Annotated in this window: 69 protein-coding genes, 1 rRNA gene and 2 other annotated features (1 of these 72 running past the window's edge); all 70 genes read right to left on the bottom strand. The window is 40.8% G+C overall.

Going from position 1 to position 55,976, the window contains the following annotated elements; genetic code table 11:
- On the bottom strand, positions 1 to 998 hold the 5' portion of the coding sequence (locus tag ACQKL5_RS20225; RefSeq protein ID WP_427610642.1) for a P-loop NTPase. Its footprint begins 61 nt before the window's first position; the window shows 998 of its 1,059 coding nt (coding positions 1-998); its start codon is at positions 996 to 998; the stop codon falls past the left edge of the window.
- A gap of 144 nt (positions 999 to 1,142) precedes the next feature.
- A complete protein-coding gene (gene cwlD / locus ACQKL5_RS20220; protein ID WP_427610641.1) occupies positions 1,143 to 1,859 on the bottom strand; it encodes an N-acetylmuramoyl-L-alanine amidase CwlD in 717 nt (238 codons plus the stop codon).
- A 92-nt stretch (positions 1,860 to 1,951) separates the two neighbouring features.
- Complete coding sequence (locus ACQKL5_RS20215) at positions 1,952 to 2,377, bottom strand: DUF2521 family protein (RefSeq protein WP_427610640.1); 426 nt, start codon at positions 2,375 to 2,377, stop codon at positions 1,952 to 1,954.
- A gap of 184 nt (positions 2,378 to 2,561) precedes the next feature.
- A complete protein-coding gene (gene rpsI, locus ACQKL5_RS20210) occupies positions 2,562 to 2,954 on the bottom strand; it encodes a 30S ribosomal protein S9 (RefSeq protein ID WP_402971505.1) in 393 nt (130 codons plus the stop codon).
- Positions 2,955 to 2,974: 20 nt separating this feature from the next.
- Entirely contained in the window at positions 2,975 to 3,412 is a 438-nt protein-coding gene (gene rplM, locus ACQKL5_RS20205; RefSeq protein WP_034304960.1) for a 50S ribosomal protein L13, read from the bottom strand.
- A gap of 279 nt (positions 3,413 to 3,691) precedes the next feature.
- A complete protein-coding gene (gene truA, locus ACQKL5_RS20200) occupies positions 3,692 to 4,432 on the bottom strand; it encodes a tRNA pseudouridine(38-40) synthase TruA (RefSeq protein WP_427610639.1) in 741 nt (246 codons plus the stop codon).
- A gap of 13 nt (positions 4,433 to 4,445) precedes the next feature.
- Positions 4,446 to 5,243, bottom strand: a complete 798-nt coding sequence (gene cbiQ / locus ACQKL5_RS20195) for a cobalt ECF transporter T component CbiQ (protein WP_427610637.1) — start codon at positions 5,241 to 5,243, stop codon at positions 4,446 to 4,448.
- Entirely contained in the window at positions 5,243 to 6,109 is an 867-nt protein-coding gene (locus ACQKL5_RS20190) for an energy-coupling factor ABC transporter ATP-binding protein (RefSeq protein ID WP_427610636.1), read from the bottom strand. The genes cbiQ and ACQKL5_RS20190 overlap by 1 nt, the downstream gene beginning before the upstream one ends.
- Complete coding sequence (locus tag ACQKL5_RS20185) at positions 6,085 to 6,924, bottom strand: energy-coupling factor ABC transporter ATP-binding protein (protein WP_427610635.1); 840 nt, start codon at positions 6,922 to 6,924, stop codon at positions 6,085 to 6,087. Before ACQKL5_RS20185 ends, ACQKL5_RS20190 begins: the two co-directional genes overlap by 25 nt.
- 373 nt (positions 6,925 to 7,297) lie before the next feature.
- The gene (gene rplQ / locus ACQKL5_RS20180; RefSeq protein ID WP_057915229.1) at positions 7,298 to 7,660 is read right to left on the bottom strand and encodes a 50S ribosomal protein L17; all 363 of its coding nucleotides are present in this window, start codon (positions 7,658 to 7,660) and stop codon (positions 7,298 to 7,300) included.
- 82 nt (positions 7,661 to 7,742) lie between these two features.
- Positions 7,743 to 8,687, bottom strand: a complete 945-nt coding sequence (locus ACQKL5_RS20175; RefSeq protein WP_427610634.1) for a DNA-directed RNA polymerase subunit alpha — start codon at positions 8,685 to 8,687, stop codon at positions 7,743 to 7,745.
- 176 nt (positions 8,688 to 8,863) lie between these two features.
- The gene (gene rpsK, locus ACQKL5_RS20170; protein ID WP_028390438.1) at positions 8,864 to 9,253 is read right to left on the bottom strand and encodes a 30S ribosomal protein S11; all 390 of its coding nucleotides are present in this window, start codon (positions 9,251 to 9,253) and stop codon (positions 8,864 to 8,866) included.
- A gap of 22 nt (positions 9,254 to 9,275) precedes the next feature.
- Positions 9,276 to 9,641 (bottom strand): 30S ribosomal protein S13, encoded by a 366-nt coding sequence (gene rpsM, locus ACQKL5_RS20165; protein ID WP_063235804.1) that lies wholly within the window; start codon positions 9,639 to 9,641, stop codon positions 9,276 to 9,278.
- Between the two features lie 22 nt (positions 9,642 to 9,663).
- On the bottom strand, positions 9,664 to 9,777 hold the full coding sequence (gene rpmJ, locus ACQKL5_RS20160; RefSeq protein ID WP_003156543.1) for a 50S ribosomal protein L36: 114 nt from the start codon (positions 9,775 to 9,777) through the stop codon (positions 9,664 to 9,666).
- 41 nt (positions 9,778 to 9,818) lie between these two features.
- Positions 9,819 to 10,037 (bottom strand): translation initiation factor IF-1, encoded by a 219-nt coding sequence (gene infA, locus ACQKL5_RS20155; RefSeq protein WP_028390440.1) that lies wholly within the window; start codon positions 10,035 to 10,037, stop codon positions 9,819 to 9,821.
- Positions 10,038 to 10,601: 564 nt separating this feature from the next.
- Complete coding sequence (locus tag ACQKL5_RS20150) at positions 10,602 to 11,255, bottom strand: adenylate kinase (RefSeq protein WP_427610633.1); 654 nt, start codon at positions 11,253 to 11,255, stop codon at positions 10,602 to 10,604.
- Positions 11,256 to 11,313: 58 nt separating this feature from the next.
- Positions 11,314 to 12,609: a preprotein translocase subunit SecY gene (gene secY, locus ACQKL5_RS20145; RefSeq protein ID WP_427610632.1), complete on the bottom strand. Its 1,296-nt coding sequence runs from the start codon at positions 12,607 to 12,609 to the stop codon at positions 11,314 to 11,316.
- Positions 12,609 to 13,049, bottom strand: a complete 441-nt coding sequence (rplO, locus tag ACQKL5_RS20140; protein ID WP_402971068.1) for a 50S ribosomal protein L15 — start codon at positions 13,047 to 13,049, stop codon at positions 12,609 to 12,611. Before rplO ends, secY begins: the two co-directional genes overlap by 1 nt.
- A gap of 32 nt (positions 13,050 to 13,081) precedes the next feature.
- Entirely contained in the window at positions 13,082 to 13,264 is a 183-nt protein-coding gene (gene rpmD / locus ACQKL5_RS20135; protein ID WP_402971065.1) for a 50S ribosomal protein L30, read from the bottom strand.
- 16 nt (positions 13,265 to 13,280) lie between these two features.
- Positions 13,281 to 13,781 carry a 30S ribosomal protein S5 gene (rpsE, locus tag ACQKL5_RS20130; protein WP_402971062.1) on the bottom strand — a complete coding sequence of 167 codons (501 nt, stop codon included), beginning with the start codon at positions 13,779 to 13,781 and terminating at the stop codon, positions 13,281 to 13,283.
- A 23-nt stretch (positions 13,782 to 13,804) separates the two neighbouring features.
- Entirely contained in the window at positions 13,805 to 14,167 is a 363-nt protein-coding gene (rplR, locus tag ACQKL5_RS20125; protein ID WP_427610631.1) for a 50S ribosomal protein L18, read from the bottom strand.
- Between the two features lie 32 nt (positions 14,168 to 14,199).
- The gene (rplF, locus tag ACQKL5_RS20120) at positions 14,200 to 14,736 is read right to left on the bottom strand and encodes a 50S ribosomal protein L6 (protein ID WP_402971056.1); all 537 of its coding nucleotides are present in this window, start codon (positions 14,734 to 14,736) and stop codon (positions 14,200 to 14,202) included.
- A gap of 30 nt (positions 14,737 to 14,766) precedes the next feature.
- A complete protein-coding gene (rpsH, locus tag ACQKL5_RS20115) occupies positions 14,767 to 15,165 on the bottom strand; it encodes a 30S ribosomal protein S8 (protein WP_285769160.1) in 399 nt (132 codons plus the stop codon).
- Between the two features lie 30 nt (positions 15,166 to 15,195).
- Positions 15,196 to 15,381, bottom strand: a complete 186-nt coding sequence (locus ACQKL5_RS20110) for a type Z 30S ribosomal protein S14 (protein ID WP_402875689.1) — start codon at positions 15,379 to 15,381, stop codon at positions 15,196 to 15,198.
- 25 nt (positions 15,382 to 15,406) lie between these two features.
- Positions 15,407 to 15,946 (bottom strand): 50S ribosomal protein L5, encoded by a 540-nt coding sequence (rplE, locus tag ACQKL5_RS20105; protein ID WP_427610630.1) that lies wholly within the window; start codon positions 15,944 to 15,946, stop codon positions 15,407 to 15,409.
- A gap of 29 nt (positions 15,947 to 15,975) precedes the next feature.
- Complete coding sequence (gene rplX, locus ACQKL5_RS20100) at positions 15,976 to 16,287, bottom strand: 50S ribosomal protein L24 (protein ID WP_427610629.1); 312 nt, start codon at positions 16,285 to 16,287, stop codon at positions 15,976 to 15,978.
- Positions 16,288 to 16,326: 39 nt separating this feature from the next.
- Positions 16,327 to 16,695, bottom strand: a complete 369-nt coding sequence (rplN, locus tag ACQKL5_RS20095) for a 50S ribosomal protein L14 (protein ID WP_402875694.1) — start codon at positions 16,693 to 16,695, stop codon at positions 16,327 to 16,329.
- Positions 16,696 to 16,736: 41 nt separating this feature from the next.
- The gene (rpsQ, locus tag ACQKL5_RS20090) at positions 16,737 to 17,000 is read right to left on the bottom strand and encodes a 30S ribosomal protein S17 (protein WP_402875696.1); all 264 of its coding nucleotides are present in this window, start codon (positions 16,998 to 17,000) and stop codon (positions 16,737 to 16,739) included.
- A gap of 18 nt (positions 17,001 to 17,018) precedes the next feature.
- A complete protein-coding gene (rpmC, locus tag ACQKL5_RS20085) occupies positions 17,019 to 17,222 on the bottom strand; it encodes a 50S ribosomal protein L29 (RefSeq protein ID WP_034305010.1) in 204 nt (67 codons plus the stop codon).
- Positions 17,212 to 17,646, bottom strand: coding sequence for a 50S ribosomal protein L16 (gene rplP, locus ACQKL5_RS20080; protein WP_402971048.1), 435 nt, complete (start codon positions 17,644 to 17,646; stop codon positions 17,212 to 17,214). Before rplP ends, rpmC begins: the two co-directional genes overlap by 11 nt.
- Before the next feature lies 1 nt (position 17,647).
- Positions 17,648 to 18,304 (bottom strand): 30S ribosomal protein S3, encoded by a 657-nt coding sequence (rpsC, locus tag ACQKL5_RS20075; RefSeq protein ID WP_427610628.1) that lies wholly within the window; start codon positions 18,302 to 18,304, stop codon positions 17,648 to 17,650.
- 3 nt (positions 18,305 to 18,307) lie between these two features.
- Complete coding sequence (rplV, locus tag ACQKL5_RS20070; RefSeq protein WP_061440384.1) at positions 18,308 to 18,649, bottom strand: 50S ribosomal protein L22; 342 nt, start codon at positions 18,647 to 18,649, stop codon at positions 18,308 to 18,310.
- 17 nt (positions 18,650 to 18,666) lie between these two features.
- Positions 18,667 to 18,945 carry a 30S ribosomal protein S19 gene (gene rpsS / locus ACQKL5_RS20065; RefSeq protein ID WP_402971045.1) on the bottom strand — a complete coding sequence of 93 codons (279 nt, stop codon included), beginning with the start codon at positions 18,943 to 18,945 and terminating at the stop codon, positions 18,667 to 18,669.
- 60 nt (positions 18,946 to 19,005) lie between these two features.
- Complete coding sequence (gene rplB / locus ACQKL5_RS20060) at positions 19,006 to 19,836, bottom strand: 50S ribosomal protein L2 (protein ID WP_402971042.1); 831 nt, start codon at positions 19,834 to 19,836, stop codon at positions 19,006 to 19,008.
- A 26-nt stretch (positions 19,837 to 19,862) separates the two neighbouring features.
- Complete coding sequence (rplW, locus tag ACQKL5_RS20055) at positions 19,863 to 20,147, bottom strand: 50S ribosomal protein L23 (RefSeq protein ID WP_402875704.1); 285 nt, start codon at positions 20,145 to 20,147, stop codon at positions 19,863 to 19,865.
- Positions 20,147 to 20,770 (bottom strand): 50S ribosomal protein L4, encoded by a 624-nt coding sequence (gene rplD / locus ACQKL5_RS20050; protein WP_402875706.1) that lies wholly within the window; start codon positions 20,768 to 20,770, stop codon positions 20,147 to 20,149. Before rplD ends, rplW begins: the two co-directional genes overlap by 1 nt.
- Positions 20,771 to 20,795: 25 nt before the next feature.
- The gene (gene rplC / locus ACQKL5_RS20045; RefSeq protein WP_427610626.1) at positions 20,796 to 21,425 is read right to left on the bottom strand and encodes a 50S ribosomal protein L3; all 630 of its coding nucleotides are present in this window, start codon (positions 21,423 to 21,425) and stop codon (positions 20,796 to 20,798) included.
- A 39-nt stretch (positions 21,426 to 21,464) separates the two neighbouring features.
- Positions 21,465 to 21,773, bottom strand: coding sequence for a 30S ribosomal protein S10 (gene rpsJ, locus ACQKL5_RS20040; RefSeq protein WP_402971033.1), 309 nt, complete (start codon positions 21,771 to 21,773; stop codon positions 21,465 to 21,467).
- Positions 21,774 to 22,159: 386 nt separating this feature from the next.
- Positions 22,160 to 23,347: an elongation factor Tu gene (tuf, locus tag ACQKL5_RS20035; RefSeq protein WP_427610625.1), complete on the bottom strand. Its 1,188-nt coding sequence runs from the start codon at positions 23,345 to 23,347 to the stop codon at positions 22,160 to 22,162.
- A gap of 119 nt (positions 23,348 to 23,466) precedes the next feature.
- Entirely contained in the window at positions 23,467 to 25,545 is a 2,079-nt protein-coding gene (gene fusA / locus ACQKL5_RS20030; RefSeq protein ID WP_427610624.1) for an elongation factor G, read from the bottom strand.
- 44 nt (positions 25,546 to 25,589) lie between these two features.
- Entirely contained in the window at positions 25,590 to 26,060 is a 471-nt protein-coding gene (gene rpsG, locus ACQKL5_RS20025; protein WP_402971024.1) for a 30S ribosomal protein S7, read from the bottom strand.
- A 41-nt stretch (positions 26,061 to 26,101) separates the two neighbouring features.
- A complete protein-coding gene (gene rpsL / locus ACQKL5_RS20020; protein WP_402875717.1) occupies positions 26,102 to 26,524 on the bottom strand; it encodes a 30S ribosomal protein S12 in 423 nt (140 codons plus the stop codon).
- 104 nt (positions 26,525 to 26,628) lie between these two features.
- Entirely contained in the window at positions 26,629 to 26,877 is a 249-nt protein-coding gene (locus ACQKL5_RS20015) for a 50S ribosomal protein L7ae-like protein (RefSeq protein ID WP_402971021.1), read from the bottom strand.
- A gap of 277 nt (positions 26,878 to 27,154) precedes the next feature.
- Positions 27,155 to 30,748: a DNA-directed RNA polymerase subunit beta' gene (gene rpoC, locus ACQKL5_RS20010; RefSeq protein WP_427610622.1), complete on the bottom strand. Its 3,594-nt coding sequence runs from the start codon at positions 30,746 to 30,748 to the stop codon at positions 27,155 to 27,157.
- A 178-nt stretch (positions 30,749 to 30,926) separates the two neighbouring features.
- Entirely contained in the window at positions 30,927 to 34,496 is a 3,570-nt protein-coding gene (gene rpoB, locus ACQKL5_RS20005) for a DNA-directed RNA polymerase subunit beta (protein WP_427610621.1), read from the bottom strand.
- Positions 34,497 to 34,736: 240 nt separating this feature from the next.
- Complete coding sequence (locus ACQKL5_RS20000) at positions 34,737 to 35,342, bottom strand: class I SAM-dependent methyltransferase (RefSeq protein ID WP_427610647.1); 606 nt, start codon at positions 35,340 to 35,342, stop codon at positions 34,737 to 34,739.
- Between the two features lie 180 nt (positions 35,343 to 35,522).
- Positions 35,523 to 35,882: a 50S ribosomal protein L7/L12 gene (gene rplL, locus ACQKL5_RS19995; protein ID WP_402875724.1), complete on the bottom strand. Its 360-nt coding sequence runs from the start codon at positions 35,880 to 35,882 to the stop codon at positions 35,523 to 35,525.
- A 61-nt stretch (positions 35,883 to 35,943) separates the two neighbouring features.
- Positions 35,944 to 36,444 carry a 50S ribosomal protein L10 gene (gene rplJ / locus ACQKL5_RS19990; RefSeq protein WP_427610619.1) on the bottom strand — a complete coding sequence of 167 codons (501 nt, stop codon included), beginning with the start codon at positions 36,442 to 36,444 and terminating at the stop codon, positions 35,944 to 35,946.
- Positions 36,445 to 36,483: 39 nt separating this feature from the next.
- Positions 36,484 to 36,634 (bottom strand) — a sequence feature (ribosomal protein L10 leader region).
- Positions 36,635 to 36,681: 47 nt separating this feature from the next.
- On the bottom strand, positions 36,682 to 37,377 hold the full coding sequence (gene rplA / locus ACQKL5_RS19985; protein WP_427610618.1) for a 50S ribosomal protein L1: 696 nt from the start codon (positions 37,375 to 37,377) through the stop codon (positions 36,682 to 36,684).
- Between the two features lie 104 nt (positions 37,378 to 37,481).
- On the bottom strand, positions 37,482 to 37,907 hold the full coding sequence (rplK, locus tag ACQKL5_RS19980; protein ID WP_053349074.1) for a 50S ribosomal protein L11: 426 nt from the start codon (positions 37,905 to 37,907) through the stop codon (positions 37,482 to 37,484).
- Between the two features lie 175 nt (positions 37,908 to 38,082).
- Positions 38,083 to 38,616, bottom strand: a complete 534-nt coding sequence (gene nusG, locus ACQKL5_RS19975; protein ID WP_427610616.1) for a transcription termination/antitermination protein NusG — start codon at positions 38,614 to 38,616, stop codon at positions 38,083 to 38,085.
- Positions 38,617 to 38,854: 238 nt separating this feature from the next.
- Positions 38,855 to 39,037, bottom strand: coding sequence for a preprotein translocase subunit SecE (secE, locus tag ACQKL5_RS19970; protein ID WP_427610615.1), 183 nt, complete (start codon positions 39,035 to 39,037; stop codon positions 38,855 to 38,857).
- A gap of 52 nt (positions 39,038 to 39,089) precedes the next feature.
- A complete protein-coding gene (gene rpmG / locus ACQKL5_RS19965) occupies positions 39,090 to 39,239 on the bottom strand; it encodes a 50S ribosomal protein L33 (RefSeq protein ID WP_402971004.1) in 150 nt (49 codons plus the stop codon).
- Positions 39,240 to 39,421: 182 nt separating this feature from the next.
- Positions 39,422 to 40,054 (bottom strand): RNA polymerase sporulation sigma factor SigH, encoded by a 633-nt coding sequence (sigH, locus tag ACQKL5_RS19960; protein WP_402875764.1) that lies wholly within the window; start codon positions 40,052 to 40,054, stop codon positions 39,422 to 39,424.
- Positions 40,055 to 40,139: 85 nt separating this feature from the next.
- On the bottom strand, positions 40,140 to 40,649 hold the full coding sequence (locus ACQKL5_RS19955) for an NYN domain-containing protein (protein ID WP_427610614.1): 510 nt from the start codon (positions 40,647 to 40,649) through the stop codon (positions 40,140 to 40,142).
- A 4-nt stretch (positions 40,650 to 40,653) separates the two neighbouring features.
- The gene (gene rlmB, locus ACQKL5_RS19950; RefSeq protein WP_427610613.1) at positions 40,654 to 41,397 is read right to left on the bottom strand and encodes a 23S rRNA (guanosine(2251)-2'-O)-methyltransferase RlmB; all 744 of its coding nucleotides are present in this window, start codon (positions 41,395 to 41,397) and stop codon (positions 40,654 to 40,656) included.
- Between the two features lie 3 nt (positions 41,398 to 41,400).
- Positions 41,401 to 41,817 (bottom strand): Mini-ribonuclease 3, encoded by a 417-nt coding sequence (locus ACQKL5_RS19945; RefSeq protein WP_427610612.1) that lies wholly within the window; start codon positions 41,815 to 41,817, stop codon positions 41,401 to 41,403.
- Positions 41,818 to 41,820: 3 nt separating this feature from the next.
- The gene (gene cysS / locus ACQKL5_RS19940) at positions 41,821 to 43,224 is read right to left on the bottom strand and encodes a cysteine--tRNA ligase (RefSeq protein WP_427610611.1); all 1,404 of its coding nucleotides are present in this window, start codon (positions 43,222 to 43,224) and stop codon (positions 41,821 to 41,823) included.
- 1 nt (position 43,225) lies between these two features.
- On the bottom strand, positions 43,226 to 43,876 hold the full coding sequence (gene cysE / locus ACQKL5_RS19935) for a serine O-acetyltransferase (RefSeq protein ID WP_427610610.1): 651 nt from the start codon (positions 43,874 to 43,876) through the stop codon (positions 43,226 to 43,228).
- A 67-nt stretch (positions 43,877 to 43,943) separates the two neighbouring features.
- Positions 43,944 to 44,190, bottom strand: a binding site (T-box leader).
- 48 nt (positions 44,191 to 44,238) lie between these two features.
- The gene (gltX, locus tag ACQKL5_RS19930; protein ID WP_427610609.1) at positions 44,239 to 45,690 is read right to left on the bottom strand and encodes a glutamate--tRNA ligase; all 1,452 of its coding nucleotides are present in this window, start codon (positions 45,688 to 45,690) and stop codon (positions 44,239 to 44,241) included.
- Positions 45,691 to 45,779: 89 nt separating this feature from the next.
- Complete coding sequence (ispF, locus tag ACQKL5_RS19925) at positions 45,780 to 46,259, bottom strand: 2-C-methyl-D-erythritol 2,4-cyclodiphosphate synthase (RefSeq protein WP_427610608.1); 480 nt, start codon at positions 46,257 to 46,259, stop codon at positions 45,780 to 45,782.
- Between the two features lies 1 nt (position 46,260).
- Entirely contained in the window at positions 46,261 to 46,962 is a 702-nt protein-coding gene (ispD, locus tag ACQKL5_RS19920) for a 2-C-methyl-D-erythritol 4-phosphate cytidylyltransferase (RefSeq protein ID WP_427610607.1), read from the bottom strand.
- Positions 46,963 to 46,983: 21 nt separating this feature from the next.
- Positions 46,984 to 48,081, bottom strand: a complete 1,098-nt coding sequence (locus ACQKL5_RS19915; protein ID WP_427610606.1) for a PIN/TRAM domain-containing protein — start codon at positions 48,079 to 48,081, stop codon at positions 46,984 to 46,986.
- 228 nt (positions 48,082 to 48,309) lie between these two features.
- Positions 48,310 to 49,383 (bottom strand): DNA integrity scanning diadenylate cyclase DisA, encoded by a 1,074-nt coding sequence (disA, locus tag ACQKL5_RS19910; RefSeq protein WP_427610605.1) that lies wholly within the window; start codon positions 49,381 to 49,383, stop codon positions 48,310 to 48,312.
- Positions 49,384 to 49,385: 2 nt separating this feature from the next.
- Positions 49,386 to 50,774, bottom strand: a complete 1,389-nt coding sequence (radA, locus tag ACQKL5_RS19905; RefSeq protein ID WP_427610604.1) for a DNA repair protein RadA — start codon at positions 50,772 to 50,774, stop codon at positions 49,386 to 49,388.
- Positions 50,775 to 50,967: 193 nt separating this feature from the next.
- Entirely contained in the window at positions 50,968 to 53,409 is a 2,442-nt protein-coding gene (gene clpC / locus ACQKL5_RS19900; protein ID WP_427610602.1) for an ATP-dependent protease ATP-binding subunit ClpC, read from the bottom strand.
- Between the two features lie 110 nt (positions 53,410 to 53,519).
- Positions 53,520 to 54,596, bottom strand: a complete 1,077-nt coding sequence (locus tag ACQKL5_RS19895) for a protein arginine kinase (RefSeq protein WP_427610600.1) — start codon at positions 54,594 to 54,596, stop codon at positions 53,520 to 53,522.
- Positions 54,593 to 55,144, bottom strand: coding sequence for a UvrB/UvrC motif-containing protein (locus ACQKL5_RS19890; protein ID WP_427610599.1), 552 nt, complete (start codon positions 55,142 to 55,144; stop codon positions 54,593 to 54,595). The genes ACQKL5_RS19895 and ACQKL5_RS19890 overlap by 4 nt, the downstream gene beginning before the upstream one ends.
- Before the next feature lie 20 nt (positions 55,145 to 55,164).
- A complete protein-coding gene (locus ACQKL5_RS19885; RefSeq protein WP_402970961.1) occupies positions 55,165 to 55,626 on the bottom strand; it encodes a CtsR family transcriptional regulator in 462 nt (153 codons plus the stop codon).
- A gap of 259 nt (positions 55,627 to 55,885) precedes the next feature.
- Positions 55,886 to 55,976, bottom strand: a 5S ribosomal RNA gene (rrf, locus tag ACQKL5_RS19880); the annotation flags it as partial.

The raw sequence follows: 55,976 nt of genomic DNA, 5'->3' as shown, positions 1-55,976 counted from the left end.
TCAGCCGCGTATATAGAAGGTGCGAAATCTTCTTCGTTCCAGTCAGGTTGTTGAAGAGGAAGTTGTCCTAAAACATCTGTACGAAGTTCTTCTGCAAGCTTCGCCCCTCCACCTTTACCAAATACGTATTCCTTCTCACCAGTGGTTTTACTTTCGAAATAAGACATGTTTTCAATTACCCCAATAACTTCATGCTCCGTTTTAATAGCCATGGCTCCAGCCCTTGCTGCAACAAAGGCTGCAGTCGGGTGTGGGGTAGTGACAATGATCTCTTTACATGAAGGAAGCATGGTATGGACATCCAACGCGACGTCTCCTGTACCTGGAGGTAAATCAAGAACCAAGTAATCAAGTTCGCCCCATTCCACTTCATTGAAGAAACTGTTCAACATTTTTCCGAGCATCGGACCTCTCCAGATTATCGGAGCATTATCTTCCACGAAGAAGCCCATCGAAATTACCTGAACGCCAAAACGCTCGACAGGGATAATTCTTTCCCCGCGGACAACCGGCCTTTTCGTGATACCCATCATATCAGGTACACTGAAGCCATATATATCAGCATCGACCAGTCCAACTTTTTTGCCAAGACGGGCAAGGGATGTAGCCAAATTCACGGAAATCGTGGATTTACCCACTCCCCCTTTACCACTCGCAATCGCGATAAATTGCGTCTTATTATTCGGTCCAAGCAAACCTAAATCTTTCTCATCCTGAGGCATACTGTCGCGATGCTTTGCCAACTCTTCCTCGGATAGTTCCGCGAACCGTATACCCACCGAATCCGCTCCGTTACCCTTCAATAGATCGACAACTTCTGTTTGCATTTGCATTTGCTCAGCGGTACCTGTTTTCGCGATAGCTAACTTAACGCTTACATGGTTTTTTTCAGGTTTGATCTTCACTTCCAAAATTCCATTTGTATCTGCAAGGTTTTTATGTAGAAAAGGGTCCTTAAGATCCTTTAATAAATTCAGTACTTTCTCTTCAGTTAACAAGTCGAGCACCCCTTTGAATTCGTTTTCTTTTCCCAATTGTAGTATAACATAATCCGGAAATAAAGCTTATTATCTTCACCTCGGGATGCCTCAAGGTTCTACATAACAAAAAGGCCTTGTACAACAAGACCTTTACCTAAATAATCAATCCGAATCCGAGAGCTTCTCCTCCGTAAAATACCGTAAGATTCCCATATATATTGAACTTGCAATTTTCTCTTGGTACTTGTCACTCATTAGCCTTTCTCGCTCTTCATCATTAGAGAGAAAGCCGATCTCAACCAACGCTCCCGGTTTCTTAGCATAATTCATCAAATATACATGATTGATTGTTTTCGCGTCTCGTTTTGTATTTTCTAAATTCCTTATAATTTCTGTCTGGATAAACTTTGCCACCTGCTTATTCTCTTCAAACCGATTTGTATAAAAGGTTTGAGCCCCTTTCGAAGATGCCGAGGGAAATGAATTCAGATGGATGGTCAGAAATAAATCCGCTTCAGAATCATTGATCATTCGAACCCTGTTCCTGAGATCTTCTTGTTTTCGTTTACGGATTCCTTTTGTATCCTGCAAAGCTAGATCAATATCCTTTTCCCTCGTCAAAATAACAAGAGCACCCTGTTCCTGTAAATAGTCCCTTACCTTCAACGTAACCGAAAGGGCGATTTCCTTTTCCATTACTTCCTGGATATTGGCGCCCCCGTCCATTCCCCCATGACCTGCATCAAGAATGATGACCTTACCCGTCAGCGGAAGGTTCCAAGACTCCCAAGAATCATCTTCAACAAATTTGAATGTCACTATTAAAAAAAGGACAAACAACCCCATAGCGATTCCTGTATATTTCAATTTCCTGCGCATGACCGTTCTCCTTCCACTAGTCCCTTTATCTATAAAATATGGGACAATCCATGGAGTTAGAACAGGTTATTTTGAAGGATATAATCCCTCTCTTAATGGAGCTTCATCTTATATCGTTTTTCACCCGTCTTAAAGCCGTCCAACCACCAATCCCCTACAAATCCTTCACAACAGTAAAAAACTCCTTCATCAATAGCGTTGCTTACCGTCACTTCCCGCCAATATAAGATGAAATTAAAAAGGGTATCAACCAAAAACTTTTCTTCCTTCCTACAACGGGCTCTAACATCCTCTTCAGATTCTCCATAATATCCAAACTTACTATAGTTCGCCCCCAAAAGATAAGCCTCAATAGCCACGTCAAAATACCCTTCTTCCAAGACATCCAGGTATTCCTCCCCAAAATACCGTTTGATCCTGCCCCTCATATCCTCAATCGATAACTCCCTAAGTAACCTTCGTTCAAACTTCAACTGCCGCTCTCGCTGCATCTCCTGCAAACCTACAACCACACTCATCCATTCACCTCCGGGGTCAGACCCCATTTCCCAATTTATTTCCCAAGTTGCATATAGCTTTTTACATACCAGCACGAACCATTCACTGATTCAATTGGAAATAATTAATCAGAGTAGAAGGCCATATAGATAAAAAAAAAGCCCCAGCCATAAAATGGCTGGAGCTTTTTGAAGTTCCAAAAGATTAACGTTTTGAGAACTGAGGTGCACGACGTGCGCCTTTAAGACCGTATTTTTTACGTTCTTTCATACGTGGATCACGTGTTAATAATCCAGCAGATTTAAGAGCTGGACGGAATTCTGGGTCTACATGAAGCAATGCACGAGCGATACCGTGACGAATTGCTCCAGCTTGTCCAGTGTATCCACCACCGCTAACGTTTACAAGAACGTCGTAATTTCCAGTAGTTTCTGTAGCAACTAGTGGTTGGTTTACAACTTCACGTAATGCTGCGAAAGGAATATATTCATTAATGTCACGACCGTTAATAACGATGCGACCTTCGCCTGGTACTAAACGTACACGAGCTACTGAGCTCTTACGGCGACCAGTACCATAATATTGAACTTGTGCCAAGATAGTAACCTCCTTAGTAATTATCCGCGTAATTCGTAAACTTCTGGTTGTTGAGCAGCGTGTGGGTGCTCAGCTCCAGCGTATACGTGTAATTTTTTGTAGATTTGACGACCAAGAGAATTCTTTGGAAGCATACCTTTGATAGCAAGTTCAAGCATTCTCTCAGGGTAGTTTGTACGCATCTCAAGAGCAGTTCTAGTTTTAAGACCGCCTGGGTGCATAGTGTGACGGTAATAAATTTTGTCAGTCAATTTTTTACCAGTCAAGTGGATTTTTTCTACATTGATTAAGATTACATGATCACCAGTATCGATGTTCGGTGTAAAAGTTGGTTTATGTTTACCACGTAAGATGGATGCTACTTCAGTAGAAAGGCGACCTAAAGTTTTGCCTTCAGCGTCAATCACATACCATTTACGTTCTACTTCATTAGCTTTCGCCATAAATGTCGTACGCATGGTTAACCTCCTAAAAAACTTTTTAATTTTTTATATTTATTTTCAATCACAATAAACTTCCGGGGCTTATCGTGGGATTAAAATACATACCATATTATATTAACTTCTCCCAGTATCATTGTCAAGGGAATGTTACACTAGGATAAGTTGTCTTAAAAACTGATGCAATATCTTCACGAAAAGATTCTTAGACCCGTTAAGCCACGTCCATAGCGGCCTCAACAAAATTCAAGTCTTTTCATTACTTGTAAAAAATTCGGTGCATCCTGAAAATATTTTTTATTTGTAAAATACTTTCCATAAATACAAGCCTTGTCCTGGTGCTGTTTTCCCCGCAAAGCTTCGATCTTTTTTGTTCAAAATATCAATGATTTCTCGGGGGGCTATCTTACCGCTACCGACTTCAAGCAGCGTCCCAACCAAGATACGAACCATATTATACAAGAACCCTTCTCCAACGAACCGAAAAACTAAAAATCCTTCAGTCTCTTGAAAATCGATTTCCTGGATGGTCCGTACTTTGTCGACCACTTCCGTCTTAGCCGAACAAAAACTTGTAAAATCATGTGTGCCCACTAAATATGAAATGGCTTCAGTAATTGCTTCCTCATCTATCGGATAAGGGTAATGATAGGCGTAGTTGCGCTGAAATGGATCCCTTAACGTAGAACGGTCAATGATATATCGGTACTCCTTGCCCGTCGTGTGGAATCTCGCATGGAAATCATCAGGGACAATCTCCACTTCCAAAACAATAATATCATCCGGAAGGAGCGCACTGAAGGCTTTTACCCAATTTTCCGTAGGGAAGACTAGCGGGGACTCAAAGTGAAGGACCTGACCCTTGGCATGGACCCCTGAATCTGTCCTTCCTGAGGCTATCACTTTAACAACTGTCCCCTTGTGGATCTGAGCTAATACGGCCTCAAATTCACTTTGGATTGTTCTCTTCTCTGGCTGTACCTGATAACCAGCAAATTCCGTACCATCATAGGCTATCAAACATTTATACTTTGGCATCTACTCTTACCTCTTATGAACGTAATATAAACAACATGACTGTAAGGACCGCAACGGAAACCATCAGCAGGCTATCACTGATCCTCCATTGTAATTGCCGGTATTTCGTACGGCCCTCCCCGCCACGGTACCCCCTGGATTCCATGGCTGTCGCCAATTCTTCTGCTCGTTTAAATGAACTGACGAACAAAGGAACCAGTAACGGAACAATGGACTTAACACGATCCTTAATGGGCCCCGATGAAAAATCCACGCCTCTTGCAGTTTGTGCCTTCATGATTTTGTCCGTCTCTTCCATGAGTGTAGGAATAAAGCGAAGAGCAATCGACATCATCAAAGCAAGTTCATGAACAGGCATTTTCCACTTTTTAAGAGGTCCTAAAAGCTCTTCCATGCCATCCGTGATGGATATGGGCGTGGTCGTCAAAGTGAGGAGTGACGTAACCAATATCAATAATGTAAATCTTACAGATATAAATAGGCCTTGAATCAAACCGCCTTCGTATATTTCAATCCAACCAAATTCAAAAAGCAATTCTCCTTCTTTCGTAAAAAAGATATGGAGAAGGAAAGTGAAGATGATTAGGAATAGTATAGGCTTTAACCCATTATAAAGATAACGAAGCGGAATCTTGGATAAGACGATTAACAATACTGTGAATGCTGCAAGAAGGGCGTATGACACCACATTATTCGCTAAAAAGATTACACAGACAAAAAGGAACACAAGTAATAGTTTAGCCCGAGGGTCCATTTTATGCACCACAGAGTCGGCAGGGACATATCGCCCGATAATCATTTTATCAAGCATTAGCGGTTCCCCCGTTTCATGGCTTTATCGATTTCAATGGCCAAATCCTCGATATTAAGACAGGGATGATCGAATCGAACACCTAACTCTTTCTGGAGCTTGAGTTGGAATCGAACCGTATCGGGAACATCCAATCCTAACTCGAGCAATTGCTCAGGCTGGGAAAAAATCTCCTGAGGCGTTCCTTTTTGGAACACCGTACCCTTATGCATAATAATGATATCATCGGCATACTTAGCCGCATCTTCCATGCTATGGGTCACTAAAATAGTCGAAATGCCCCTCACTTTATGCAATTCATAAAACATGTCCATGATTTCTTTTCGACCTCGAGGATCAAGTCCGGCAGTCGGCTCGTCTAACACTAAAACATCTGGTTCCATTGCCAAGACACCTGCAATGGCCACCCGTCGCATTTGTCCACCAGATAAATCAAAAGGAGATTTATCAAGAAATTCCTCACTAAGGCCTACCTGGACGATGGCTTTTTTGGCCAGTTCCTTAGCTTCTGCTTCGGAAACTCCAAAATTCATTGGACCAAAGCAAATATCCTTCTCAACCGTTTCATCGAATAGTTGATGTTCTGGAAATTGAAAGACAATGCCTACTTTTTGTCTAATGGGCCGCAGTAGCTTTTCTTTTCTCCCAGCTACTATCGTGCGGTCACCAATGATGACTTGGCCCTTAGTCGGCTTTAAGAGAGCATTCAAATGCTGTAGTAGCGTAGATTTACCGGAACCCGTGTGACCGATAATTGCTGTATACGTTCCCAATTCCATTGATATATTGACGTCATGAAGGGCCAAATGTTCAAATGGAGTATTTATCTGGTAGCGGTATTCTACCTCATCGAGTGTAATTCGCATAAATCCTTCACCAACTCTTCCTCTGTCAAATGCCCATTTACGACACGAACGCCATTTTTTTGAAGTTCTTTGCTTAGCTTCACCGAAAAAGGTATATCCAGTCCAAGGGCAATCAATTCATCTTCTAATTTAAATATGTCCTCGGGAGTCCCTTCACGATATAACTGGCCTTGATTCATGACTATCATCCGATCGGCTTTCGCCGCCTCCTCAAGATCATGGGTAATCGAGATTACCGTAATCTCATTTTCCTGCTTTAATTCTCTAACCGTTTCAAGCACTTCTTCACGGCCTCTCGGGTCAAGCATAGAAGTTGCTTCATCTAATATGATTATATCTGGTTGCAAGGCAATGACGCCTGCAATGGCAACCCTTTGCTTTTGACCGCCGGATAGATGGTGCGGCTCTTGATTAAGAAAGGCATTCATTTTGACCTTAGTTAATGCACCATGAACACGCTCCACCATAACCTGCTGAGAAACACCGGCGTTTTCTAAACCAAAAGCCACATCATCCTGAACTGTAGTGCCTACAAATTGATTATCAGGATTTTGAAAAACCATCCCAATTTTTTTCCGGACATCCCAAACGGTTTCATCAGTCAATATTTGATCATTAATCATAATCGTACCTGAGTGGGCGAATTGAAGTCCGTTCAACAATTTCGCTAAAGTCGACTTGCCGGAACCGTTATGACCAACAATTGCAAGCCACTCCCCTTGATATATATCAAAAGATACATCATCTAAGGCGTTTCTAGACTGACCCTCATATTTGAAAATAATATTATTTAAAGAAACAAGCTTCTTCCTCATGTGGCCCTCCTCATCCTCGACTGCACTCATCTTCCTTACTCGGCTCAAACTACATAAACCATCAATGAAATATCAGCAATTATTTCTGAACATATAAAAAAACGCTGCACCCCTTCCACCGAAAGAATTTTCGGTAAATTAAGAGCAGCTTGGAGCAGTCCTGTTACGAAAAACAGGTTATCTTATTGGATCGCTTATCAAAAGCGGGAAGGGATGCTTGAGCTAGACGTGAAGGCTCCCCTGACAAAAAGGTTTCGCCAGCCATCGTAACACTCAATGCGAATTTCTAACATACAGGATTTAAAATAAAAAAGAAAAAGGGCATAGAACAAGTGAGTATATTCCTTTGTCCTGCCCTTTTTCATCGTTGTTATTAAACTAATTCAATAACCACGACTGGTGCACCGTCACCGCGGCGTGGACCAACTTTCATGATACGAGTGTATCCGCCTTGACGTTCTTCATAACGTGGAGCAACGTCACTAAATAGCTTTTGAAGGGCATCTGTGCCTTTCTCAGCGTCAGCGATTTCGTTACGGATGAATGCTGCAGCTTGACGGCGTGCATGCAAGTCACCACGTTTACCAAGAGTGATCATTTTATCTACTACAGAACGTAATTCTTTAGCACGTGCTTCAGTAGTTTCGATGCGCTCATGGATGATAAGATCCGTAGCTAAATCACGAAGTAATGCTTTACGTTGTGCGCTAGTGCGTCCTAACTTTCTGTAACCCATTAGAGATTCCCTCCTTTGTTGAAGTTCTATATTGTGTGTCTAGTATAAGGCTCACAACATAATGGATGATTCCGCCATGTTATCAGTCGTCTTTACGAAGACCTAAGCCTAATTCTTCTAGTTTCGCTTTCACTTCTTCAAGTGATTTACGACCTAGATTACGTACTTTCATCATATCTTCTTCCGTTTTATGAGCAAGCTCTTGAACGGTATTGATTCCAGCACGCTTCAAGCAATTATAAGAACGAACAGAAAGATCTAATTCTTCGATAGTCATCTCAAGAACTTTTTCTTTTTGGTCTTCTTCTTTTTCAACCATGATTTCTGCATTTTGAGCTTCATCAGTTAGACCAACAAAGATATTCAAATGCTCTGTTAAAATCTTAGCTCCAAGTGCTACCGCTTCTTGCGGACCCGTACTGCCATCAGTCCAAACATCGAACGTTAACTTGTCAAAGTTAGACAACTGTCCTACACGTGTATTTTCCACTTGGAAAGATACGCGTGAAACTGGAGTGTAGATCGCATCGATTGGAATTACACCAATAGGTTGATCTTCCCTCTTATTTTGAACAGCAGGAGTGTAGCCGCGGCCGCGACGTGCAGATAAGCGCATACGCATATGACCGTTTTTACCGATTGTAGCAATATATAAATCCGGGTTAAGAATTTCTACATCACTATCATGAGTGATATCAGCAGCCGTGATAACCCCTTCACCCGAAACGTCAATCTCTAGCGTCTTTTCCTCATCGGAATAAATCTTAAGAGCTAGCTTTTTCACATTTAGGATGATTGATGTTACATCTTCTACGACGCCTTCAATTGTTGAGAACTCATGTAGCACTCCATCAATTTGTATAGCTGTGACAGCAGCACCTGGGAGTGAGGATAATAGGATACGACGTAAGGAGTTACCCAATGTAGTACCATACCCACGCTCTAGTGGCTCTACGACGAATTTACCGAATTTGGCATCGTCGTTGATTTCAACCGTTTCGATTTTTGGTTTTTCTATTTCGATCATCAATAAACCCTCCTTCAAAACGTCAAAACCCCGGCAAGTAAACTTGTCACTTAACCGAAATTCCCCATGTATACGTTCCCGCTGTGCGCAACAACTGAAAAATTAATCTTCTGTAAGAACGCAAACTCAGTATTATATCCCATTATTGACAGGAATACAAAATCTATACAGAAAAATTAAACACGGCGACGTTTTGGCGGACGACATCCGTTATGTGGAACTGGAGTTACATCTTTAATTGCAGTTACTTCTAGGCCAGCAGCTTGAAGTGCACGAATAGCAGCTTCACGTCCAGCACCTGGTCCTTTAACTGTAACTTCAAGAGTTTTCATACCATGTTCAATAGATGTTTTAGCAGCAGTTTCTGCAGCCATTTGTGCAGCGAAAGGAGTAGATTTACGAGATCCACGGAATCCTAATGCTCCAGCACTTGACCAAGAAATAGCATTACCATGAGAATCAGTGATAGTAACGATTGTGTTATTGAATGTTGAACGAATATGTGCAATACCAGTTTCTATATTCTTTTTCACACGACGTTTACGTGTATTAGTTTTACGTGCCATGAAAAGTAACCTCCTTTACTAATTATTTTTTCTTGTTAGCTACAGTACGACGAGGTCCTTTACGCGTACGAGCATTGTTTTTTGTATTTTGTCCACGAACAGGAAGACCACGACGGTGACGTAAACCACGGTATGAACCGATTTCCATTAAACGTTTGATGTTAAGGGAAATTTCACGACGTAGATCGCCTTCTACTTTTAACTTGTCAATGATATCACGAATTTTATTTAATTCGTCTTCCGTTAAATCACGAACGCGAGTCTCTTCAGAGATACCAGCTTCTGCAAGAATTTTAATCGCAGTTTGTTTTCCAATACCATATATATATGTTAATGAGATAACAATTCGTTTGTCACGGGGAATATCTACTCCAGCAATACGTGCCATGCTTGAGTGCACCTCCTTCTATTTAGCCTTGTTTTTGTTTATGTTTAGGGTTTTCGCAAATAACCATAACTTTACCTTTTCTGCGGATAACTTTACACTTTTCGCAGATTGGTTTGACTGATGGTCTGACTTTCATTGCTATCTAACCTCCTTATACAGATCGGAGCGTAACCGGATTTATTTAAACCGGTATGTGATTCTGCCGCGAGTTAGATCATACGGGGAAAGCTCAACCGTAACTTTATCTCCAGGCAAAATGCGAATAAAGTGCATACGAATTTTACCGGATACATGAGCTAAAACAGTATGACCATTTTCTAATTCTACCTTAAACATTGCATTTGGCAAAGTCTCTTGTACTGTGCCTTCTACTTCAATTACATCGTCTTTCGCCATTAAAGTGATTCTCCCTTCTCTATGCGTGAACCTATTACAGGTACACATCTTTCCGTCAACTTTACTCCAGTCCAATTATCCTCAAAAGTCTTACAATTCTGCATCAAGTATTCACCATTTTGTAGAACCAGGCTTTAACTGAGGACCTTTATCAGCTGGACCGAAATGAGGATTTATGGGTCCTCATGTAAGTCTTGACCGATTCCGTGACCGACATACTCTCAAAAAAAGAGAAGCAATTAGTCTCGACATAGGCTTGAATAGCATGGGAGATGTTTGAAAGGCGCACGCCTGGCATAGCTTCTTTCTACCCTCTATATCATGACTCTTTTAGATATCTACTAGAGTCGTTGCATTTCTTCAACAATTTTGCCGACCGGATATGTCCATGAAGATTACTTAAGAAGTAATCGCCCAATTCAGGGAATACCAAGTGCAAGAACCTGATCGATAAATGTGTAAATGCTGTTGCGAAATCCATTATACCCTTTGTATGAAAGGAATGCACCAAAATTAAATAGGAAGTTATAAAATTGGTAGGATTTTATAAATAATCAAAGATGATTATTTTTGCAAAGGAGCAAGTAGCACATCAATGTTTTCAAATACCTTATTAATATCTTGCTGTCCATTAATGTCGACTAAGTACCCTTTTTCTCCGTAGAAATCAAGAAGTGGCTTAGTTTGTTTCAAATTCACATCTAAGCGATTTTGAACCGTTTCTTCATTATCGTCAGCACGTTGATATAAGTCTCCGCCGCAACGGTCACATACATCTTCTTTTGTTGGAGGATTGAAAACAAGGTGGTATGTCGATCCACATGATTTGCAAATACGACGACCTGTCAATCTTTCCATCAAGATGCTTTTATCTACATTGATATTAATTACAAAATTAATTTTTCGGTCTAAATTAGTAAGAATGTTTTCAAGAGCCTCTGCTTGTGCCACAGTACGTGGGAACCCATCAAGTAGAAAACCTTTTAGGCAATCTTCCTTGCTTAATCGTTCACGTACAATACCGATGGTTACTTCATCAGGAACCAACGCGCCTTTATCCATGAATGATTTAGCCTTTAAACCTAGTTCTGTTCCATCTTTGATAGCTGTTCGGAACATATCTCCAGTAGAAATATGAGGGATGTTATATTTTTCTACGATTTGTTCGGCTTGAGTACCTTTACCAGCACCCGGTAGCCCCATTAAAACTAGATTCAATGTTCTTCCCCCTCAAACTCTATAATGGGTAAAGGGAACATATCGTTCCCAAAACTCATTACTTTATAAAGCCTTTATAGTGCCTCTTCACAAGTTGTGCTTCTAGTTGTTTCATCGTATCAAGGGCAACCCCTACTATGATTAACAAACTAGTTCCACCGATCTGAGCAGATTGGGGAAGGTCAGCAATCTTGATGAAGAATACCGGTAAAACGGCGATGACTGCCAAGAATAGGGAGCCTACGAACGTTAGACGATATAACACACTAGTCAAGTAATCCTGTGTACTCTTACCTGGACGAATCCCTGGCACATAGCCACCTTGCTTTTTCAGATTTTCAGACATCTGTTCAGGGTTAACCTGAATGAATGCATAAAAATAAGAGAAGGCAATTATAAGAGCAACATATATGATCATGCCAATTGGCTGAGTATAATTAAGGTTTGCTGAGATCCAAGTAGTCACGTCATTCTTTCCAAAGAAAGAAGCGATCGTAGATGGAGTGATAATAAATGCACTTGCGAAGATTACCGGGATAACTCCCGCAGCATTTACTTTCAATGGTAAATGAGTAGACTGGCCACCCATTTGTGTACGACCTACTGCAGCACGCTTAGCATACTGAATAGGTATTTTACGTAATGCTTGCTGAATGAAGATTACAGCAACCACGATTGCTAATACTGCTACGATGATGAGGATAATCGTTACAATTCGTAAGAACAGTTGATCTCCAGCATTCTCAAACTGCTGTGCATATATCTGATTAGCCGTAGTAGGCAAACTAGATACGATACCAGCAAAGATAATGATGGATATCCCATTACCAACACCTTTAGCAGTAATCAACTCTCCTAACCACAAAAGAAAAGCTGTTCCTGCCGTTAAGACAGTCGCAATAAGCAAGTATGTTGTAACCCCAGGAGATTCAATTAACGAGCCACCAGACATATTGTTAAATCCGTAAGACATACCCAAAGCTTGAATAAATCCTAGGACAATAGTGAAGTAACGTGTAAATTGAGCCAATTTACGGCGCCCTGCTTCCCCTTGTTTCGACCATTCAGTGAACTTTGGAACAACGTCCATCTGTAATAGCTGTACGATGATCGATGCCGTGATATAAGGCATGATTCCCATCGCCAAAATAGAGAAGTTTTTCAGTGCTCCGCCGCCAAAGGTATTTAAAAGACCAATGACGCTCATTTGATCCTGTTCAGCAAGAAAACCGGCATTCACATGCGGTACAGGAATAAATGTACCGATGCGATAGACGATTAACATGAGAAGGGTAAAAATTATCTTGTTTCTTATTTCACCCACGCGCATAAAATTGGAGATCGTGCGAAACATTAAATCACCTCTGTGTTACCGCCAGCAGCTTCGATAGCTTCTTTTGCAGTAGTAGAGAATTTGTGAGCTTTGACTGTAAGCTTTTTCTCAATGTTTCCTTTAGCAAGAATTTTAATTCCTGCTTTCTCTTTACTTACGACACCAGTCTCAAGTAAAAGAGCTGGAGTTACTTCAGTACCGTCTTCGAAAAGATTCAACGTATCAAGGTTCACGATAGCATAGTCTTTACGGTTAACGTTGGTAAATCCACGTTTAGGCAAACGTCTGAATAGAGGAGTTTGACCCCCTTCAAATCCTAGGCGTACACCGCCGCCTGAGCGAGCGTTTTGTCCTTTGTGTCCTTTACCTGCTGTTTTACCGTTACCAGATCCAATACCGCGACCTTTACGTTTACGTTCTTTACGAGAACCTTCTGCAGATTTTAACTCATGAAGTTTCATGTTGGCACCTCCTTGTTAAGTTAAAAATTATTTTATTGTTCTTTTACAGTAACAAGATGAGATACTTTGGTAATCATACCACGAATCGCAGGGTTATCATTTTGAATAACCGTTTGATGCATTTTGTGTAAACCCAAAGTGTTAACTGTAACACGTTGATCTTCAGGACGACCGATCAAGCTGCGAGTGAGGGTAATTTCTAATTTATTAGCCATAATTCGATTTCCCTCCTTATCCTAACAGTTCTTGTACTGATTTACCACGTAACTTAGCTACGTCCTCAGCACGTTTTAATTGCTTCAATCCTTCGATTGTTGCACGAACCATATTAATAGGTGTGTTAGTACCTAATGATTTAGACAAGATATCACTAACTCCGCCTAATTCTAGGACCGCACGAACAGGACCACCAGCAATAACTCCTGTACCTTCAGAAGCTGGTTTCAAAAGAATGTGACCAGCGCCAAAGTGACCATTCACAACGTGAGGAATTGTAGTTCCTACCATTGGTACAGTGATTAGATTTTTCTTAGCATCCTCAATAGCTTTACGGATTGCATCCGGAACTTCTTGAGCTTTACCAGTACCGAATCCAACATGACCGTTTTTATCACCTACAACAACTAGTGCAGTGAAACGGAAACGACGTCCGCCTTTAACAACTTTAGCTACACGATTTACTGTAACTACGCGTTCTTCAAGTTCTAATTTATTAGGATCAATGCTACGCATCTGTATATGTCCCTCCTTATCCATTAAAATTCTAAGCCGTTTTCACGAGCAGCGTCAGCTAATGCTTTAACACGACCATGGAAGAGGTAACCACCGCGGTCAAATACCACAGCTTTTAAACCTTTTTCAATAGCACGTTTCGCAATAAGTTCGCCAACTTTTTGAGCTGCTTCAGCGTTGCTAGTAGCATCGATGCCAATCTCTTTATCAAGAGTAGAAGCACTTGCTAATGTTACGCCGTTTGCATCGTCAATCAATTGTGCGTAAATGTGTTTGTTCGAACGGAACACATTTAAACGAGGACGAGCTTCCGTTCCAGAAATCTTTGCACGTACACGTGCATGTCGTTTCTGACGAGTAGCATTTTTATCAAGCTTCGTAATCATTTACGTCACTCCTTTCGTTTACTTAAGCAGCATTACTTACCAGTTTTACCTTCTTTACGACGAACGAATTCGCCAACGTAACGGATACCTTTACCTTTATACGGCTCAGGTGGGCGAGTATCACGAATATTAGCTGCAAGAGCTCCTACACGTTCTTTACTAGCACCTTTAACGATTACTTTTGTATTAGAAGGAACTTCGACTTCAACGCCTGCTTCTGGTTCTATTTCTACTGGGTGAGAATATCCTACGTTAAGGATAAGCTTTTTACCTTGCATTTGAGCACGGTAACCAACCCCAATAAGTTCTAGTGATTTTTCGAATCCTTTAGAAACTCCTTCAATCATGTTAGCGATAAGAGCGCGAGTAGTACCGTGTAAAGAACGGTGAGCTTTCTCGTCTGATGGACGTGTAACAGTTAACACGTTCTCTTCAACAACGATTGAAAGATCAGGATTAAATGATCTTGTTAATTCACCTTTAGGACCTTTAACAGTTACTTCACTTCCGTTAACAGTAACTGTAACGCCAGCAGGGATTTCAACAGGTTTTTTACCTATACGAGACATATTGTGCACCTCCATTCTTGTGAAAATGTATTACCAAACGTATGCTAAAACTTCTCCGCCAACTTGTTTAGAGCGAGCTTCCTTGTCTGTTAAAACTCCGTGAGAAGTAGAAACAATTGCGATACCTAAACCGTTTAGAACGCGTGGTACCTCTCCAGTTTTTGCATATACACGCAAACCAGGTTTGCTGATACGTTTAAGACCAGTGATAACACGTTCGTTGTTTGCACCGTATTTTAAGAAGATACGGATGATACCTTGTTTGTTGTCTTCGATTAATTCAAAGTCACGTACGAAGCCCTCACGCTTTAAGATCTCAGCAATTTCCTTTTTGATCTTTGAAGCAGGAACTTCTAGTTTTTCGTGACGAACCATATTCGCATTACGGATGCGAGTAAGCATATCTGCAATAGGATCTGTCATGACCATTTTATTTTACCTCCTTCCCAAACTCGGGTTTTACCAGCTAGCTTTTTTAACGCCAGGAATTTGTCCTTTATGTGCAAGTTCGCGGAAACAAATACGACAAAGTTTAAATTTACGTATTACAGAATGTGGACGGCCGCAACGTTCGCAACGTGTATATTCTTGTACTTTAAACTTTTGTTCGCGTTTTTGCTTTACGATCATAGACTTTTTAGCCACGATTTCGCCTCCCTTTATTTAGAGATTACTTTTGGAACGGCATTCCAACTTGAGTAAGTAGTTCACGAGCTTCTTCGTCAGTGTTGGCTGTCGTTACGATAACGATATCCATACCACGAACTTTGCTCACTTTATCGTAATCAATCTCAGGGAAGATAAGTTGTTCTTTAACACCTAATGTGTAGTTCCCACGTCCGTCAAAAGATTTCTTTGAAACGCCGCGGAAATCACGTACACGTGGTAAAGATACAGATACTAGCTTATCAAGGAATTGATACATACGTTCTCCACGTAGTGTAACCTTCGCTCCGATAGGCATACCTTCACGCAAACGGAATCCTGCGATTGATTTTTTAGCTTTAGTGATTACTGGTTTTTGACCAGCAAGTAGTGTTAATTCTTCAACTGCTGTATCTAAAGCTTTTGAGTTAGATACTGCATCACCAACACCCATATTAATAACGATCTTTTCGATAGTTGGTACTTGCATTACTGATTGATAGTTGAATTTACCCATCAATGATGGTGTAATTTCGCTTTTATATTTTTCTTTAAGGCGGCTCATTGCTTCGTGTACCTCCCTTCATTTATGACTTATTTATCTAAAGATTCACCTGATATTTTAGCTACGCGTACTTTCTTGCCGTTTTCAATCTTATATCCAACACGAGTCGGTTTACCTGTTTTCAGATCAAGAGGCATTACATTGGATACGTGAATAGCAGCTTCTCTGCTGATAATTCCACCTTGTGGATTAACTTGAGATGGCTTTGAATGCTTTTTCACGATATTAATTCCTTCAACAAGCACACGATTTTGTTTCGGATATGCTGCAAGAATTGTTCCTTGTTTGCCTTTGTCCTTACCAGAGATGACTACGACTTTGTCACCTTTTTTAACATGCATTAGCTTGGCACCTCCTTGAAAGGCTTTACGATATTTAACTTATAAAACTTCTGGAGCTAGAGAAACGATCTTCATGAAACTGTTATCACGTAATTCACGAGCAACAGGTCCAAAAATACGAGTTCCACGTGGGCTCTTATCGTCACGGATAATTACACATGCGTTCTCATCGAAACGAATGTAAGAACCGTCAGGACGACGCATACCACGTTTTGTACGAACAACAACAGCCTTAACGACTTCACCTTTTTTAACAACGCCTCCAGGTGTTGCTTGTTTTACGGTACAAACAATAACGTCGCCGATATTAGCATACTTACGTCCAGAACCACCTAGTACTTTAATAGCTAGAACTTCACGTGCACCTGAATTGTCAGCGACTTTTAAACGAGATTCTTGTTGAATCATGTACGGTACCTCCCTTCGGAATTAACTTAATCCGAAATAAATTAAATGATTACTGATTTTTCTACTACTTCTAAAAGACGGAAGCGCTTTGTAGCTGATAGTGGACGAGTTTCCATGATACGTACAACGTCGCCTGCTTTAGCTTCATTCAGCTCGTCATGTGCTTTTAACTTTTTAGAGTATTTTACGCGTTTACCGTATAAAGAATGCTTTTTATAGGTTTCTACAACGACTGTTACGGTTTTATCCATTTTGTCGGATACTACGCGGCCAGTGTAGACTTTGCGTTGGTTGCGTTCGCTCATTATGCAAACCTCCATTCATTATCGATTAGTGACACCGATCTCTCTTTGACGAACAACTGTTTTCATACGAGCGATCGATTTGCGAACTTCACGGATGCGAGCTGTATTTTCAAGTTGTCCAGTAGCTAACTGGAAACGAAGATTAAATAGTTCTTCTTTAAGAGATTTTAGTTTTTGTTCAATTTCAGCAGTGGTTAGGTCTTTGATTTCATTAGCTTTCATTTGTTTCACCACCAATTTCCTCTCTTTTTACAAACTTACATTTGATAGGAAGTTTGTGTGCTGCAAGGCGCAATGCTTCTCTTGCCACCTCTTCAGATACACCAGAGATTTCAAACAATACTTTGCCCGGTTTAACGACTGCTACCCAACCTTCAGGAGCACCTTTACCGGAACCCATCCGTACTTCAAGCGGCTTAGCTGTGTAAGGTTTGCTTGGGAAGATCTTGATCCAAACTTTTCCTCCACGCTTCATGTAACGAGTCATCGCTATACGAGCTGCTTCGATTTGACGGTTAGTGATCCAGGAAGCTTCTTGAGCTTGAAGTCCAAATTCTCCAAAATGAACTTCACGGCCGCCTTTAGCCATCCCTCTCATCTTACCGCGGTGTTCACGACGGTATTTTACGCGTTTTGGCAATAACATATTATTTTCCTCCTTCCTCAGATTTCTTCTTAGTAGGAAGAACTTCTCCACGGTAGATCCAAACTTTCACGCCTAGCTTCCCGTAAGTAGTATCTGCTTCAGCATGAGCATAATCTATGTCAGCACGAAGTGTGTGAAGTGGAACTGTTCCTTCGCTGTAGTGTTCAGCACGAGCAATATCTGCACCGCCAAGACGACCAGAAACTTGAGTTTTGATTCCTTTAGCGCCTGAACGCATTGTGCGTTGGATAGCTTGTTTTTGAGCACGACGGAATGAAACACGATTTTCTAATTGACGAGCGATGTTTTCAGCAACCAATTTTGCATCAAGATCTGCTCTTTTGATTTCAATGATATTGATGTGAACTCTTTTGCCTGTTAATTGGTTTAATGCTTTACGAAGTGCTTCAACTTCAGTACCGCCCTTACCGATAACCATTCCTGGCTTAGCAGTATGAACTGATACATTGATGCGGTTAGCAGCACGTTCGATTTCAACCTTGGATACAGAAGCATCATTTAGACGTTTCGCGATATACTCACGAACTCTAAGGTCTTCATGCAAAAGAACTGCGTAGTCTTTATCAGCGTACCATTTGGATTCCCAATCACGGATGATCCCGATACGCATACCGACTGGATTTACCTTTTGACCCACAGATTACCCCTCCTTCTTTTCTGATACAACGATTGTAATATGACTAGTACGTTTGTTAATTGCACTCGCACGACCTTGAGCGCGAGGACGGAAACGTTTTAATGTTGGTCCTTCGTTAACGTATGCCTCTGAAACGACTAGGTTATTGATATCCATTTCGTAGTTATGTTCTGCATTTGCGATAGCAGATTTCAGAATTTTTTCTACGACTGGAGAAGCAGATTTTGGTGTTAAGCGAAGAATCGCTACTGCTTCACCTACTTGTTTTCCTCGAATTAAGTCTGCGACTAAACGCACTTTACGAGGAGCAATACGAACTGTTCTAGCGACAGCTTTTGCTTGCATGAGATGCCCTCCTCTCATTAACGTCTTGTTTTCTTGTCATCACTTGCGTGACCTTTATAAGTGCGTGTAGGCGCGAATTCGCCTAGTTTGTGACCTACCATGTCTTCAGTTACATAAACCGGCACATGCTTACGACCATCATAAACAGCGATAGTATGTCCGATGAATTGCGGGAAGATTGTTGAACGACGAGACCAAGTTTTTACTACTTGTTTCTTGTCAGTTTCATTTAGTTTTTCGACTTTTACCAATAAATGATCATCAACAAAAGGCCCTTTTTTTAAGCTACGACCCATGCGAGTACCTCCCTTCGTGATCGTTCTACGGTCCGATTAATGAACCGTAGCTCAACCCCGTTATTTTTTACGACGACGAACGATAAATTTATCGGATTTATTTTTCTTCTTACGTGTTTTGAATCCAAGAGTTGGTTTACCCCAAGGAGACATTGGTGATTTACGTCCGATTGGTGCTTTACCTTCACCACCACCGTGTGGGTGATCATTCGGGTTCATTACTGATCCACGTACAGTTGGGCGTTTACCTAACCAACGATTACGACCAGCTTTACCAATGTTAATAAGTTCATGTTGTTCATTACCAACTTGACCGATAGTAGCACGGCAGGTAGCAAGGATCATACGAACCTCACCAGAATTTAAACGTACAAGAACATAACGACCTTCTTTACCAAGTACTTGTGCAGAAGTTCCTGCAGAACGGACTAATTGTCCACCTTTTCCTGGTTTTAATTCGATGTTATGAATTACTGTACCAACTGGGATGTTAATTAGAGGAAGTGCGTTACCCACTTTAATGTCGGCTTCTGGGCCTGACATAACTTCCAAACCTACTTCTAGGTTTTTAGGAGCTAGGATATAACGTTTTTCTCCATCAACGTAATTAATTAATGCAATGTTTGCAGAACGATTTGGATCGTACTCAATAGTAGCAACGCGTCCTGGTATACCATCTTTATTCCGTTTGAAATCGATGATACGGTATTGACGCTTGTGGCCGCCACCTTGATGACGAACTGTTAACTTACCTTGGTTATTACGGCCGCCTTTGCTGTGTAAAGGAGCAAGTAATGATTTTTCGGGTTTGTCTGTAGTAATCTCAGCAAAATCCGAAGTTGTCATATTACGTCGACCGTTAGAGGTAGGTTTATACTTCTTAATCGCCATTTGTATTTCCCTCCTTCTCTAATGAATTAAGCTTCGAATAGCTCGATTTCTTTGCTGTCAGCAGTTAATTTAACAATAGCTTTACGGCGCTTGTTAGTATAGCCTGCATGTTTGCCCATGCGTTTGAATTTACCTTTGTAGTTCATGATATTTACCTTTTCAACTTTTACGCCGAAAACTTCTTGAACCGCATCTTTAACTTGAGTTTTGTTAGCTCTAACATCAACTTCAAAAGTATACTTCTTTTCAGCCATAGCGTCTGAAGAAGCTTCTGTGATTACGGGGCGCTTAATGATATCGCGTGCATCCATTATGCAAGCACCTCCTCTACTTTTTCGACAGCTGATTTAGTCAAGATCAATTTGTTGTGTGAAACAACATCAAGAACATTAAGACCAACAGCTTCAACTACAGTAACACCTGGGATGTTACGTGCAGAAAGAGCAACCTTCTCATCTAAACCGTCAGTAACGATCAACGTTTTAGTATCTACAGAAAGATTTTTTAGTACAGCAACAAATTCTTTCGTTTTTGGAGCTTCGAAAGTCAAGCTTTCAAGTACTAAGATGTTTTCTTCCAATGCCTTTGCAGACAATGCAGATTTAATAGCTAAGCGACGTACCTTTTTAGGCAACTTGTAAGAGTATGATCTTGGAGTTGGTCCAAAAACAATACCACCGCCACGCCATTGTGGAGAACGGATAGAACCTTGACGCGCACGTCCAGTTCCTTTTTGTTTCCAAGGTTTACGTCCACCGCCTGCAACTTCAGAACGGTTTTTAACTTTATGAGTTCCTTGACGTAAGGAAGCTCGTTGCATGATGATTGCTTCAAATAATACATGATTATTAGGTTCGATACCAAAGATGGATTCGTTTAGCTCGATGTCGCCAACTTGTGAACCTGTTTGGTTGAACAATGTAACTTTTGGCATTCTATTGCTCCTCCTTTCTCAGAAATTACTTTGCTTTAACAGCAGTTTTAACTTTGATCAGTGCTTTTCTAGCACCAGGTACATTACCTTTGACCAATAGTAGGTTACGTTCAACGTCAACTTTAACGATAGCTAAGTTTTGAACAGTAACTTGTTCCCCACCCATACGTCCTGGTAATAGTTTACCTTTGAATACGCGGTTTGGAGCAACAGGACCCATTGAACCTGGGCGACGGTGGTAACGAGAACCATGAGTCATCGGTCCGCGAGATTGTCCGTGGCGTTTAATAGCACCTTGGAAACCTTTACCTTTTGAAATTCCTACTACATCTACTAAATCGCCTTCAGCGAAAATACTAACATTGACTTCTTGACCGATCTCATATGCAGCAAGATCCGTTCCGCGGAATTCGCGAATGAAGCGCTTAGGAGTAGTATTTGCTTTTTCAACGTGTCCCTTTTCAGGTTTGTTAGAAAGCTTTTCACGTTTGTTTTCAAAACCAACTTGAATTGCTTCATAACCGTCAGTTTCAACAGTTTTCTTTTGAAGTACTACATTGTTAGCAGCTTCAATTACTGTTACCGGGATAAGTTCGCCATTTTCAGCAAAAACTTGAGTCATACCGATTTTTCTTCCTAAGATTCCTTTGGTCATAAGTCACACCTCCTAGAGTAATTGTTCTTATTATATAAATTATAATTTGATTTCAATGTCAACGCCTGATGGTAAATCTAAACGCATCAATGAATCAACTGTTTGTGGAGTCGGATTAACGATATCGATTAGACGTTTATGCGTACGCATTTCGAATTGTTCGCGAGAATCTTTGTATTTATGAACCGCACGAAGGACCGTGTATACTGATCTTTCAGTTGGCAATGGAATTGGACCAGCTACAGTCGCACCAGAACGTTTTGCAGTTTCAACAATCTTCTCAGCAGATTGATCAAGGATTCTGTGATCATATGCTTTCAAACGAATACGAATTTTTTGTTTTGCCATAATTTTCCCTCCTTTTCGCCTATTTTATGAAATAGACTTTCTCAATGGAAATTTCCCACACACTCGCCATGGCAAAGCGGCCGGGTGTGTCAGCAACCTTCCATATCATCGCAGTCAAAGACCAACATTGTCTATTATACATCACACAAAAGTTAAATGCAAGTTAAACTTAAATCTTCCTTGTGCAACACACTTTTATTATTATACATACAAACATTAGGATTTACAAGTAGATTCTACATCTCTATTTATAACCAGTTTCTTCTATTATAAACTACCATCCATTAATACTATTCATATAACTTCGTAATACAAAAAAAGAAGCAGATGGCGTCCCATCTGCTTCTCCCGGAAGGCGTCCCTTCCAATATTCGATTTAGAATCGATTACTCAGTGATAGTAGCTACTACGCCAGCGCCTACAGTACGTCCACCCTCACGGATAGAGAATTTAGTACCTTCTTCGATAGCGATTGGAGCGATTAGTTCTACTGACATTTCAATGTTATCTCCAGGCATAACCATTTCTACGCCTTCAGGAAGATTACAGATACCAGTTACATCAGTTGTACGGAAGTAGAACTGAGGACGGTAGTTTGTGAAGAATGGAGTATGACGTCCACCTTCTTCTTTAGAAAGAACATAAACTTCAGCTTTGAATTTGCTGTGTGGAGTGATTGTATTTGGTTTAGCAAGTACTTGTCCACGTTGGATATCTTCACGAGCAACACCACGAAGTAGAGCTCCGATGTTGTCACCAGCTTCAGCATAATCAAGAAGTTTACGGAACATTTCAACACCAGTTACAGTTGTTGGTTTTGCTTCTTCGTTGAAACCGATGATGTCAACAACGTCACCGACTTTAACTTGTCCACGTTCAACACGTCCTGTAGCAACTGTTCCACGACCAGTGATTGAGAATACATCCTCAACTGGCATCATGAATGGTTTTTCAGTGTCACGAGTTGGTTCTGGGATGTACTCGTCAACAGCTGTCATTAATTCATGAATTTTTTCTTCCCAAGCTGCTTCACCTTCAAGAGCTTTAAGAGCAGATCCTTTGATTACTGGAATGTCATCGCCAGGGAAATCGTATTCAGAAAGAAGGTCACGAATTTCCATTTCAACTAGTTCTAGTAATTCTTCGTCGTCTACCATGTCGCATTTGTTCATGAATACTACTAGGTAAGGAACACCAACTTGTTTTGAAAGAAGGATGTGTTCACGAGTTTGAGGCATTGGGCCATCAGCAGCAGAAACTACTAAGATACCACCATCCATTTGTGCAGCACCAGTGATCATGTTTTTAACATAGTCAGCATGTCCTGGGCAGTCAACGTGTGCATAGTGACGAGTAGCTGTTTCGTACTCAACGTGTGCAGTAGAGATTGTGATACCACGTTCTCTTTCTTCTGGTGCACCATCGATTTGGTCATAAGCGCGAGCTTCTGCTCCACCAGCTTTAGCAAGTACAGTTGTGATTGCAGCAGTTAAAGTTGTTTTACCATGGTCAACGTGTCCAATTGTTCCAACGTTAACATGCGGTTTTGAACGATCATATTTAGCTTTTCCCATTAGGAATTCCTCCTTAAAAATATAAAAATAGTTTAAGTATATAGGGGCTGTGGCAGAAGATAAAATCTTCCAACACAGCTTACATAAGTAGTTATACTTTAATAAGAGATGAAAATCAATTATTCACCTTTATTTTTTTTGATGATTTCTTCAGAAATGCTCTTAGGTACTTCTTCATAGTGATCGAAGTGCATAGAGAATGTTCCGCGTCCTTGTGTGTTTGAACGTAATGATGTTGCATATCCGAACATTTCAGATAGAGGAACCATCGCTTTAACCATTTGAGTGTTTCCGCGAGCTTCCATACCTTCTACGCGACCACGACGAGATGTAATATCTCCCATGATGTCACCTAGGTAATCTTCAGGAATAACAACTTCGACTTTCATGATTGGTTCAAGGATAACCGGTTTACATTTAGAAGCAGCATTTTTAAGCGCCATAGATGCAGCGATTTTAAATGCCATTTCATTGGAGTCAACATCATGGTAAGATCCATCGAATAATTTTGCTTTAATATCAACTAATGGGTAACCAGCAAGTACTCCACGGTCAAGTGAATCAACTAATCCAGCTTGTACAGCAGGGATGTATTCACGTGGTACTACACCACCAACGATAGCATTTTCAAATTCGAATCCTTTACCTTCTTCGTTTGGTCCAAATTCAATCCAAACGTGTCCGAATTGTCCACGTCCACCTGATTGACGAACGAATTTACCTTCGACTTTAGCTGAACCACGGAAAGTTTCACGGTATGCAACTTGAGGTGCACCAACGTTAGCTTCCACTCTGAACTCACGACGCATACGGTCAACAAGGATGTCCAAGTGAAGCTCACCCATACCAGCGATAATCGTTTGACCAGTTTCTTGGTCAGTATGCGCACGGAATGTTGGATCTTCGTCTTGAAGCTTTTGTAAAGCTTGAGACATTTTGTCTTGGTCTGCTTTAGATTTTGGTTCAACAGAAAGTGAGATAACTGGTTCTGGGAATACCATGGATTCAAGAATAACTTGATCCTTGTCATCACAAAGTGTATCACCAGTAGTAGTATCTTTCAAACCAACAGCTGCAGCGATATCTCCAGCATATACTTTAGAGATTTCTTCACGGCTGTTTGCGTGCATTTGAAGGATACGTCCAATACGTTCACGTTTACCTTTTGTTGAGTTGATTACATAAGAACCTGATTCAAGTGTACCTGAGTACACACGGAAGAATGTAAGTTTACCAACATAAGGGTCTGTCATAACTTTAAACGCTAGTGCAGAGAACGGTTCAGAATCATCTGAATGACGTTCTACTTCTTCTTCAGTATCCGGAAGAGTACCTTTGATTGCTGGTACGTCTAATGGAGATGGAAGGAAGTCAATAACGTTATCAAGCATTAATTGAACACCTTTGTTTTTGAATGCTGATCCACAGATAACTGGGAAGAATTCAACATTAACGGTTGCAGTACGGATAGCAGCTTTTAATTCAGGAATGCTGATTTCTTCGCCACCAAGGTATTTTTCCATTAATTCTTCATTAACTTCAGCTACCGCTTCGATTAATTTCTCACGGTATTCTTCAGCTAATTCAAGGTGTTCTGCAGGGATTTCACCAACAGTGATATCTGTTCCTAAATCATTAGCATAGAAATGAGCTTTCATTTCAATTAAGTCAATGATTGCAGAAAAGTTATCTTCAGCACCGATTGGTAATTGTACCGGATGAGCGTTTGCTTGCAAACGATCATGGATTGTTCCTACTGAATATAGGAAGTCCGCACCGATTTTGTCCATTTTGTTTACGAATACGACACGTGGTACACCGTACGTTGTAGCTTGACGCCAAACTGTTTCAGTTTGAGGCTCAACACCTGATTGAGCATCAAGTACTGCTACAGCACCATCAAGTACACGTAGGGAACGTTCAACTTCAACAGTGAAGTCTACGTGACCTGGAGTATCGATGATGTTTACGCGGTGACCTTTCCACTGTGCAGTTGTTGCAGCAGAGGTGATCGTGATTCCACGTTCTTGTTCTTGTTCCATCCAGTCCATTTGTGAAGCACCTTCGTGTGTTTCACCGATTTTGTGGATTTTACCAGTATAGTAAAGAACGCGTTCTGTTGTAGTCGTTTTACCAGCATCAATATGTGCCATGATACCGATATTACGAGTATTCGCTAAGGAGAACTCTCTTGCCATTTGTCTTTCTCCTTCCTATTATAAGGATTTTTTTGTGATATATCTTACCAACGGTAATGAGCAAATGCTTTGTTAGCTTCTGCCATTTTGTGTGTATCTTCACGTTTCTTAACTGCTGCTCCAGTGTTGTTAGCAGCATCCATGATTTCATAAGCTAAACGCTCTTCCATCGTTTTTTCTCCACGAAGGCGAGAGTAGTTTACTAACCAACGAAGACCTAGTGTTGATTTGCGGTCTGGACGCACCTCAACTGGTACTTGGTAGTTAGCTCCACCCACACGGCGTGCTTTTACTTCTAATACTGGCATGATGTTTTTAAGTGCTTGATCAAACACTTCAATTGGCTCATTCCCAGTACGTTCTTTAATTAATTCAAATGCAGAGTAAAGTATTTTTTGTGATTTACCTCTTTGTCCATCAACCATTAATTTGTTGATTAAGCGAGTCACAAGTTTAGATTTATAAATTGGATCTGGTAATACGTCTCTTTTCGTTACAGGTCCTTTACGAGGCATTATATTTCCTCCTTTCAAGAAAGTTCATATTTTGTTTTGGATTATTTTTTTGCTGCTTTCGGACGCTTAGTACCGTATTTAGAACGGCTTTGCATACGATTGTTAACTCCTGCTGTATCAAGAGCACCACGAACGATGTGGTAACGTACCCCTGGTAAATCCTTTACACGCCCGCCGCGGATAAGTACCACGCTGTGTTCTTGTAAGTTGTGACCGATACCTGGGATATAAGCTGTTACCTCGATACCATTTGTTAAACGTACACGCGCATATTTACGTAATGCGGAGTTTGGTTTTTTCGGTGTCATAGTTCCCACACGAGTACAAACACCACGTTTTTGCGGAGATGATACGTTAGTTTGTGCTTTCTTAAAGCTGTTGTAGCCTTTGTTAAGTGCTGGAGAGTTAGATTTAACCTCTTTAGACTCGCGTCCTTTACGCACTAATTGATTAATAGTAGGCATTACATTTTTCCTCCCTTCGCAATTTCATGTCTAGTACCACACATCCAGGTGGTTCATAAATGGGTAAAAACAAAGTCCTTGCAAATAGTATTGCAAAAACATTTTTACTTTTTAATGGCAACAGTTGCTGCTCCGACATCAATACCACATGCTTTACCAAGCATTTTCATCGAATCAACATATGTGATAGGAACATCCACTACTTTAGCGGTCTCAACGACACGCCCAGTCAAGTATATATCTGCATCATCAGCGATGATCACTTCTTGAATTAAATTGTTTTTCAGAGCTCTAACTGTTTGTTTCGTTCCTATAACTACTGACTTTGCCTGTATTACTTTTTCATAAGACATGGTCCATATCCTCCAAAGTTACAGGGTAACATAGGAGCACCTTTGCTATAGTATCATTATTAGTCAGATGCTGTCAACTTGTTTCAGAAAAATATTTAAGCAAAAGGATTTCCAGTTACATAATTCTATAAATTTTAAGTCTACCAATATGGTTGTATAAATCGAAAGTTTTTCTTGCTTACTCTCAATAATAAATAGTCCAGCTCAATTCATTAAGAATCTCCCCCCTATATAGGGGGTCTCTTCAGTTTTCATATGAGCTGGGCCTAGTTATTCTTTAATCAACCGATACTGTCTCAGAACTTTCTACAACTACAGGATTTGCTTTTCTGTAGCGAGGCATTCCTGTTCCTGCTGGAACGAGTTTACCGATGATAACATTTTCTTTCAATCCAAGCAATTCATCACGTTTTCCTTTAATTGCTGCGTCAGTCAATACTCTAGTTGTTTCTTGGAATGATGCCGCAGACAAGAATGAATCCGTTTCAAGAGATGCTTTTGTAATACCTAGTAATACAGGACGTCCTGTAGCAGGTAATTTGCTAGTTAACAATGCGCTCGTGTTTGCATCTGTGAACTGGTTAACATCCAATAGCGTACCTGGAAGCACTTCAGTTTCACCTGCATCAAGAACACGAACTTTACGCATCATTTGTCTAACCATAACCTCGATATGTTTATCGCCGATTTCTACCCCTTGCATGCGGTATACTTTCTGTACTTCATGAAGTAGGTATTCCTGAACAGTAAGAACATCTGTAACTTTCAACAGTTCTTTAGGGTCGATAGAACCCTCTGTTAATTCCTCGCCTCGACGAACGAATGTATCAACGGATACTCTTAAACGCGCAGTATATGGCGCTGTATAAGTACGTGATTCAACCGCACCTTGGACAACGATTTCTTGTTGCTTATCGCGTATTTCATTGATTGAGACGATAGTTCCCTCAATTTCAGAAATAACTGCTTGCCCTTTAGGGTTCCTAGCTTCAAATATTTCTTGGATACGAGGTAAACCTTGAGTAATATCGTCTCCGGCAACCCCACCTGTATGGAATGTACGCATTGTCAACTGTGTACCTGGTTCACCAATTGATTGGGCAGCGATGATACCAACTGCTTCGCCAACTTCGACTTCTTGACCTGTAGCCAAGTTACGTCCGTAACATTTTTTACACACACCATGACTAGTGTTACATGTAAACGCGGAACGAATCCATGCAGTTTCAATACCAAGAGATGCAATATAAGCTGCTAAATCCTCAGTAATAAGGTCATTTTCAGCCACAATTACTTCATTAGTTTCTGGATGTCTGATGGCTTTTCTTGCATATCGGCCAATTAAACGTTCCTCAAGATGCTCGATAATTTCTGTACCCTCTCTCAAGGCAGTAATTTTCAAGCCGCGGTCTGTTCCACAATCATCATCACGAATGATAACATCCTGGGCTACGTCAACTAGACGACGTGTAAGGTAACCGGAATCGGCTGTTTTAAGGGCTGTATCGGCAAGACCTTTACGAGCACCATGTGTAGAGATAAAGTACTCTAACACTGTTAAACCTTCACGGAAACTTGATTTGATCGGTAATTCAATGATACGTCCAGCCGGGTTGGCCATTAGTCCACGCATACCCGCAAGCTGCGTGAAGTTGGAAGCATTACCACGGGCACCGGAGTCACTCATCATGAAGATCGGGTTGCGTCGGTCAAGAGATTTCATCAGTTTAGACTGAATTGTATCTTTCGCTGCACTCCAGATCGAAATGACACGATCATAACGCTCATCTTCGGTAATTAGACCACGTCTGAATTGTTTAAGAACGTTGTCTACCTTCGTTTGAGCTTCAGTAATGATTTCTTGTTTTTCTTTTAATACAACAATATCAGCTACACCAACAGTGATACCTGCTTTTGTTGAATATTTGAATCCAAGATTTTTCATCCGGTCAAGCATTTTGGACGTTTCGGTTATTTTGAAACGCTTAAATACTTCTGCAATGATATTTCCAAGAATCCCTTTCTTGAAAGGATCTATAGCCGGTTGTGCTTTAATCAATTCCGTGATATTAGCGCCTTTTTCCACGAAATATTTCTCTGGAGTTTTAGTTTCCAGATTATAACGAGTTGGCTCATTAATATATGGGAATGATTTTGGCAGAATTTCATTAAAGACCAATTTACCAACGGTAGTGATTAATAGCTGGCTGTTTTGTTCTTCCGTGAATGTTTCATTATTTAGTGATGAAGCATGAACAGCACAACGGGAATGCAAGTGAACATAACCGTTTTGATATGCAAGTAATGCTTCACTAGTATCTTTGAAGATCATACCTTCACCGATAGCGCCTTCTCTTTCCAATGTTAAGTAGTAATTACCTAACACCATATCTTGAGAAGGTGTAACGACTGGTTTTCCATCTTTCGGATTCAAGATGTTCTGGGCAGCAAGCATTAGCATACGCGCTTCAGCCTGAGCTTCAGATGATAAAGGAACATGGACCGCCATTTGGTCACCATCAAAGTCAGCATTGTAAGCTGTACATACTAATGGATGCAAACGGATTGCGCGTCCTTCAACCAATGTCGGTTCAAACGCTTGAATACCAAGTCTATGAAGAGTTGGTGCCCGGTTAAGTAATACCGGATGCTCCCTGATAACTTCTTCAAGTACATCCCAAATCTCAGGAGATAATCGCTCAATTTTTCGTTTAGCAGATTTGATGTTATGCGCTAAACCTCTTTGAACAAGTTCCTTCATAACAAATGGTTTGAATAATTCAATCGCCATCTCTTTTGGCAGACCACATTGGTACATCTTCAAATTAGGTCCTACGACGATAACAGAACGACCAGAGTAATCGACACGTTTACCAAGAAGATTTTGACGGAAACGACCTTGTTTACCTTTTAACATGTGAGATAAAGATTTCAATGGACGGTTACCCGGTCCAGTTACTGGGCGACCACGACGGCCGTTATCGATTAAAGCGTCGACAGCTTCTTGAAGCATACGCTTTTCATTTTGAACGATAATGCTTGGAGCCCCAAGATCAAGTAATCTTTTCAAACGGTTATTACGGTTAATAACTCGACGGTATAAATCGTTTAAGTCAGATGTTGCAAAACGACCGCCATCTAGTTGAACCATTGGACGAAGTTCTGGTGGTATAACTGGTAGCACATCTAGGATCATCCATGAAGGCTCATTACCAGAGTTACGGAAAGCTTCTAATACTTCCAAGCGTTTGATTGCACGAGTTCTACGTTGTCCTTGAGCTGTTTTAAGCTCTTCTTTCAACGTTTCTACTTCTTTTTCCGTATCAATATCTTGTAAAAGCTTTTTAATAGCTTCCGCACCCATTGCAGCTTGGAACTTCTTACCGTATTTTTCACGGTATGTACGATATTCTTTTTCAGAAAGGAGTTGTTTCTTTTCTAAAGTTGTATCGCCCGTTTCAGTTACCACGTAAGATGCGAAGTAAATAACTTCTTCTAAAGCCCGAGGAGACATGTCTAGGACAAGGCCCATACGACTTGGGATTCCTTTGAAATACCAAATATGCGAAACTGGTGCAGCCAGCTCAATATGACCCATACGTTCACGACGAACCTTAGCACGTGTGACTTCAACACCACAACGGTCACAAACTACGCCTTTATAACGTACACGTTTATATTTACCACAGTGACATTCCCAGTCCTTTTGAGGTCCGAAGATTCTCTCACAGAATAAACCGTCTTTTTCTGGTTTTAACGTACGATAGTTGATTGTTTCTGGTTTTTTAACTTCTCCATGAGACCAAGAACGAATCTTGTCTGGTGAAGCAAGACCAATTTTCATATACTCAAAATTATTAACATCTAACAAGGGGCCTACCTCCCTTTTAATCTCCAGGTTTTACCCTGATTGCCTTCATATTTTCGGGCAATCTATACCGGATGATGGTTGATTGAATCAATAAGACTCCGACAAGCAGCAGGATTCTTAAAGAAAAGCCTTGCTGCCAGTCAGAGCGGATAATATAGATTGATTTATTTAAATTAAATTATTCTTTTGATGGTGCTCCTGCTTCGGTAGTCACCATATCTTTTGTTTCTGCATCAAGGCTTAATTTGTCTGATTGATTAGGGTCTTCCTCATCTTCTAAGTCACGCATTTCAATTTCGCGATCCTCAGCGTTCATGATTTTAACGTCTAATCCTAAGCTTTGAAGTTCCTTGATCAATACTTTGAAGGATTCAGGGACACCCGGCTCAGGGACATTTTCACCCTTGACGATCGCTTCGTATGTTTTCACACGGCCCACGACATCATCTGATTTAACGGTAAGGATTTCTTGTAATGTATAAGCAGCACCGTATGCTTCAAGTGCCCATACTTCCATCTCACCAAAACGTTGTCCACCAAATTGCGCTTTACCACCAAGTGGTTGTTGCGTAACAAGGGAGTAAGGTCCAGTTGAACGTGCATGAAGTTTATCATCAACCATATGTGCAAGTTTAATCATATACATGACACCAACAGATACACGGTTATCGAATGCTTCACCTGAACGGCCATCGTAAAGTACAGTTTTTGCATCACGGGACATACCAGCTTCTTCAATCGTACTCCAAACATCTTCCTCAGTAGCACCATCAAATACTGGGGATGCTACGTGAATGCCAAGTGCACGGGCTGCCATACCTAAGTGAAGCTCCAACACCTGACCGATATTCATACGTGAAGGTACACCCAATGGATTTAACATGATATCAACTGGTGTGCCATCTGGCATATAAGGCATATCTTCTTCAGGAAGAATCCTAGAGATTACCCCTTTATTACCATGACGTCCGGCCATTTTATCGCCTTCATGTATTTTACGTTTTTGAACGATATATACACGGGCAAGTTGGTTAACACCAGGTGGTAGTTCGTCGCCATCTTCTCTGTTAAAGACTTTAACATCAAGGACGATTCCGCCACCGCCGTGAGGTACACGAAGTGATGTATCGCGTACTTCACGTGCTTTTTCACCGAATATTGCATGTAATAGACGTTCTTCGGCAGTTAGTTCAGTTACCCCTTTAGGAGTTACTTTCCCTACTAGAAGGTCGCCATCTTTCACTTCGGCACCAACACGGATAATTCCACGTTCATCAAGGTTGCGCAATGCATCTTCTCCGACGTTAGGAATATCACGAGTGATTTCTTCAGGCCCCAATTTCGTATCACGAGACTCAGATTCATATTCTTCAATATGGATAGAAGTGTATACATCATCTTTCACTAGCCGTTCGCTCATGATGATGGCATCTTCATAGTTGTATCCATCCCATGTCATGAAGGCAACTAATACGTTACGTCCAAGAGCTAATTCGCCTTTTTCCATTGAAGGACCATCAGCAAGAATTTCACCTTTGACAACATTGTCACCTACACTAACTATAGGACGTTGGTTATAACACGTTCCTTGGTTGGAACGAATGAATTTCAATAAACGGTATTTATCAAGGTTACCTTTTACTTGCTGACCGTCAACTTCACTTACCCGGCGTACCCATACTTCACGTGATTCCACGTGCTCTACGATACCTGGGTGTTTACAGATGACAGCAGCCCCAGAGTCCTTCGCTGAAACATATTCCATACCTGTTCCAACTCTTGGTGCTTCTGGTTGTAATAAAGGTACTGCTTGACGTTGCATGTTCGCTCCCATTAGGGCACGGTTGGAGTCATCGTTTTCCAAGAAAGGAATACATGCAGTCGCAGCAGATACGACTTGTTTAGGCGATACGTCCATATAATCTACGCGATCACGCGGAACAACGGTATTTTCACCGCGGAAACGTGCAACTACCATATCATCAAGGAATGTACCGTCATCTGATAGACGAACATTCGCTTGGGCTACTACGTAGTTATCTTCTTCATCAGCCGTCAAGTAATCAATTTTGCTAGTGATTTTCCCAGTTTCATGGTCAACACGACGATATGGTGTTTCAATGAAACCATAAGGATTTACCTTTGCAAAACTCGATAAGGAGTTAATCAGACCAATATTCGGTCCCTCAGGCGTTTCAATCGGACACATACGGCCATAGTGGGAGTAATGAACGTCACGTACTTCAAATCCAGCACGTTCACGAGTCAAACCACCAGGTCCCAACGCAGATAAACGACGTTTGTGCGTCAATTCAGCCAACGGATTCGTTTGGTCCATGAATTGTGATAGCTGTGAGCTACCAAAGAATTCTTTAATAGAAGCTATAACAGGACGAATGTTAATCAATTGCTGAGGAGTAATCGTATTCGTATCTTGAATAGACATTCTTTCACGAACGACACGTTCCATACGAGATAAACCAATTCTGAATTGATTTTGCAGCAATTCACCAACAGAACGCAGACGACGATTTCCTAAGTGGTCAATATCATCTGTAATTCCTACGCCATGAAGCAAGTTAAAGAAATAGCTAATAGAAGAGATAATATCAGCAGGTGTAATGTTTTTAACCTGATCGGTTACATAAGCATTTCCAATGATATTAATCACTTTTTCGCCTTCAGCATCATTCGGTGCAAACACTTTAATTGGTTGAAGAAGTGTTTCTTCTTCCACTACGCCACCAGATGGGTGGAATGTTTTAAAACCGATTCCATCTTCTAGATGAGGCAGAATTTTATCAAGAGTCCGACGATCAAGCAATGTACCCTTTTCAACAATAATTTCTCCCGTTTCAGGATCAATTAGTGTCTCGGCAATTTTTTGTCCGAAAAGACGATTCTTGATATGCAATTTTTTATTGATTTTATAGCGACCTACGTTTGCTAAATCATAACGTTTTGGATCGAAAAAGCGGGATACTAATAGACTTTTCGCGTTATCGACTGTAGGTGGTTCACCCGGACGAAGACGTTCATAGATTTCTAGTAATGCTTTTTCTACACTCTCTGTATTGTCTTTTTCAAGAGTGTTACGAAGGTATTCATTATCACCGATTAAATCGATGATTTCTTGATCAGTTCCGAATCCTAGTGCACGCATCAATACCGTGATAGGTAATTTCCTAGTGCGGTCGATTCGAACATAAACTACATCCTTGGCGTCTGTCTCATATTCAAGCCATGCACCACGGTTAGGAATAACGGTCGCAGAGAAACCAAGCTTACCGTTCTTATCCATTTTCCCATTATAGTAAACACTCGGTGAGCGTACTAATTGGGATACGATTACACGTTCAGCACCATTGATGACAAATGTGCCTGTTTCAGTCATAAGTGGGAAATCACCCATGAATACATCCTGGTCTTTTACTTCACCAGTTTCCTTGTTAACAAGGCGTACTTTTACGCGAAGTGGTGCAGAATAAGTAACATCGCGTTCTTTTGTTTCTTCCACAGAATACTTCGGTTCAGCTAAGCTGTAGTCGATGAATTCTAATGATAAATTACCTGTGAAATCCTCAATAGGTGAAATATCTTGGAACATTTCTTTTAAACCTACATCTAAAAACCATTGATAAGAAGCCGTTTGAATTTCAATCAGATTCGGAAGATCCAAAACCTCACTGATTCTTGCATAACTTCTACGTTGGCGGTGTCGTCCATACTGAACAAGTTGACCTGTCAACTGATTCACCCCTTAAATCAAGCGTTATAAGGATCTATTTGCCACGGAAAAAAGGAATCCAATCCATAGACAAAAAGAAAATGGTTTTTATTTTAAAAACCACTATTTCTCATAAAACGAACTATTATTTATATATTTTTCCCATATTATCCATTGGTTATACACCAATGGTATAAAAATTGCATAGTAACGGAATTATATATATGCATTTTATAATACTAACATAGCGAAAATTTAGAGTCAAACTTTTTTGGATAATAGTATGTAGTAGCCTTTTTTCTTTACAGCCACTTCGACATTTCCAAATAACAGCTCTAGTTTATCCATGGCGGAAGGAGCGCCTTGCTTTTTTTGAATGACAACCCATAGTTCTCCACCAACTACCAAACTTCGATAGCTTTCTTCCAGTATTTCGTGGACTACACTTTTACCTGCGCGAATGGGAGGGTTCGTAAGAATTGCAGCGAACTGTTCAGAATCTACTTTTTCAAAGCGATCGCTTTCATATACTTTTACATTAGCGATCCCATTTGAAGCGGCATTTTCCTTCGATAATTCAACTGCCCGGCTATTAATATCTATCATTTCTACCGTTCTTTCGGGATAAGCTGCAGCAATCGATATCCCAATGGGTCCATAACCACAACCGACATCAAGAATATTCCCTTTTACAGCTTCATTTAGATTGAAGGTTTCTACCAAAAGACGAGAACCAAAATCAACCTCTTTTTTTGAAAAAACGCCATTATCACTTTTAAAATGGTATGTGCGTCCTTTTAGTTTGAAATCCCAAAATTTAGGATTGCTTTCGACATCCGGTTTTTGTGAGTAGTAATGCTCTGTCAGAGTCATCTCCCCCTATCAGAAAGGAATATTGAAGATTAAACGAGAGAAGAGATTTGAAGAATGGATACTTGCATGTCTTAAAGTTTGTATACTTTCCTACCAAACCATCTTTCATTTTTGTCTTTAAAATGAAGAGAAAAAAGCTCGCCAGTGATAGCGAGCTTTTTTGTTTATGCAAGATTACTTAACTTCAACGCCAGCTCCAACTTCTTCAAGTTTAGCTTTAAGTTCTTCAGCTTCCTCTTTAGAAACGCCTTCTTTGATTGCTTTTGGAGTGTTATCAACAACTTCTTTTGCTTCTTTAAGTCCAAGACCAGTAGCTTCACGTACAGCTTTGATAACTTTGATTTTTGAATCTCCAGCAGATGTAAGAACTACATCAAACTCAGTTTTTTCTTCAGCAGCAGCGCCACCAGCAGCAGCTACAGCTACAGGTGCAGCAGCAGTTACGCCAAATTCTTCTTCGATTGCTTTTACAAGGTCGTTTAATTCTAGAACAGTCATGTTTTTAACTGCTTCAATGATTTGATCTTTAGTCATTGTTATTTCCTCCTCGAAATGGTTGGTTTTTTTTGTTCAATAGGCAGGATAAGCGGTTAGCTTACGCGCCTTGTTCTTCTTTTTGTTCTGCAACTGCTTTTGTAGCAAGAGCAAGACCGCGCATAGGTGCTTGTAGCACACTTAGCAACATTGAAAGTAGGCCTTCGCGTGAAGGTAGTTCTGCAAGAGCTTTAATGTCTTCAGCAGATGCAACATTTCCTTCGATAACTCCAGCTTTAATTTCTAACGCTTCATGTTTTTTCGCAAAATCGTTAAGGATTTTAGCTGGCGCAATAACATCTTCATTCGAGAATGCAATTGCATTTGGTCCTGTTAGAGATTCGTTTAAAGAGCCAAGTTCAGCACTTTCAGCAGCACGACGAGCCAAAGAGTTTTTGTAAACCTTGAACTCAACGCCAGCTTCACGAAGTTGCTTACGAAGTTCTGTTAATTCAGCAACAGTCAATCCACGATAGTCAACAACAACTGTGGATTTGCTAGCTGTAAATTTACCAGTAATCTCAGCAACGATAGTTTGCTTTTGTTCAATAATTGCGTTCATCCTTACACCTCCTGTAGATTTGCTTGAAAACATTTATACCGTTTCAAAGAAAAAGCCTTCATCTCTATTGCAGACATGAAGGCAGTAATTTCAAAGGTCATAGTCAACGACTATTTTTATCGAATTACCTCGGCAGGGAATTAAGCTCATATAGAGCACCTACTGTCTTCGGTACAAATGATATTCATTTATCACAACAAAACATATTATAACAAGAATAGTTTTGATATGTCAAATTTATTTATTGAAAGAAGAAGAATCAACTTTCACACCAGGACCCATTGTAGTAGTTACAGAAACGTTTTTCATGTAAGTACCTTTAGCAGCCGCAGGTTTAACTTTCATTAATGTATCATAGATAGTAGTGAAGTTTTCCACTAGTTTAGCATCTTCGAAAGATACTTTACCGATTGGAGCATGGACGTTACCAGCTTTATCTACGCGGTATTCAACTTTACCAGCTTTGATTTCATTAACAGCTTTAGTTACATCAAATGTAACTGTGCCTGTTTTAGGGTTTGGCATTAAGCCTTTAGGTCCTAATACGCGGCCAAGTTTACCAACTTCACCCATCATGTCAGGAGTCGCAACGATTACGTCGAATTCGAACCATCCTTGTTGGATTTTGTTGATGTAGTCAGATTCGCCAACGAAGTCAGCACCAGCAGCTTCAGCTTCTTTTGCTTTTTCGCCTTTTGCGAATACTAATACACGTTGAGTTTTACCAGTTCCGTTCGGTAGCACAACTGCTCCACGAATTTGTTGGTCAGCTTTCTTAGGATCTACTCCTAAACGGAAAGCAACTTCAACTGTCGCATCGAATTTTGTGAAATTTGCTTTTTTTGCAATTTCAATTGCTTCTGTTACAGCGTATGCTTTTGAAACTTCAACAAGCTTAGCTGCTTCAAGATACTTTTTACCTTTTTTAGCCATGATATAAATCCTCCTAAATTGTGGTTTTAACGGTAATACCTCCCACGAATAAAGGTTGCGAGTATCAATCGCAACCCCGTAGAAACAAATAACAATTACATGGATTAGTCTTCGATGACAATACCCATGCTGCGAGCAGTACCTTCAACCATACGCATTGCAGCTTCAACGTTTGCAGCGTTTAGGTCAGGCATTTTAGTTTCAGCAATCTCGCGCACTTGATCACGCTTGACTGTAGCAACTTTTTTACGGTTAGGTTCACCAGAACCAGACTCGATACCTGCTACTTTCTTAAGTAATACAGCAGCGGGTGGAGTTTTTGTAATGAATGTAAATGAACGGTCTTCAAATACCGTGATTTCAACAGGAATAATTAGACCAGCTTGGTCTGCTGTACGAGCGTTGAACTCCTTACAGAATCCCATGATGTTAACACCAGCTTGACCTAATGCAGGACCAACCGGCGGTGCAGGATTCGCTTTACCAGCAGGAATTTGCAATTTAACCATTTTAATTACTTTTTTAGCCACGAGACACACCTCCTTATAAGTCCGTGATGTGGTAATAGGGATATACCCTCCCACTCATCTTGAATTCTTTATATATCAATAAAGAATTCTTGTATCGTTGAGGCCTAAAAATTTGAAACATACTGACCTTTGAAATTCTACCACTTTCAAAAGGCTTTTTCAAGTTTTTTTCCGTTTATAATTTTTCCACTTGATTAAAGTCTAGTTCTACCGGCGTATCTCGGCCAAACATATTAACAAGAACTCTGACTTTTCCTTTATCTGTATCTAATTCTTCAATTGGACCCGCGAAAGTTGCAAACGGTCCTTCTTTCACTTGAACAGTGTCTCCAACTTCAAAGTCGATGTCATATTTGCTTTCGTCGACACCCATACGTTTAAGGACAACTTCTATTTCTTCATCAAGTAGTGCTGTCGGTTTAGATCCCGCTCCTGACGAACCGACGAAACCTGTTACGCCAGGTGTATTACGGACTACATACCATGAATCGTCCGTCATGATTATTTCCACTAGTACGTACCCTGGGAAAACCTTCTTCTTCGTTACTTTCGTTTTGCCATCTTTTACTTCTGTTTCTTCTTCTTCAGGAACTACTACGCGGAAGATTCTATCTTCCATCCCCATTGTTTCAACACGTTTCTCTAGGTTGGCCTTAACCTTGTTCTCATAGCCTGAGTAGGTGTGAACTACATACCAATTCTTTTCCATATCTTTTAGGACTGTGACGTCCTTCCCTCCCTGCAATCAATCATATTCTTTAAGGAACTTTATTTTCTAACGAACTAGCCAAAATTAACATCCTGTACGATCCGGATTCTCCTATAGATTGAACAGCAATGCTAGAGTTTGAACTTTTTCTTAAAAAAGACAAATTAAAAAACCCGTTTCCGGGCTTTTCTGCTGACACATATTATTCTATCACTATTATACCTTATTTTCGAATCTCTTATTCAATAACTAAGCGAATTAATTCGGAAATGCCCATATCGACCACTAGAAAGAATAAAGCCATGAACAGAACAGTCGTTACTACAACGATTGTGTATTTGGTTAATTCTTTGCGTTTCGGCCAGCTTACTTTTCGCATTTCGCGTGTGACTCCGCTGAAAAATCCGGTTAAGCGTTTCATGAATGTATCCTCCAAGCATTAGACTGCTTCTTTCAATCTATTTAAAAAACGGTTATTTTGTTTCCCTATGATTCGTATGTGAATTACAGGTGCTGCAAAACTTCTTTAACTCTAATCGTTCAGCGCTGTTAGACTTGTTGCTATCATAATTATAATTTCTTGAACCGCAATCGGTGCAAGCTAGTGTGATTTTTTTTTGCATTTGAAACACCTATCCTATCTACTATATCCATAAAACCTTATCACGGCTGTCTTTTATTGTCAATAACAAAGGGGATTGCCACCTCGATCGTTGTCAACTCAATTAGCCTTGTCAAACCATTGCGAATGCAACAATCAAGTGGAGTTAGTGACAGATGAAATGAAGCGGAAAAAGCGGAGGGACTATAAACTGATTTCCCTTACTTCCAGATAACGCTCGAGCTTTCTTTTCACCCTCTGGAGGGCATTATCGATTGACTTCACATGACGGTTTAGCTCTTCAGAGATTTCCTGATAGGTTTGCCCATCTAAATAAAGAGCTAATACCTTTCTCTCTAAATCACTTAGAAGCTCGGCCATCTTCAATTCGATATCGTCAAACTCTTCTTTGTTAATAATCAGTTCTTCTGGGTCTAATACTTTTGTACCCGATATAATATCCATAAGAGTACGGTCGGACTCCTCATCATAAATGGGCTTGTCCAGGGAAACATAGGAATTGAGCGGGATATGTTTTTGACGTGTTGCTGTTTTAATAGCTGTGATGATTTGTCTCGTAATACATAGTTCAGCAAATGCTTTAAAAGAAGAGAGCTTATCACCTTTAAAATCACGGACAGCCTTATATAAACCAATCATGCCTTCTTGAACGATGTCTTCCTTATCTGCACCTATTAAAAAATATGTCCTTGCCTTCGCCCTTACAAAATTACGATACTTTTGAATCAAATAATCTAGCGCCTCACTGTCTCCAGTGTGTACTAACTCAATCAACTCTTCATCATCAAACTGCAGATATTTTTCGTTCAGTTTCATTCCGAAATTGAGACCCAAATTATATCCCCCTGACCTGACTCAGATAGAAATATTATACAGCAGGTAAATTTTGCCCGTCAATGGTTCAAATTTTACCCCGACGCCATTTTTCGAATATTTCCGCTACTTCTTCACTCAAAGGGATTTTAGCCGTAGATTTTATTGCCGTTGTTTTTTGCACATCTTTTTTTATTTCACCCTGAATTTCTTCCATATCCATCAACAGTTCACGGGCAGACTTTCTTAGGGCCCCTTGGCCAAAGATGACCCATTGCTCCGTAAAGTCAGAAGTAGCCACTTGAATCTGCGTTTTGATATTATTCAGTTCTATCGCCATTTTTTCGATTCTCTCATCGGCAGTTTCATTTTCTTTTGTAAAAATTATGTCGACTTTATGATTTTTGAATATCCGGGCTGTTCCTTGGACATATTGGGCATCAAATACGACGATAACCCTGGATCCAGTAAAGGCTTGATATTCTGCCATCATTTCTATCAGGCGGTCTCTTGCCGCAGCAAGATCTCTTTCTTTCAATTCTCTCAGTTCCGGCCAGGCTCCAATGATGTTGTAACCGTCCACTAACAGAATATTCATCTCATTACTGCCCTAGGGGATTTCTTTTTCGATAGACCTCATACATCAATAAGCTTGCGGCGACCGATGCATTTAATGATGTTACTTTCCCGACCATAGGGAGGCGAATTAGGAAATCACATTTTTCTTTCATTAACCTGGCCATTCCCTTGCCTTCGCTTCCAATAACAAGACCAATTGGCATCTTACCGTCCATGTTCCGGTAATCATCGCTACCTTTCGCGTCAGTACCCACTATCCAGACTCCACGTTCTTTTAACTCTTCCACCGCTCTAGCTAAATTCGTAACCCGTGCAACCGGAATATACTCAATTGCCCCTGTGGATGCTTTCGCTACCGTCGCCGTTAGCCCAACTGCTCTACGCTTTGGAATGATAATTCCATGAGCACCGACTGCATCTGCCGTTCTCATGATTGACCCTAAGTTATGTGGATCTTCTACTTCATCTAAAATCATGAAAAATGGTGCTTCATCGCGTTCAGCCGCTCTTGCGAATAAATCGTCTAACTCTACATAATCGTAAGCCGCTACTTGTGCAATGACACCTTGGTGAATTCCCTCTACCATTTGGTCTATTTTTTTCTTTGGCACGATTTGTACGAAGACTTTCTTTTCTTTTGCTAGACCGATCAGAGGAAGCATGGACCCTTTTTGCGAGCCCTCTGAAATCCAAATTTTATTAATATCCCGTTCGGAACGCAGTGCTTCCAAGACGGGGTTTCTTCCAATAATATATTCTTCACTCATGGGTTATTTCCCCTTTTCTTCTTCTATGAATTCAATTGATTTTTCAATAAGTACTTCCATTCTTTCAATTCGCCCTGATAAGTATAAAAAGCCCATAAGTGCCTCAAAGGCTGTACTGTACCGATAGGTTTGCACATCTGTATTCTTCGGCACCGTCCCGGACTTGGCGTTGCGGCCCCTACGAACGACAGCAGCCTCTTCTTCGGACAGCCAATCTGATTCTATGAAAAAATGTATGATTTTACTCTGCGCTTTAGCCGATACAAAGGATGTTGCTTTTTTATGAAGCAGATTAGGCTTAACCGCTCCATTTTGAATAAGATGATGCCGTATGTAGGTCTCATATACGGCATCTCCCATATAGGCTAGAGCAAGACTATTTAACATTTTTTCGTCTATTTTATTATCGTATTGAAGCATCTTTTACCCTCTTTTCCATCTTGTACCTTGAGGGGTATCCTCTAATATAATGTTCATGCTTTTTAGACGGTCACGAATCTCATCAGATAACCCAAAGTTACGGTCTTTCCTTGCTTGAATTCTTTGCTGGATCAGACCTTCTATTTCTTCGTCCAATAATCCTTCTTCTTCTTCTTCAAGCGATAAACCAAGAACGGAGAAAAGAGTTTCAAATTCACCAAGAAAGGCTTCAATGACTTCCTTGTTAGTATTCTTCTCCATCAAGTAATAATTCGCTTGTTTGGATAGTTCGAAAAGAATGGATATCGCGTTTGCTGTATTGAAATCGTCATCCATTTCCTTAATGAACTGTTCATGCAGTTCGCCAACCTTCTGTAACCACACATCATTATTCTCTGTTAACCCGCCGCTTACTTGAAGGCGGTGCTTCAGGTTTTGATAAGAAGTTTTCAAACGATCGAATGCAGCCATTACATTTTCCAGCAATTCTTCGCTGTAATTGATTGGATGACGGTAATGCACGGATAACATGAAGAAACGTAATACTTGTGGGTCGTGCTTCTGGATGATGTCATGAACAAGAACAAAATTACCCAAGGACTTTGACATCTTTTCATTATCTATATTGATATACCCATTGTGCATCCAATAATTAGCGAATGACTTTCCTGTTAACGCTTCTGATTGGGCTATTTCGTTTTCATGGTGGGGGAAAGCTAAATCTTGCCCACCCGCATGAATATCGATGGTGTCGCCAAGGTACTTCTTAACCATTGCCGAACATTCTATATGCCAGCCTGGACGACCCAATCCCCATGGACTTTCCCAAGAGATTTCGCCCTCCTTCGCCGCTTTCCAAAGAGCAAAGTCTAATGCATCCTGCTTCTTCTCACCGACTTCAATACGAGCTCCGACCCGTAGTTCATCAATGGACTGATGAGACAGTTTCCCATACCCGTCAAATTTACGAGTGCGGAAATAGACATCCCCATCCGATTCGTATGCATATCCCTTATCAATCAACGTCGAAATGAATTCAATAATCGTATCCATGTTCTCCATCACGGTTGGATGTGCATCCGCTTTTTTGCAGCCAAGGGCTGAAACATCTTCAAAGTAAGCCTTTATAAAGCGTTCTGAAATGGTCGGGACATCTTCTCCCAATTCTTTAGCCGCTCGTATCAGCTTATCATCAACATCCGTAAAGTTCGAAACAAAGTTAACTTCATAGCCTCTGTAATCCAAGTATCTTCTTACAGTGTCGAATACGATTGCTGGTCTCGCATTTCCGATATGAATGTAGTTATAGACTGTAGGTCCACAAACATACATTTTTACTTTTCCCTCTTCCATCGGGACAAAGGTTTCTTTCTGTCTAGTCGCTGTGTTATATATTTTTATCGCCATATTATAAACTCCTTTCTTCCTGCTTCTGTTTTGCTAGCTCCAATTTTAAAGCTTGGATTTCTTTATCCATTACCTTTAAACGGTCAGCAATTGGATCAGGAAGATCTGAATGATTTAAGTCTTTCTTTATTTTGACGCCATCTTTAATGACTACTTTTCCAGGTATGCCGACCACTGTTGAATTAGCGGGTACTTCCTTCAATACGACCGAACCGGCACCGATTTTGGAGTTTTCACCGACTATAATAGAACCAAGTACCTTGGCTCCAGTTGCTATCAATACATTATCTTTTATCGTAGGGTGGCGTTTTCCTTTTTCCTTTCCCGTTCCTCCAAGTGTTACCCCTTGAAAGACAGAGACATTATCACCGATTTCACATGTTTCACCAATGACGATACCCATTCCATGATCTATGAAGAAACGACGGCCTATGGTTGCCCCAGGGTGAATCTCTATCCCGGTAAAAAAGCGACTGATTTGTGATACGCTTCTAGCCAGGAAAAACAGTTTTTTCTTATATAGTATATGAGCCATCCGATGACTCCAAATGGCATGCAACCCTGCATACGTCAATATAACTTCCAAATAACTACGCGCAGCAGGATCTTGATCAAAAACCACTTCGATATCTTCTTTAAACATCTTTAACATGATGATTCCCCCCTATGCTCCATCCTTTTAATTTTAAAGCATATAAAAAAGCGTCTCTGTCCATATAGACAGAGACGCTTTAAGCGCGGTTCCACTCTGTTTGGAATGAGTATAGCAGGCCAAAAAGGCGAACTGGTCCATCCCCAACTTTTATCCCTGTAACGGAGGATATTCCGCCTGTGCCTACTATAGGTTAGTTCAGCAAAGGACTCAAGGGTGCATTTCAGAAAACGAGAGGCTTAAACCATTTTCAGCAGGTTATGGTTCTCTCTAAAAAGCTTCGTTTACTTACTTCTCCCCATCTACGCGTTCTTTTGTAAGATTATTAATTACTATATTACATTTTTGTCTAATTGTTAACATTAAATACTCATGATGCGTTGTTTAATTTTTTCCTTACCTAGTAGAGAAATCGCTTTTGGAAGGTCAGGACCATGAGTTTGTCCAGTCACCGCTGCACGGATTGGCATGAATAGTTTTTTACCTTTATGCCCTGTACTTTTCTGTACCGCTTTAATGGACTTCTTGATTTCGTCGGCCTTAAACTCCTCAAGTTCTTCGATTTCTTTAAGGAAGGCTTCCATGACTTCAGGTACTTGTTCCTCTGCTAGGACTTCCTTCGCTTCAGGCTCATATTCCAGTTCATCCTTGAAAAATAGCTCTGAAAGTTCTACGATTTCCGCCCCATAGCTCATCTGCTCTTGATAAAGAGAAACTAGACCACGCACCCATTCTTCTTCTTCCGGTGAACGAGTTGCAGAAATCTTGCCTGCCTTCACTAAGTGAGGAATGGACAATTGTACCGCTCTTTCCTCATCCAATTGCTTCACATATTGATTATTCATCCAAGTAAGCTTTTGCTTATCGAAAAGTGCCGGTGATTTGGAAAGACGGTCCGCTTCGAAAAGTTTAATGAACTCTTCCTTAGGGAAAATCTCTTCCTCACCGCCTGGTGACCAGCCCAGTAAAGCAATAAAGTTGAATAAAGCTTCAGGCAAGTAACCTAACTCTTCATATTGTTCGATAAATTGGATAATTGATTCATCGCGCTTACTTAATTTCTTCCTGCTTTCATTGACGATCAGAGTCATATGTCCGAACACAGGGGGCTCCCAACCGAATGCTTCGTAAATCATAAGTTGCTTAGGTGTATTAGAAATATGATCATCACCACGAAGAACATGCGAGATTTTCATCAGGTGATCATCAACCGCTACTGCAAAATTATACGTCGGGATTCCATCTTTTTTAACAATGACAAAATCTCCAAAGCCATCCGTTTCAAATGACACATCGTCCTTAACCATATCATTGAAAGTAAGGACTCTGCCCGAAGGAACGAGAAAGCGAATACTCGGTTTTCTGCCTTCAGCCACGAGTTTCTCTTGGTCTTCAGCCGTTAGATGGCGGCACTTACCGGAATACTTAGGTGTTTCGTTCCGTTCAACCTGCCCTTCACGTTCTGCTTCAAGCTCTTCTTCCGTACAATAGCATTTATAAGCCAACCCTTTATCTAGAAGCTCTTGGTACAGTTCTCGATAAATATCATTCCGTTCTGACTGACGATACGGTCCATATTCACCGCCAATGTCTACGCCTTCATCCCAATCCATTCCGAGCCATTTTAAATATTTCAGCTGGCTTTCTTCGCCACCTTCAATATTTCTTTTTTTATCGGTATCTTCAATGCGGATAATGAATTTACCGCCATTATGACGTGCATATAAATAATTAAATAAAGCAGTCCGAGCATTTCCTATATGTAAATGTCCAGTCGGACTTGGTGCATAGCGAACACGAATATCGCTGTTCATGATATATAGAGACCTCCCAGTCTTTCTTTTCTACGTTTTATTTTACCATTTAACCTCAAGGTAATAAAGGTTTCCACTCAAAACGGAATTCAGCTAGTTTTAACCAGCAAGACAACGGCCTGCGCTGCAATGCCTTCGCCTCTACCCGTGAATCCTAGCTTCTCGGTCGTTGTCGCCTTTACATTAATTTGACCTACTGAGGTATCCAAGAGTTCCGCGATCCTTTTACGCATTTCTTCAATGTATGGAGCCATTTTTGGGCTTTGTGCAATGATGGTACAATCTGCATTACCTAATTCATAGCCTTCTTTTTTGACGATTGCCCAAATATACTGCAATAACTTAGCAGAATCGGCATCTTTAAATTCCGGATCAGTATCGGGGAAATGCTTGCCGATATCGCCTTCACCAATTGCACCTAAACAAGCATCTGCAACCGTGTGCAGCAATACATCCGCATCCGAATGACCAAGCAGCCCTTTCTCATGAGGAATCGTTATCCCTCCAATTATTAAAGGCCTGCCTTCAACAAGCTGATGTACGTCATAACCCTGTCCTATTCGAAACATCTCATTCTCCCCTATCTTCACTTTTCATTTGTTGCTTATGTAAAATCGCATCGGCAAAATATAAATCTTCCTGAGTCGTGATTTTAATATTATCATAATTGCCTTCAATTATGACTACCTGTTCGTTGATTCTTTCTAACAAACTTGAATCGTCCGTACCTAGGAATGATGCCGCTTCCGCTTTTTCATGAGCGTTAATTAATATAGATGCACGAAAAGCTTGTGGCGTTTGTACGGACCACAAGCTTGATCGTTCAACTGTTTCCATGACTGATCTGTCTTTTGCCTTTTTTATCGTATCCTTCACTGGGACCGCGATGATTGCTCCACCATGGAGACTTGCTGCAGAAGTTAAGTCACTAATTTGCTTTTGGTCGATAAAAGGACGTGCTCCGTCATGGACTAGGATTATTTCCTCTCCTACATGTTTCAATGCATGATAAACGCTCTGTTGACGTTCTTTGCCACCCGCTACAAGCTTCTTGACCTTCTTAAATTCGAAAGAGGCTATCATTTCCTTGAAATAATCCTTTTCTGCCGGATTTATCGAAAGGATAATTCCCCGGCAGTTTGGATCCTCCTCAAAAACGCGAAGTGTATATACAATAATCGGGGTACCCGATAATTCGATAAAAAGCTTGTTCTTGCCGGCCTTCATTCTCTTTCCTTGTCCCGCTGCAGGTATCACTACTTCATAAAACATAACAGTTTCTCCTACTCTTCTTTATAATGCTTTTTCTAATAGTTTAGGTTTAGCAAAAATCATTCGACCTGCTGATGTTTGAAGGACGCTTGTCACAAGTACGTCAATGCGTTTTCCAATATAATCACGTCCGCCTTCGACAACAATCATTGTCCCATCATCTAAATAGGCAATTCCCTGATTCTGTTCTTTCCCATCCTTAATGACTTGCACATTCATTTCTTCCCCAGGTAGTACAACTGGTTTAACTGCATTCGCCAAGTCATTGATATTGAGGACGGCTACATTTTGAAACTCACACACTTTATTAAGATTGAAATCATTGGTAACAACCATACCGCCTGAAATCTTAGCGAGCTTCACTAGTTTACTATCGACTTCCTGGATGTCCTCAAAATCGCCTTCGTACATTTCTACTTTAATGGGAAGGTCCCTTTGAATCCTGTTAAGGATATCAAGTCCTCTCCGACCCCGGTTTCTTTTCAATGCATCCGAGGAATCAGCGATGTGCTGAAGCTCATTTAACACGAATTGAGGTATCACAATGGTTCCTTCAAGGAAGCCTGTCTGACAAATATCCGCAATTCTCCCATCAATGATAACGCTTGTATCGAGGATCTTCAACCGCTTGCTGTCACTTTCCTCGTCCTCCTCAGCCAATCCCCCATCAGAAGCTTTTTTCTTATTGTTTTTTGAGAAAAGACTCAGTAGTTCATCACGTTTCTTAAAGCCCACCTGAAATCCTAGGTAGCCAAACAAAAGCGTAAGAATAATAGGGACGACCGTATTTAGTATCGGAACTCGAATCGCACTGAAGGCTGACCCTACCAAAAATGCCGCAAGCAGACCAACTAAAAGCCCCACGCTTCCAAAGATTATATCTGTGATTGGAAACTTAACTAGCTGCTCTTCTAACCACTTCATAAAATAGACCACATGATCCACTGCCCAAAAAGTTATAAGATAAAAGATAATAGCGCCCAACAGTACACTCACATAAGGATTGTTTAATAAAGCAATATCGTCTGCATGAACAACAATTAATAATTCAGGAATAAGTAGCATACCAAGCGTCCCACCAAATATTAAGAAACATGCTTGTATAATGCGTTTTAACATTCCCTTTCACCTCCCTCTTCTCATTATTGACCAATACAAAAAAAATGAAACCACTGAAAATTCGTTTTCATTACATATCTGGAAATTCACCGAAGAACTCGTGATTTATGCATATAGTCATCGTACTTTTTCGTAATTTTAGCCTAGCATTCCGCGTTTTGAGTGTCAAAAATAAACACTATTCAATTTCAAGGTAAAATAGGAATATCTAGAAGGCCAATCAGTATCTTACATCCTTCGGTTTGTGACAAGTTGGTTTTTTAAAATACGAAGTCCTTCTTTAATTTTATTGGCTCTAACTTCCCCAATCCCTTCCACTTCATCTAGTTGCTCCACCGTCGCCTTATTGATTTCCTTAAAACATTCAAATTGCTTTACCAGATTATCGATGATCAAACCTGGTAATCGGGGAATTTTATGAAGAATTCGATAACCCCTGGCATGTACAGGAGCATCTAGATGGATGTGACCCTGGTATCCCAGTATCTTCAGCAGTATACTTTCATCAAGTTTTTCCTGCATGGCTAGCTCTTGAAGACGGAAAATGATTTCCACGGGGTTTTCTTCCTTGTTAGAGGCGTAATCCTTGATGAGCCATTTTCCTTCTGTTTCGATATCTGCCAGGATTTCATACATCTGAAGGCGAATCAGCCGACCTTCCGTACCTAGCTCATTGAGGTAGGCCAGTAACTCCGCTTTGATTCGAAGAACCATTACATACCGGTGAAAGACTCGTAAAAGATCCTCATAAGTAACTACTTCCTCGAATTCCAAGGCACCTAATACCGAAATGCTCTGCTGTAAAACGACCTTATACTTTTCTAAGGTCTGAATGGCTAGATTGGCTTTAGCTAGAATCACTCCGATATCTTTAAGGGCATATCGGAAATTCCCCTGGTATAGTGTGATAACTGTCCTTCTCTGCGAGATGGCAATGACTAATGACTTGGTTTCCCTTGCGACCCTCTCTGCAGTTCGGTGCCTCATGCCCGTTTCTGTGGAAGGCGTGCTGTTATCGGGGACTAACTGGGCATTAGCGAAAATGATTTTGTCCGCATTTTCATTTAAAATAATGGCCCCGTCCATCTTGGCTAACTCATATAATGTGCTTGGGGTGCAGTCGCAATTAATCTCGAAGCCGCCATCCACTATCGCTCGTACTCTTTCATTATATCCAACAACGATTAAGCCACCTGTATTGGCCCTCAGCACATTTTCAATCCCTTCTCGAAGCGGGGTACCTGGGGCTACAATTTGCAAAATCTCCAATTTGGTTTTTTCATGTCCTTTTTTCTCTGTCATCTTTACCCCCCTAACGAATGGTGAAGAGCCTCCGAAACTGATGAAACCCCAATGATCTTAATGCCCTTTGGCGCAGTCCATCCCCCAATGTTATTAGCCGGGATGATCACACGTTCAAATCCAAGCTTCGCCGCCTCCTGTACACGTTGTTCGATACGGGATACCCTTCTAACTTCACCCGTCAAGCCTACTTCACCAATGATGCAATCGGTTGGGTTGGTGGACTTGTCGCGGAAACTCGATGCGATACTAATGGCGACAGCCAAATCAATGGCCGGTTCATCCAATTTAACTCCACCCGCAACTTTTAGGTAAGCATCTTGGTTTTGTAGGAGCAAGCCAACTCTCTTCTCCAAAACAGCCATCAAAAGGGAAACTCGATTGTGATCAATTCCTGTAGCCATTCTTCTCGGGTTTCCGAAGCTCGTCGGTGATATCAAAGCTTGAATTTCTACAAGTACCGGTCTTGTACCTTCCATTGAAGCCACAACGGTGGAACCAGAGGCTCCTTGGGACCGTTCCTCAAGGAAAATCTCGGATGGATTCGCCACTTCTTCCAAACCATGTTCCTTCATCTCGAAAATTCCCATCTCATTAGTCGAACCAAATCGATTCTTGACTGCACGGATAATTCGATATGTATGGTGTCTCTCTCCTTCAAAATATAAAACTGTATCCACCATATGCTCAAGCAGACGGGGCCCAGCAATCGCCCCTTCTTTTGTAACATGTCCAACAATGAAAATAGCAATTCCATTGGTCTTAGCTATCCGCATTAAGGAAGATGTACACTCCCTTACCTGGGAAACACTACCCGGAGCTGATGTCACTTCTGAATGATACACGGTTTGAATGGAATCAATAATGACCAAGTCCGGTTTTACATCTTGGATCGCCTCTTGGATATAGTCCATATCCGTCTCGGCATAAACCAGAAGATTCTCCGACATAGCGCCTAACCGATCCGCTCTTAACTTGGTTTGTTTAATGGATTCTTCACCAGAAATATACAATACTTTTTTCTGTTTATGGGCCAGCTGCGAAGACACTTGCAATAGCAGGGTTGATTTGCCTATCCCAGGATCTCCACCGATCAAGACAAGTGAGCCTTGGACAATCCCGCCGCCAAGTGCACGATTCAATTCCGCTAAATCTGTCGTAATCCGAGGTTCCTTGTCCGATTGAATTGTCGTAATTGGTGTCGCCTTCTCACGCTGTGCAGACCCCCGTACTTCAGAATGAGTAAATGCTCCCTTTCGTGCGGGCTTCACGATTTCAGTTTCTTCCACCATTTTATTCCATTCCCCACACCCTGGGCATTTTCCCATCCATTTCGCTGACTCATATCCACAAGACTGACACATGAACTTCGTTTTCTTTTTTGCTGCCATAATAACTCCTCTTTCTTTTTCCTCAAAATACCCATATAAAAGATATTATATGCCGGTTTTATTTAATCCTTCTTATTCAAAAAAATTTTCTCATTTGCTATATAGTGGCTTCCTTACTTACATTTTATCTATGAAAAAAAACAGAGGTACACTGCTAAAAAGTCTGAGTGTACCTCGAAGTTTAAAAATTAGCTTATTCACTTATATTGACGGGTTCGCCTTGTCTAACCATGAATTTACCATCCACTACATCCATTACGACTGTTTGCCCTTTTTTCACATTTCCCTTGAGCAATTCCTCAGATAGGTAATCTTCAACATGCTTTTGAAGCGCTCTACGGATTGGTCGTGCCCCATATTCCGGGTCGAATCCTTCCGTCGCTACTTTTTCTCTAGCTGCATCTGTAAGCTCTAAGAAAATCTCCTGTTCTTTCAAACGAGAAATTAGTTGATTGGACATCAACGTAACAATTTGCTTCAAATGGTCTTTTTCTAATGAATGGAAGACGATCGTCTCATCTATACGGTTCAGGAATTCAGGACGGAAGGCACGTTTCAGTTCTTCCATAACTTTCCCTTTCATATTTTTATAGTCTTGACCAGTATCTTGAATATTGAAGCCTACATACTTATCCGTTTTCAATGCAGAAGCCCCAACATTCGAAGTCATGATCAGGATCGTATTCCTGAAATCAACCGTGCGGCCTTTTGAATCCGTCAGTCTTCCATCTTCTAGAACTTGTAGAAGAATATTAAATACATCTGGATGTGCCTTTTCAATCTCATCAAGTAGGACGACGGAATATGGCTTTCTTCTTACTTTTTCAGTCAGCTGTCCGCCCTCTTCATACCCCACATAACCTGGAGGAGAACCCACTAAGCGAGACGTTGAATGCTTCTCCATATACTCGGACATATCAATCCGAATCATCGCGTCCTCATCGCCAAACATGGATTCCGCCAATGCACGGCCAAGCTCCGTTTTACCGACTCCTGTTGGTCCCAAGAAGATGAATGAGCCGATTGGTCTCTTAGGATCCTTCAATCCGGCTCTTGCACGTCGTACAGCTTTGGAGACAGCTATAACAGCCTCTTCCTGCCCAATCACACGATCATGTAGGATAGATTCCATATTTAGCAGCTTATCAGACTCGGTTTGTGCCAAACGAGTAACCGGCACACCAGTCCAGCTCGATACGACATTGGCAATATCCTCCACTGTCACTTCACTGTTCTCCTGCCCCTGCTTTTCTTTCCACGTTTTCTTGGTTTCTTCCAATTGTTCTCTTAAACGTTGCTCCGTATCACGAAGGGAAGCAGCTTTTTCAAATTCCTGACTTTGAACAGAAGCATCCTTTTCCTTGCGAACTTCATCTAATTTCACTTCAAGTTCTTTTAGGTTTGGTGGTGTAGTATATGAACGTAGACGCACTTTCGAACCTGCTTCATCAATCAGGTCGATGGCTTTATCCGGAAGGAAACGATCGGAAATATATCGATCAGATAATTTAACTGCGGCATCGATGGCCTCATCTGTAATCGATACACGGTGATGCGCTTCATAACGGTCACGTAATCCCTTTAGAATTTGAATCGATTCTTCATTTGTTGGTTCATCAACTTGGATAGGTTGGAAGCGACGCTCGAGTGCAGCATCCTTTTCAATATATTTACGGTACTCATCCAAAGTTGTTGCACCGATACATTGTAATTCTCCGCGGGCCAAGGATGGTTTAAGAATATTCGATGCATCGATGGCACCTTCTGCCCCACCTGCTCCTATCAATGTATGCAATTCATCAATAAACAAGATGATATTCCCAGCCTGACGAATTTCATCCATCACTTTCTTTAACCGGTCCTCAAATTCACCACGATATTTCGTCCCTGCTACGACAGTTCCCATATCTAGCGTCATTACACGTTTATCACGTAGAATTTCAGGAACCTCGTTATTAATGATTTGCTGGGCAAGGCCTTCTGCAATGGCGGTTTTACCCACTCCAGGCTCCCCGATTAATACGGGATTATTCTTAGTTCGACGGCTTAGTACTTCAATGACACGTTGAATTTCTTTGCCTCTGCCAATGACAGGATCTAAACTGTCTTCGCGAGCGATTGCAGTTAGGTCCCGAGCAAGACTGTCAAGAGTCGGTGTGCTTGCGTTAGATGTGGTCGAACCTTGATGCCCACCTGATTCATTACTGCCTAGGAGCTGTAATACTTGCTGACGTGCCTTATTTAAACTCACACCAAGATTATTTAGCACACGGGCCGCTACGCCTTCCCCTTCTCGAATCAGACCAAGGAGTACATGCTCTGTCCCTACATATGAATGACCTAATTTTCTTGCCTCATCCATAGACAGTTCAATGACTTTCTTCGCTCTTGGAGTATAATGAATCGTTTGCGCAGTGTCCTGACCACGCCCAATCAAGTTTTCTACCTCTTTTTGAATTTTTTCTGGGCCTAATCCGAGGGCGAATAACGCTTTGGCGGCAATTCCGTCTCCCTCACGCACTAAACCTAATAGGATATGCTCCGTGCCAATATTATTATGACCTAACCGGATAGCTTCTTCTTGGGCTAATGCTAATACTTTCTGGGCTCTTTCAGTAAAACGACCAAACATCATAGGGAATTCCTCCTTTAGAATTTTCGTTTTGAATAGCTTCTTTCATTCCACTTTAGCAGAAGCTTTGCTTTACTTGTATAGTGTGAACATTACATGAAAAATCGCTTTTTTTATGAAATGGAGGATTCCGTGAAATCCAAGTGTTCTCGTATAAGAGCTGCTCGGCGGATATCCCTTTCATGAGTTCTTAAAGGTCCGCCTGCGTATTTTTGTAAAAACCCTGGCTGAGTTAGAATCATCAACTCATTTAGGATACTTTTAGAAATGTTTTTTATATAGCCTATATCAATTCCTAATCTAACATCGGAGATACAGGCGGCGGCTTCCTTAGTCCCAATGATTCGAGAATTCGATAAAATTCCATATGATCGAAAAACTCTATCCTCTAATTGTATGTGAGAGGTCTTCACTAATGCATCCCTTGCTGACCTTTCTTGGGCAATGATTTGCTGAACTACACTCGTTAGGTCTTCCACAATATCCTTCTCCGACTTTCCAAGAGTAATTTGGTTGGATATTTGAAAGATATTTCCTAAAGCTTGACTGCCCTCTCCATAAATCCCTCGAACGACAAGGCCCAATTGGTTAATAGCCGGTATAATGTGATTCATTTGCTGAGTAAGTACAAGACCTGGAAGATGCATCATCACCGAGGCTCTCAACCCTGTTCCCACATTAGTTGGACAGCTGGTTAAGTACCCTCGCTCTTCATCATATGCATAGTCTATGGATTCTTCAATCCAATCGTCAAGAACATTTGCAAGCCTTAGGGTTTCCTTAAGCTGTAACCCTGACATCAAACACTGAATCCTAAGGTGATCCTCTTCGTTAACCATGATGCTTATTTCTTCATTTTCTGAGAGAAGACATGCACCTTTTGCCGATTCTTCCACTAGGTGGGGACTGATTAAATGCTTCTCGACAAGTACTCTCTTTTCCAGTGACTTTATTTGATCGATTTCAAGAAGTTCAAGTTTCCCAATTTCCGGTGTGACTTCTTTTTCGATTCTCTTCTTAACCAATTCAATAATTTCTTTTGCCTCATCATTTGAAAAGGCGGTAGGGAAGGTGAAGTCTTTAAAATTTCTGGCTAACCGAATTCGGGAACTTAATACAATATCCATTTCAGGACCTTCATCATTCATCCATGAACTCAATGCGTTCTCCATAAACTTTTCTAAACTCATGATTCATCGCTCCCCTCCTGTGCCTCATACCTTTTTTCAAGGGAACGTACTTTATCTCTGACTTCTGCCGCTTTTTCGAATTCCTCTTGATCGATGTGGAGCTTTAAATTCTGTTTCAAGTCTGAAATTTGTTTCCGAAGATAAATACTACCACCGATTCTTTTTGGAATTTTTCCGATATGAGCTGTATTGCCGCTATGAACCCTTTTTAAAATCGGATTTAACTGGTCATTGAAAGTTTTATAACACTCAGCACAACCAAATTTACCAATATGGACGAATTCTTTATAAGAACGATGACAATGAGGACAGCGTTTTTCTTCTTTCGTAGGAAATGAATTAGTCTTTGTCTGTTGAATATTCGACTCGATATTCAACAATCCTGCTAATAAATTATTTATTGAAAATCCATGCCCACCTGCATCCATGAACATCTCACCTTTTTCCTGAGCACATTTCTCACAAATCATAACTTCATTCTTTTTTCCATTAATGATTTTGGTAAAGTGAAGAGTCGCAGGCCTTTGATGGCATTCTTGACAAATCATCATTCATCACCTCTGCCATTTTATTTATATTTTAAGGTTGTAAGCATTGCAGTTAGAATTCGTGCCCTTAATTCATCACGATCTGGTAAATCTATATAAATCACTGATCTATCAATGACACTCATCATAATCTTGGCTTCTCTTTCATTAATGACTTCTTCGCTCATCAGTCGGGCAATTACGCCTTCAGCCATAGATTGAGGTACTCTAGAACCAATTAGTGATAATAATTGATTAATGAGTTGCACGTAATCCTGGGATTTCACCTTCATTATCCGAATATACCCGCCACCACCGCGCTTACTCTCTACAACATAGCCTCTTTCGATTGTAAACCTTGTATTAATTACGTAATTGATTTGAGAAGGAACACACTGAAATTTATCTGCTATTTCGCTTCTTTTAATTTCTAAGATATCTTTCTGACTTATTTCTAGTACTTGCTTTAAATAAGTTTCGATAATATCAGATATGTTTCTCACTCGACCTCCTCCAATCTGACTTTGACTATATTTGACTATAATTATACAAGGAAAAGCACATAATGCAAATTAAAACGCACTAATTCTTCTTTAATAACTATTTTCTCCAAATTATATGTATTTACATACCCATTGCACACACTAAAATTAAAATATCTTACTAATTACCCTCAATGATTCTCTTTAAAACCTTATGTATTTTAATAACCTAACTTCTAAAACGCAAAAAAGGCCAGCACAATGGCTGACCTTTGAAATGGCTTGGCGGCGTCCTACTCTCACAGGGGGAAACCCCCAACTACCATCGGCGCTGAAGAGCTTAACTGCCGTGTTCGGAATGGGAACGGGTG

Origin of the sequence: Peribacillus sp. NPDC097675, assembly GCF_050277655.1 — a bacterium.
Lineage (GTDB): Bacteria > Bacillota > Bacilli > Bacillales > DSM-1321 > Peribacillus.
The sequence above is the reverse complement of the archived record's forward strand: the minus strand, read 5'-3'. Positions and strand labels throughout refer to the sequence as shown.

Excerpts from the sequence above, each read along its gene's own strand:
- ACQKL5_RS20175 (WP_427610634.1), bottom strand. The coding sequence starts at position 8,687 with ATGATCGAAATAGAAAAACCAAAAATCGAAACGGTTGAAATCAACGAC.
- rpsQ (WP_402875696.1), bottom strand. The coding sequence starts at position 17,000 with ATGAGCGAACGCAACCAACGCAAAGTCTACACTGGCCGCGTAGTATCC.
- fusA (WP_427610624.1), bottom strand. The coding sequence starts at position 25,545 with ATGGCAAGAGAGTTCTCCTTAGCGAATACTCGTAATATCGGTATCATG.
- rplD (WP_402875706.1), bottom strand. The coding sequence starts at position 20,770 with ATGCCAAAAGTTACATTGTTCAACCAAACAGGTTCACAAGTTGGCGAC.
- rplF (WP_402971056.1), bottom strand. The coding sequence starts at position 14,736 with ATGTCTCGTATAGGTAAAAAACCTGTTGAAATCCCTGCTGGCGTTACA.
- truA (WP_427610639.1), bottom strand. The coding sequence starts at position 4,432 with ATGCCAAAGTATAAATGTTTGATAGCCTATGATGGTACGGAATTTGCT.
- rpsG (WP_402971024.1), bottom strand. The coding sequence starts at position 26,060 with ATGCCTCGTAAAGGACCTGTAACGAAAAGAGACGTATTACCAGATCCA.
- ACQKL5_RS19955 (WP_427610614.1), bottom strand. The coding sequence starts at position 40,649 with ATGAATATTCTGTTAGTGGACGGTTACAACATCATTGGAGCCTGGCCG.
- rlmB (WP_427610613.1), bottom strand. The coding sequence starts at position 41,397 with ATGAGTGAAGAATATATTATTGGAAGAAACCCCGTCTTGGAAGCACTG.
- ACQKL5_RS19945 (WP_427610612.1), bottom strand. The coding sequence starts at position 41,817 with ATGCTTCAATACGATAATAAAATAGACGAAAAAATGTTAAATAGTCTT.
- rplM (WP_034304960.1), bottom strand. The coding sequence starts at position 3,412 with ATGCGTACGACATTTATGGCGAAAGCTAATGAAGTAGAACGTAAATGG.
- cysE (WP_427610610.1), bottom strand. The coding sequence starts at position 43,876 with ATGTTAAAGATGTTTAAAGAAGATATCGAAGTGGTTTTTGATCAAGAT.
- ACQKL5_RS19915 (WP_427610606.1), bottom strand. The coding sequence starts at position 48,081 with ATGTTAAAACGCATTATACAAGCATGTTTCTTAATATTTGGTGGGACG.
- rpsE (WP_402971062.1), bottom strand. The coding sequence starts at position 13,781 with ATGCGTAGCATTGATCCTAATAAATTAGAACTTGAAGAACGCGTAGTT.
- rpsS (WP_402971045.1), bottom strand. The coding sequence starts at position 18,945 with ATGGGTCGTAGCTTAAAAAAAGGGCCTTTTGTTGATGATCATTTATTG.
- rplL (WP_402875724.1), bottom strand. The coding sequence starts at position 35,882 with ATGACTAAAGATCAAATCATTGAAGCAGTTAAAAACATGACTGTTCTA.
- cbiQ (WP_427610637.1), bottom strand. The coding sequence starts at position 5,243 with ATGCTTGATAAAATGATTATCGGGCGATATGTCCCTGCCGACTCTGTG.
- rplA (WP_427610618.1), bottom strand. The coding sequence starts at position 37,377 with ATGGCTAAAAAAGGTAAAAAGTATCTTGAAGCAGCTAAGCTTGTTGAA.
- rplR (WP_427610631.1), bottom strand. The coding sequence starts at position 14,167 with ATGATTACGAAGCTTGATAAAAATGCTACTCGTCAGAAACGACATGCA.
- ispD (WP_427610607.1), bottom strand. The coding sequence starts at position 46,962 with ATGTTTTATGAAGTAGTGATACCTGCAGCGGGACAAGGAAAGAGAATG.
- ACQKL5_RS20185 (WP_427610635.1), bottom strand. The coding sequence starts at position 6,924 with ATGAGGAAGAAGCTTGTTTCTTTAAATAATATTATTTTCAAATATGAG.
- rplX (WP_427610629.1), bottom strand. The coding sequence starts at position 16,287 with ATGCATGTTAAAAAAGGTGACAAAGTCGTAGTCATCTCTGGTAAGGAC.
- tuf (WP_427610625.1), bottom strand. The coding sequence starts at position 23,347 with ATGGGAAAAGCTAAATATGATCGTTCAAAACCGCATGTTAACGTTGGA.
- ACQKL5_RS20190 (WP_427610636.1), bottom strand. The coding sequence starts at position 6,109 with ATGCGAATTACACTCGATGAGGTAGAATACCGCTACCAGATAAATACT.
- rplB (WP_402971042.1), bottom strand. The coding sequence starts at position 19,836 with ATGGCGATTAAGAAGTATAAACCTACCTCTAACGGTCGACGTAATATG.
- rpsJ (WP_402971033.1), bottom strand. The coding sequence starts at position 21,773 with ATGGCAAAACAAAAAATTCGTATTCGTTTGAAAGCATATGATCACAGA.
- ACQKL5_RS19895 (WP_427610600.1), bottom strand. The coding sequence starts at position 54,596 with ATGAGTTTAGAAAAGTTTATGGAGAACGCATTGAGTTCATGGATGAAT.
- cwlD (WP_427610641.1), bottom strand. The coding sequence starts at position 1,859 with ATGCGCAGGAAATTGAAATATACAGGAATCGCTATGGGGTTGTTTGTC.
- nusG (WP_427610616.1), bottom strand. The coding sequence starts at position 38,616 with ATGGAAAAGAATTGGTATGTAGTTCACACCTACTCAGGCTATGAGAAC.
- rpmJ (WP_003156543.1), bottom strand. The coding sequence starts at position 9,777 with ATGAAAGTCAGACCATCAGTCAAACCAATCTGCGAAAAGTGTAAAGTT.
- rplW (WP_402875704.1), bottom strand. The coding sequence starts at position 20,147 with ATGGATGCACGCGATATCATTAAGCGCCCCGTAATCACAGAAGCTTCT.
- clpC (WP_427610602.1), bottom strand. The coding sequence starts at position 53,409 with ATGATGTTTGGTCGTTTTACTGAAAGAGCCCAGAAAGTATTAGCATTA.
- rpsK (WP_028390438.1), bottom strand. The coding sequence starts at position 9,253 with ATGGCACGTAAAACTAATACACGTAAACGTCGTGTGAAAAAGAATATA.
- rplQ (WP_057915229.1), bottom strand. The coding sequence starts at position 7,660 with ATGGGTTACAGAAAGTTAGGACGCACTAGCGCACAACGTAAAGCATTA.
- radA (WP_427610604.1), bottom strand. The coding sequence starts at position 50,774 with ATGGCAGCAAAAAAGAAAACGAAGTTCATGTGTCAGTCTTGTGGATAT.
- rpmC (WP_034305010.1), bottom strand. The coding sequence starts at position 17,222 with ATGAAAGCTAATGAAATCAAAGACCTAACCACTGCTGAAATTGAACAA.
- rpmD (WP_402971065.1), bottom strand. The coding sequence starts at position 13,264 with ATGGCTAATAAATTAGAAATTACCCTCACTCGCAGCTTGATCGGTCGT.
- rpmG (WP_402971004.1), bottom strand. The coding sequence starts at position 39,239 with ATGCAAAAAAAAATCACACTAGCTTGCACCGATTGCGGTTCAAGAAAT.
- rplP (WP_402971048.1), bottom strand. The coding sequence starts at position 17,646 with ATGTTATTGCCAAAACGCGTAAAATACCGTCGTGAACACCGCGGTAAG.
- sigH (WP_402875764.1), bottom strand. The coding sequence starts at position 40,054 with ATGAAACTGAACGAAAAATATCTGCAGTTTGATGATGAAGAGTTGATT.
- rpsH (WP_285769160.1), bottom strand. The coding sequence starts at position 15,165 with ATGGTCATGACAGATCCTATTGCAGATATGCTTACTCGCATCCGTAAT.
- ACQKL5_RS20215 (WP_427610640.1), bottom strand. The coding sequence starts at position 2,377 with ATGAGTGTGGTTGTAGGTTTGCAGGAGATGCAGCGAGAGCGGCAGTTG.
- rpsM (WP_063235804.1), bottom strand. The coding sequence starts at position 9,641 with ATGGCACGTATTGCTGGAGTAGATATTCCCCGTGACAAACGAATTGTT.
- rplN (WP_402875694.1), bottom strand. The coding sequence starts at position 16,695 with ATGATTCAACAAGAATCTCGTTTAAAAGTCGCTGACAATTCAGGTGCA.
- cysS (WP_427610611.1), bottom strand. The coding sequence starts at position 43,224 with ATGGCGATAAAAATATATAACACAGCGACTAGACAGAAAGAAACCTTT.
- rplV (WP_061440384.1), bottom strand. The coding sequence starts at position 18,649 with ATGCAAGCAAAAGCTGTCGCTAGAACAGTTCGTATTGCTCCTCGTAAA.
- secY (WP_427610632.1), bottom strand. The coding sequence starts at position 12,609 with ATGTTTCGCACGATCTCCAATTTTATGCGCGTGGGTGAAATAAGAAAC.
- rpsL (WP_402875717.1), bottom strand. The coding sequence starts at position 26,524 with ATGCCTACTATTAATCAATTAGTGCGTAAAGGACGCGAGTCTAAAGAG.
- disA (WP_427610605.1), bottom strand. The coding sequence starts at position 49,383 with ATGACAGAGAAAAAAGGACATGAAAAAACCAAATTGGAGATTTTGCAA.
- infA (WP_028390440.1), bottom strand. The coding sequence starts at position 10,037 with ATGGCGAAAGACGATGTAATTGAAGTAGAAGGCACAGTACAAGAGACT.
- ispF (WP_427610608.1), bottom strand. The coding sequence starts at position 46,259 with ATGTTTCGAATAGGACAGGGTTATGACGTACATCAGCTTGTTGAAGGC.
- ACQKL5_RS20015 (WP_402971021.1), bottom strand. The coding sequence starts at position 26,877 with ATGTCTTATGAAAAAGTAATACAGGCAAAGTCAGTAGTTATAGGAACG.
- gltX (WP_427610609.1), bottom strand. The coding sequence starts at position 45,690 with ATGAACAGCGATATTCGTGTTCGCTATGCACCAAGTCCGACTGGACAT.
- secE (WP_427610615.1), bottom strand. The coding sequence starts at position 39,037 with ATGAAACGCTTAACCGGATTTTTCAGCGGAGTCACACGCGAAATGCGA.
- rplE (WP_427610630.1), bottom strand. The coding sequence starts at position 15,946 with ATGAGCCGCCTTAAAGAAAAATATAAAAGCGAAATTACACCATCATTG.
- ACQKL5_RS19890 (WP_427610599.1), bottom strand. The coding sequence starts at position 55,144 with ATGATTTGTCAAGAATGCCATCAAAGGCCTGCGACTCTTCACTTTACC.
- rplC (WP_427610626.1), bottom strand. The coding sequence starts at position 21,425 with ATGACCAAAGGAATCTTAGGAAGAAAAATCGGTATGACTCAAGTTTTT.
- rplO (WP_402971068.1), bottom strand. The coding sequence starts at position 13,049 with ATGAAACTTCATGAGTTAAAATCTGCAGAAGGTTCTCGTAAAGAACGT.
- rplJ (WP_427610619.1), bottom strand. The coding sequence starts at position 36,444 with ATGAACGCAATTATTGAACAAAAGCAAACTATCGTTGCTGAGATTACT.